The following is a 50706-nucleotide window of genomic DNA, read 5'->3' on the forward strand; positions in this document are numbered from 1 at the left end:
GCCTGCGGGCGGGCGCCGCGTCAGCGCGGGACGTGGTGGCCGGTGCCGCCGTCGATCAGCTCGCGCAGGATGTCGGCGTGGCCGGCGTGGCGGACCGTGTCCTCGATCATGTGCACGAGCACCCAGCGCAGGCTGACGGTCCGACCGGTGTAGGCCGTGCCGGTCTCCTCGAGCGACAGCTCGTGGATCGCGGCGTCCGCTGCCGCCCGGGCCCGCCGGTAGAACGCCACGATCTCCTCGGTGGTCTCGCCCTCGGCGGCCCGCATGTCGGCCTCGGGGTCAGCGGAGATGTCGGTGAGCGGCTCGGTGGGCCGCCCGAACGTCTCGCAGAACCAGCCGTACTCGGCATTGGCGAGGTGCTTGACGAGCCCCACGAGGTTGGTGCCACTGGGCACCCTCGGACGGCGGAGGTCCTCGTCCGACAGGTCCTCCAGCTTCCACAGCATCACGTCGCGGTGGCTCTGCAGGGCCGCCAGGAGGACCGCCTTCTCGTCGGCCACGTAGAGAGAGGTGATAGCAGCATCCGGCGTCATCCCCCCGAGGCTAGCGACGGCTGGTGTCACCCGCGCCGGCGACGGCTGGTGTCCCCCGAGCCGAGCCAGGCGAGCGCCGACAGGACGCGACGGTTGACGAACTGGTCGTCGGGCAGCTGCAGCTTGGTGAAGACGTGCTGGGCGTGAACCTCGACGGTGCGTTCGCTGATGTCGAGTCGTCGGGCGATTCCGGCGTTGGTCAGCCCCTCGGCGATCAGGCCGAGGACCTCCCGCTCACGGTCCGTGAGCCCACTCGGCCCGCGGTCGGGCGCGCTCGGCAGCAGCTCGGCGACGACCGAGGGGTCGACGACGCACTCGCCGGCAGCGATCCGGTGCAGCGCGTCGACGAGCGTGCTCGCCTCGAGCACCCGGTCCTTGAGGAGGTAGCCCACCCCTCCGGAGGCACCCTCGAGCAGGGGCAGGACGAAGTCCACCTCGACGTGCTGGGACAGGACGAGCACCCCGGTCGAGGGGTACAGCGAGCGGATCGTGGCAGCGGCCCGGAGTCCCTCGTCGGTGAACGTCGGCGGCAGCCGGATGTCCAGCAGGGCGACGTCCGGGCGGTCCACCGCCACCAGGGCCATCAGCCGGTCGAGGTCGCCCACGTCCGCCACCACGTCGATGCCCGCGCGGTCGAGCGTGCGCACGATCCCCTCACGGGTCAGCAGCTGGTCCTCGACGACTACGACGCGCACGGCAGCACCACGGTCAGCACCCCGTCAGCATGGCCGAGCCTGCCGCCGAGCGCCTCCACCATGTCGAGGAGCACCCCTGCGGGTTCCGAGGGGCCACCCACGACGCGCAGCCTCGCCTCCCCGGCACCCACGTCCACGTGCATGTCCACGTAAGGCTCCATGTCCTGGTCCAGGTCCACGTCCACCGTGATGCCAGCGGGGTCGCCCCGCGACACCGAGTCGGACACCACGGCATACACCGCTCGCTCCACGGGCGCCGGAAGGCGTCCATCAGGCATGGCGCCGACCACGAGCGGCACAGCCGACCTGCGGGCGAGGCTGCGCAGCGCGGGGCCGAGGCCACTGGTGGCCAACAGCGGGGGGTACAACCCGTGCGACAGCTCGCGCAGGTCCTCCAGTGCCTGCTGGGCCTGGCCGAGGCAGCTCTCGAGAACGGGCCCGTCGGGATGCCCGGGCGGCAGGTCCGCGAGCGCGCCGCGTAGATCGAGGCCGAGCGCCAGGAGCTGTTGCTGGACCCCGTCGTGGAGGTCGCGCTCGATGCGGCGACGCTCGCGGTCCCCCAGCTCGACCACCAGCGACCGCGACCTGGACACCTGGCGCACTCGGGCCGCCAGCGCCGCGGAAAGCCGCTCGTTGTCGAGGGTGAGTCGCGCGGGCACGTCGAGCACGAGCTCGAGGTCAGGCAGGTCCGCACGCGAACGCTGTTCCACCGCCGCGGTGACCGCCCCGGCCCAGCGCAGCCGCGTGGCCCCCGGAGGCGGAGGCCGGCGTGCCACCCCAGCAGGGGTGACCCAGCCGCCCTCCTCCGGCACCCAGTAGGAGACCTCGACGTCGTCGTCGCCCCAGGCCTCGCGCAGGACGTCCGCGAAGGGCCGCCCTGAGCGCAGGGCATCCACGAGACCCCTCAGCCGACGCTGGGCGACGGCACCCCGGTAGTCCTCGACCGCGACCACCGACGTGGCTGCCACCAGGGCCATGACGGCGCCCACGTCCGTGCCCACGAGGGTGGCACCAAGACCCACCGAGACGACGGCCGACCCCGCTATGGCTCCTGTTCGCGCGGCCTGGATCCCCAGGGCCACGAGCCCCAGCACCGGACCAACGGCCGCCAGCCATTCCGCCAGAGCCGGATGTGGGTCGAGGACGACTGCGCTGGGGCGGCAGTCGACGCATCCGAGCTGCAGGAAGGGGTCGTGGACGAGCGCGCGGACGGGTCCGGCGAGGACTGCCCCCGCCAGCGCGACCCACGCCACGCGACGCGGCACGAGCACCGCTGTCGCACCCAGCAGGCCGGCCATCGGACCCACCGCGAGGCCGAGGTCGCGCGCCTGGAGGGCCGAGGTGGGGTCGTCGGCCGCCGACAGCGCCACCAGCGCCGCGCCGCCGAGGACGAGGACGGCATACCGCAGTCGCTGTCGTCCGACGACGAAGCCGAGGGCGCCGGCCACCACGACTGCCACACCCACCCCCACGGTCACCGCGACGTCAGCCATCGCCGACCCTGTGCAGGCCGCCGGACCACATGGCCGCGTCGAAGCGGGCGTCCGAGCTGGACGGATGGCCCCGCCAGCTGACGCGTACGGTGTCCCGCGACCTGCGATACGTGCCGACGAGGAAGCCCTCGCAGCTGCCGCTGCCATCGGCCGACCAGTCCAACGACAGGCGGTCGCCGTCGAAGGTGAACCGGCTGAGGCAGTCCGGACCGCTCGGCTGGTCGACCGTGGCCAACCCCTGCCGGACGGTGAACGTCCAGACGCCGACGTTCTGGTCGATCGGCAGTCCGGCGTCGACCAGCGCCTGGGCACGCAGTTCCAGGCGCCACACACCGTCGAGCACCTGCTGGTCACCCTTCGGCGCAAACCCGTGGGGTCCCACATCAGGCCGGCAGGTCAGGCCGGGTTCCGGCGCGAACCGGCCGTCGATGGCAGCCAACGACTCGACGAGCGGGCGCAACGACGGATCCGCCTTGGCCCGGTCGACGAGAGGCGCAAGGACCCTCTCGAACTCGCCCAGCTGCGAGGGGCTCGCCTGCCAGACCGAGCGACCCTCGTCGCACCACCGACGGAGCATCTGCTCCTCGCTCTCCCCCACGCTCCCGACCCGCGCGACGGCAGACTGGACGGCGGCCTCAAGGAATCCGCGCTGCGGCGCAGTCAGCGCGGCATACGCGTCCTCGCGCAGGACCACGACGTCGAACCGGACGTACAAGGTGACGTTGGACGTGATCGCGGCGGGCCCGTCCACCGCACCCACGAGCTGCGACGAGACGTCGATGGCCCGCAGCGCGCCCCCTGACACCCGTGTGGAACGCTCGTCCCCCACGGAGTGGTCGGACGCTGCACCCAGTGCTTGCACGATCGCCTCGACACCCGGGCCCGGACGCGTGTTGACGAGCGCACCCTCGTAGTCGGAGGGCGCCAGCATCGGATCGGAGCCGAAACCGACTGGATGGCGCAAACCATTGGGCGCCAAGGCCATTGCGACAAGGCCGGCCTTGGCAAGATCAGCCATCAGCGCTTCGGCCACAGGTGCCCTCGAAAGGCTCTGGGCCGCCGCCCGGGAGTGGATGAGGGGCAGCTGCAAGGGCGTGAGCGATCGCGCCCCGACGCCGGCGAGGGCGTCGGCTCGCACCACGGCCACGTCGACGACGTCGTCCCGCAGGGCCTCCAGGACTGCGGCGTCCTCGTCTTCGGCGGCGCCCCCTGCAACCACGCTCGCCCGCACACTGACCGCTGAGGTCGCCGTGTCGAGGACGATCTGACGCACCAGGTCGGCGTGAGTGCCCGCATCCCCGACGGCGAACGTCCGCAGGACGACCCGGTCTGCGGTCGCGCCGATCCGCGACGGTGGGCCGGCGCAGGCCGCGGCGATCGTCGCTGCCGACAGCACCACCCCCAGCAGGAACGCCGGCGTCCGACGGTTCGACCCGGGGTCGAGGTCGCTACGGGGCAACACGGTGCATCCCTCCGGCGAAGAAGGCGCGGTCCAGTGCGACGTCGTAGAACCGCTCGGCCACCCAGGTGAACGACACGACGTCGCCCTCACGGTGGTACGTGCCGGCCATCAGGCCGTAGCACTCGGTGTTGCCGTCGACAGCGAAGTGCAGCGTCACCCTGTCACCCGCGGTCGTGAACACCGCCGTGCAGTCGGCACCGTGGGGTTGGTCGACCGCCACCCGGCCGTTGGTCACCACGAACGTCCACACGCCTGCATTGCTCACGGCCTCTGAGTCCGACACCCCGGCCGCACGGAGGACCGCGACGTCGGCGTCGATGCGCCACGTGCCGTCGAACACCGTCTGGGGGCCTTGCGGCGCAAGGGAATAGACATCGGTGCCGGCCACGTGCAGGCTGTCGCAGGTCGCCCCGACCGGTGGCGGCTCGGACCCCTTCAAGGCCGCGATGCGGTCGCTCAGTGCGGCGACGGCGACGTCCCGGCGGGCCGCTGCGACGACGGGAGCCAGCGCGGCACCGAACGCCTCGAGCTCGGCCGGCGCGAGCTGCACCGACGCCGCGGTGGGCGTGGAACACCAGCGCTGCAGGCCCCGCGCCTCGGCGTCCCGTCGCGCCACACCAGCGCGTATGCCGTCGCGCACGATGGTGCCGAGCAGTCGCTGTTGCTCGGCGGAGAGCGCGTCGTGCACGCTGCGACGCATGACGACGACGTCGAACTTGGTGTAGAGCGTGAGGTTCGAGGCGACGACGGCGGGCAGGGTCACCGCCATCAGCTGCTGGAAGGAGGTCTCGATCCCGGCCACCATCCGTTCATCCACCTTCCGGGTCCTGACCTCGCCCACGCTGTGGTCGGTCTTCGCGCCGAGCGCTGTGACGATCGCCTCGATGCCGGGTCCGACCCGCGTGTTCACGACCTCGCCCCGGTAGTCCGCCGGAGCCCGGAACGCGTTGGCGCCGTGCGTGAACGGGTGCCGTGCGCCACCCGGCACCAGCGCCAGTCCCACGAGACCGATGCGGTCGAGGTCCGCCATCAGGGCCGCCGCCACCGGATCCGCCGCGACCCGAGCCGCGTGTTCGGGTGCCTCGATGAGCAGGGGCAGCTGGAGCGGCGTCAGCGACACCGCCCCCGCCCCGACGAGACGGTCGGCGCGGATCACGCTGAGGTCCGCCTGTCCCGCCCGCAGCGCGGCCAGCGTGCCGCCTTCCTCGTCCTCCGACTGCGTGGCCGAAGGGAGCTGGGTCCCCGCGCCGAGCACCACGGGCGAGCCGGACGAGGCCCGGACCAGCTCCTCGAGCACGTCGGCGCCGACCCCGCCGGGTCCGTTGCCGTACATCGTCCGGAGCACGACAGGGTCGGCGTCGCGCCCGCTGCGGGCGGGCGGTCCCGCGCACGCCGACAACACCAGGGCCACGCACACGCCCAGCACAGCGACGACCGGGCGCAACGCCTGGGCCGTCCGCCCCGGGTCCGCCGACCCCTGGGAGGCCACGGGGAGCCGCAGCTCGAGCTCCGAGCCGCCGCCCACTCCGGATCGCGCGGTGAAGGTGCCCCCCAGCGCGGTCGCGCGCTCCACGAGGCCGCCCAGCCCGTGTCCTGCCACGTCGGCCCCGCCCGGCCCGTCGTCGCGGACCACCAACCGGAACTCGTCCCCACTCAGCCGGGCGCTGATGACCACCTCGGCACCGGGGGCGTGCTTGGTCGCGTTGGCCAGCCCCTCGGCGCAGGTGAACCACGCCGCGCGGGACACCGAGGCCCGTGGCCGCCAGTCCTCGGGCAGCTGGCAGTCGAAACGCGCGCCCGTCCGGCTGCGGGAGATGAGCGAGGTCAGCGCATCCTGCAGGCTGGCCGCGCCCACCGGGTCGACACCGTGGGCGACCCGCAGCAGCTCGTCACGCGCGCCGGCGGCTCGGGCCGGCAGCCCCGTCGGCCCACCGGTCGACTCGGGTTCGGTGCGCCCGCAGCCCTCCAGGGCGGCGACGACGCCGTCCATCCGCGCGACCGGTCCGCGGGCCAGGCTGGCGACGAACCGCTCACGCTCCGCCTCTGCCGCGCGCAGCAACCGCTCCCTCGAGGCGGCGAGCTCGTCGGCCCGTTCCCTCAGCTCGGCCTGCAGCAGGGCGCCGCGCCTGGCCAGCCGGAGCACCTCGCGCACCGAGTCGGCGACGCCGTGATCGCGGCCGAGCCCCGGGGCGAGCACTGCCACCAGCTGACCGTCGCGGTCGACCACCTCCTCGCCGTCGGCGGGCGGCGTCGTCATCGAGCCGCCCGAGTCCACGAAGGCATCGGCCAGGGGAAACGCCACCTGGACGTGGTTCCACCCCAAGGTCCGGGCCAGGGCCTCCTCCAGCCCGTGTGCCGCTTCACCTCCCTGACCCGGGCGCCACGTCCGCGGCTCCGGACCGGCAGCGACCACGAGCGCGCCCAGCCCCAGCACGCCTTCGAGCACGGCGCCCGCTGCCGCCGCGGAGGCGCCACCGACCCCCGCGGTGACGAGTCCCGCGATGGCCAGTCCGCAGGCGACCCCCACCGCGATGGGCGCAGCACCCCGGAGGACGTCCTGCCCGCGACGATGCAGGGCGGCTTCTCGGCGGACCGTCAGCACGACGTATGCCATGCCGAGTGCGCCGGTGGCTGCGTACGCCCACCTGTCGTAGCCGAGGGCGGCCACGCCCGCGGGCAGGACCACGAGCCCCAGCGCCCATCGCGACCACCCGCGGGGCAACGGCTCGGCGGCCGGAGGAAGCCCCAGCAGGGCAGCCACGACGACGAGCCCTCCAGGCAGGAGGCCGAGGCGCAGGACCGGTCCCTCGAGAGACGTCGGGAGCAGGCCCGCGAGCCCGACGACGACCCACACGACACCGGCCACCAGCAGCAGCCATCCGACCCTGCGCCGACCACGCCAGGCGGCGCCGGTCCCGGCGGCGAGCAGGGCCCACCCGGCAAACCGGTCGCCGAACAACGGCTGCGGCGCCTCGGCGAGTCGTGGCGCAAGCCACCCCGCCAGGACCGTCACACCGGCCACGCCGCTCATGACGAGCGGTGTGGTCAGCCGAGCAAGGCCGTGATCGCGTCGCATGCCAGGTCCTGCTTGGCGATGAAGCCGGCCACTGGCGCTGCCACGACCCGGGGATCGGAGGCCGCATCGGCGTCGCTCGAGATGATGATGAGGGTGCGGTCAGGGTTGGCTTCGGCCAGGTCGTCCGCGAGCTTGAGACCAGCCTCGGAGTCCGGCAGGAAGAGGTCGATCAGCACCACCTCCGGGTCCAGTTCGCGCGCCTGGTCCAAGGCCTCGGCGCTGCTCGCGGCGGCCCCGACGACGGTGAAGCCCTCGCGACGCAGCCACGCACTTGCCGATGCCCGGAACTGGGCGTGGTCATCGACGAGGAGGACGCGGTGGCCCGTCATGGGGCAACGCTACGCGCGGCACGACACCCCCACCTCGGGGTTTCCCCTTAGTCACCTTTGCCGGGTTAAGACCCCCAGGTATGCCGGCTGCTCACCGGCCCAGGACGTGGTCCAGGTGGACGTTGGCGAACAGCCGCTGCGGGTCGAGCCGGTCGCGCACGGCGAGGAAGTCGCCGAACCGCGGATAGAGCGCGCTCAGGCGGTCCGCGCCGAGGGTGTGCAGCTTGCCCCAGTGCGGGCGACCGGCGTGCTCGGCCACGATCGCCTCGAAGGCCGCGAACGCGCCGTAGTCGTCCATCCGGTGGTACTGGTGGATCGCGATGTAGGCGTTCTCCCGCTCGTAGGCGGTCGACAGCCAGATGTCGTCGGCACCGATGAAGCGGATCTCCAACGGGAAGGTCAGCGGCGTCCTGTGTTGCTCGAGCCAGTTCCGCACTGCCACAACGACATCCGCGACGGCGGCCCGTGGCACGGCATACTCGCTCTCCCTGAAGCGCACGGAGCGCTCGGCGACGAACACGCGCCAGGAGTCGTCGGTGTACTCACGTGCGCCGAGCAGGCGCGCGCTCACTGCGTTGAGCCGCGGAACCACTCCCGGCCAGCGCGTCGCGCCGCGGTTGGTCAGCTCGAAGAGCCGGTTGGACAGCAGGTCGTCGTCGAGGACGGCGCGCCATCGCGGCAGGGGGCCGCCCCGGTGGTCGGCGTCGACGCGGTCGTTGTGCTTGACGAGAACCCGATCGGTCAACGGGAACCAGTGCATGTCGACGTGGTCGTGGCGCTCGACGTCGTCGTCGATGCGTTCGAGGACCTCGAACAGGTGGGCGCCGAACTCCTTGGCGTGCAAACGAAAAGCGGGCACACACTGCAGCTCGACCTCCGTGATCACCCCCAGCGCCCCCAGACCCACCCGCGCAGCCTGGAAGACCTCGGGCTCGACCTCCGCCGAGCACTCCAGCAGCGAACCGTCGGCCAGGGCCAGGACCAGCCCCGAGACCGCGGCAGCGATGCCCTGCCGGCGAAGGCCGGTGCCGTGCGTGCCCGTCGAGATCGCCCCCGCCACCGACTGCCGGTCGATGTCACCGAGGTTGGGCAGCGCCAGCCCGACAGCCTGCAGCGCCGGGTTGAGGACGTGAAACGGGGTTCCCGCGAGCACCCGCACCCGGCGGCGCTCCCGGTCCACGTGGGTGACTCCGCTCAGCTGGTCGAGGCACAGCTGGAGCCCGTCCGTGGCCGCCACTGCCGTGAACGAGTGCCCGGCCCCGACTGCCTTGACGGGTATGCCGCGTGCCTGCGCCCGCAGGATCGCCGCCGTCACCTCGTCGGCGCGTCGAGGCATGGCGACCTCGACCGGGTGGCTGGTCTGGTTGCCGGCCCAGTTGGTCCAGGTGGTCATCCGAAGTTCTTTCCCTCACCGCGGTAGGTCGGGACCGTCTCGACCAGCTGGTCCCCACGCAGCAGGTGAAGGGCGTCGAACCGCTCGCACATCTCTCCTGCCTTGGCGTACCGGAACCACACCCTGTCGCCCAGCTGAAGGTCACGAACTCCCTTGCCCTGCAACGGTGTCTGTACTTCGCCGACCCCCTCCGACTTGATCAGCTTGATGTCCGCCCGACCGAAGGAGGCGGGCACGCGCGCCCATCCGGGCGGCCCTGAGGCCACGTACCCGCCGCCGAATGCCGTGACGAACCCCGGTCCGGGGCGCCGCACGACGGGCAGGGCGAAGGCCGCCGCCGGTTGCGGTGTGAAGTCGTCGTACCGGTCGAACAGGGTCGGGCCGTACAGCCCGGACCCGGCCGCCAGCTCGGTCACCGCAGGGTCCCGGCCGGTGACGTGCAACGAACCGGTCCCTCCCCCGTTGACGAACTCGAGGTCGGCCACCTCGCGCACCGCGGTCACGACCTCGCCGCGACGCTGGGCGAGGGACTCGGCCGAGCGCTTCTTGACCAACCGCACCGCAGGCGAGGAGTCCGGCAGCCCGGCGATCTGGGCGTCGTAGAACATCAGCCCCACGACCGACAGGCCAGTAGCGGCAGCGGCTCGCGCCACGGTCACGACCTCCGCGGGCTCCCGCAACGGCGACCGCCTGACGCCGAGGTGCACGCGACCTATCCGCAGCGAGGCGTCGACGTCCAGGGCCACGCGGAGCCCATGGGGCCGGTCCAACCCTGCGAGGAACTCCACGTGCTCGACGGAGTCGACCGTGACGGTGACCTGCGCAGCCTCCCGAGCGTCGGACGCCACTGCCGCGAGCGCAGCCCGGTCGACGCTGGGGTAGGCCACGAAGACGTCGTCGAAGCCCGAGGCGACCAACCAGCGGGCTTCCTGCACGGCATACGCCATCACACCGGCGTAGCCGGGCTGAGCGAGCGCCCGCGACATGAGGGCCCGACAGCGCACCGACTTGGACGCCACCCGGATCGGCGACCCGGCGGCACGCCGCACGAGGTCTGCCGCGTTGGCGTCGAAGGCGTCGAGGTCGACGACGGCGAACGGAGGTTGCACGGCCGCTGTCGCCGCGTCCCACTGGAGGGTCACACCTGTGACCCTATCGACGGGCAGATTCCTGTTCACCGGAAGTCACCGGACCTTCACCTGCGCGCCTCCCGGAGTCGGCCCCGCATTCCTAGGTTGGCGGGTGACCGCGCCTCCCGCGCGCGCCCGCGCCCCATGCGCGACCCGAGACCCGGAGGAATCAATGTCAGCAGTTTCGCCCGAGCGCACGGCCCTCCCCCTGCTCACCGTCCACCAGGGTGGCCGTAGCGCCATGACCTGCCACTTCAAGTGCGACGACGCCTGCAGCAAGCCCGTCCCGAACGCGACCGGAAACGGCTACTTCGGGGACCTCGTCGCGGCCGGGGCGTCCCGGCGCACGATCCTCAAGGGCAGCGGCGTCATCGCGGCCGTCGTCGGACTCGGCACCCTGGCCGGCGTCCAGTCCGCCGCCGCCGCACCCGGCTCGGCCCCTTCCGGAGCCTCGGTGGCTCCCGGTGGCACCACGTCCCCGTTCGGCTTCACGGCCATCGCGCCGCAACCCGCGGGCACCGACAAGGTGGTCGTGCCCGACGGCTTCGAGTGGTCGACGATCATCGCGTGGGGCGACCCCATCCTCGCCGACGCACCCGCCTTCGACTTCGAAGGCCAGACCCCCGCGGCGCAGGAGGGCCAGTTCGGCTACAACAACGACTACACGACGTTGGTCCGTGGCCGCGACGAGAACCACGCGACGTTGGTGTGCAACAACGAGTACACCAACGACGAGCTGATGTTCCGCGGCTACGCCGGGTCGGCGTCGCTGACACCGGAGCAGATCCGGATCACCATGGCAGCGCACGGGATGTCGGTCGTGGAGCTGCGTCGCAAGAACGCTACGGAGCCGTGGACCTACGTGCAGGGTGCCGCGGCGAACCGCCGGGTCACCGCCACCACGCCCTTCGCCTTCGACGGTCCGGCAGCCGGCCACCGGTTGCTGCGCACCAGCGCCGACCCCTCCGGCACGCGGGCCCTCGGCACCTTCGGCAACTGCTCGGGCGGGCTCACCCCGTGGGGCACCGTGCTGTCGGGTGAGGAGAACTTCAACGGCTACTTCTCGGCTGCCGCTGCCCCTGGCGACCAGGTCGACGCCTACAAGCGCTACGGCCTCACGGGCTCGAAGGGCCGAGGCTGGGAGCGGGTCGACAGTCGCTTCGACGCGACGCAGGAACCCAATGAGGTCAACAGGTTCGGCTGGATCGTCGAGCTCGACCCCTCCGACCCCTCCTCGACCCCGGTCAAGCACACCGCGCTCGGCCGGCTCAAGCACGAGGGTGCCAACGTCACCGTCGCACCCGACGGCCGCGTGGTCGCCTACCTCGGTGACGACGAGCGGTTCGACTACCTCTACAAGTTCGTCTCCCACGACCGGTTCCGCCCCGGCAGCTCCGACAAGGCACGGGCACACAACCTGACCCTGCTGTCCTCGGGAGACCTCTACGTCGCCAAGTTCGCCGGCGACGGGTTCGAGGACGGCATCAGCGACGGCTCGGGCCAGTGGCTGCCCCTCGTCGTCGACAACGAGAGCCAGGTCGCCGGGTTCGCCGCCGAGGAGGTTCTCATCTGGACCCGGCTCGCCGCCGACAAGGTCGGTCCCACCAAGATGGACCGGCCCGAGGACGTCGAGCCCGACCTGGTCAACGGCCGCACCTACGTCGTGTGCACCAACAACACCAGCCGTCAGCCGAGCCAGATCGACGAGGCCAACCCACGCGCCAACAACAAGCACGGGCACATCATCGAGATCGCGCCGGCTCTGGGCGACGACACGACGACCACCTTCACCTGGAAGATCGTCCTCATCGCCGGTGACCCGAACGACCCGACGACCTACTTCAACGGCTACGACCGGTCCGAGGTCTCGCCCATCTCCTGCCCCGACAACATCGCCTTCGACAACGACGGCAACATGTGGATCGCCACGGACGGCAACGCGCTCGGCGCCTGCGACGGCATGTACCTCTTCCCCCTGTCAGGGGCGCACAAGGGCCACCTGCAGCAGTTCCTGTCGGTACCGGCCTACTCCGAGTGCTGTGGACCCCTCGTCACCTGGGACCAGAAGACCGTGCTGGCCGCCATCCAGCACCCCGGTGAGACCACCGGCGCCTCACCCGCCACCCCGCGCAGCCAGTTCCCCTACCTCGGCGACGGCCAGCCACGCCCCGCAGTCATCCAGGTCCACCGCGCCTGACCCCTCCCCCACCTCACCGAGGTGGGTGGTCACGCACCCACGAGGAGGTATGCCGCGGACTCACCCCCGCGGCATACCTCCTCTGCTGTGCCCCATCCCCCGACTTCTGGCCACGTATGCCGCGTGCTCGACCCAAGTCCCGCCCCTCACCCACCATGGGTGGCCAGAAGTGGGAGAGGTCGTGGCGTCGCGGGAGGGGCGAGGTCAGCCGACGCGGGTGACGACGCTGGTCGCCAGGGCCCGCAGTGCGGCCTTGGCCTCGCCGTCGGGCAGCGGGTCGAGGACGTCCTGCGCCGCCTTGGCCACGGCGGCCGTGTGCTCGCGAGCCTGCTCCATCGCCGGGTGGGCGCGCAGCAGCGCGAGGGCCTCGTCGAGCAGGGCCTGGTCGCGCAGCTCGGTCTGCACCAGCTCGCGGAGCCGGGCGTCTGCCGGGTCGGTCGAGGCCAGGGCGTAGAGCACGGGAAGGGTCCGCTTGCCCTCGCGCAGGTCAGTGCCGGGGGTCTTGCCCAGGTCCTCGGCCTCCGACGAGACGTCGATGAGGTCGTCGGCGAGCTGGAAGGCCATGCCGAGCCGCTCGCCGTACTCGCGCATGATCTCGATCGTCTGTGCGTCGCAGCCGGAGAACATCGCGCCGTAGCGTGCGGCCGTGGCGATCAGGACCCCGGTCTTGTCGGCCAGCACCGCGAGGTAGTAGTCGACCGGGTCCTGCCCGCTGGGGCTGGGGCGGTCGTCACGGATCTGCCCGGCGCACAGGCGCACGAACGTCTCGGCCTGGATCTTGACGGCGTCGGCGCCGAGGTCGGCGATGATCGACGACGCGGTGCCGAAGAGCATGTCGCCGACCAGGATGGCGGTCGAGTTGCCGTACTTCGCGTTGGCGCTGGGGGCGCCACGGCGGACCTCGGCCTCGTCCATGACGTCGTCGTGGCACAGCGAGGCGACGTGGGTCAGCTCGACCCCTGCGGCCGCGGCGATCACGTCCGCGTTGATGCCGGTCCCCAGCTCGGACGCCAGCAGCGTCAGCAGCGGACGGAACCGCTTGCCTCCCGCCTCGATCAGGTGGGTGTTGGCCTCGGCGATGAACGGGTCGTCGTGGTCGACCTCGCGGCGCAGCAGCGCATCGACCTCGTCCAGCCCGGTCTGCAGACGTGCCGACAGCCGCTCCGAGGTGCCGGGCAGGACGATGACTGGCGGAGTTGCACTCACCTGACCAGGCTGATCCGTCTCGGCAGGCTGCGTCATTTCACCAGGAACTGCGACGACCGCTCGGCGAGGTCGAGGGCCTGCGACGGGAGCACCCCGAGGACGAGCGTCACGAGCGTGCCGATGGTGATCGCGATCGTGGTGAACGGCGAGGCAGTCTCGGCGACGACGGCCTCACCGGCCGGCGGGTCGGTGAAGTACATGAGGACGATCAGGCGGACGTAGACGAACGCCGTGATCACGCTGCAGAGGACGCCGATGATGACCAGGGCCAGCCCGGATCGCCCGCCGAAGGTGATCGCCGGCGAGAACGCGGCATACTTCGCGGCGAAGCCGGAGGTCAGCGGGATGCCCGCGAACGCCAGGAGCAGGAAGGCGAAGACCCCGGCAACCACGGGGTGGTTGCGTCCCAGGCCCGCCCACTGCGACAGGTGCGATGCCTCGGAGCCGCCTTGGCGCACGAGGGAGACCACCGCGAAACCAGCGATCGTCATGAAGCCGTAGGCGACGAGGTAGAACATCGTGCCCGAGACGCCGGTGCGGTCGAAGGACAGGACGGCGACGAGGATGAAGCCGGCGTGCGCGATCGACGAGTAGGCCAGCAGACGCTTGACGTCGGTCTGGGTCACGGACAGGACCGCACCCACGACCATGGTCAGGGCGGCGACGGCGATGACGCCACCGCGCCAGTCCCACCGGTTGGCCTCGATGCCGACGTAGACCACGCGCAGGATCGCGCCGAAGGCGGCGACCTTGGTGCAGGCGGCCATGAAGCCGGTCACCGGGGTGGGAGCACCCTGGTAGACGTCGGGGGTCCAGGAGTGGAACGGCACCGCGCCGACCTTGAACAGCAGGCCGATCAGGACCAGCAGGACGCCGGGCAGCAGCAGGCCCTCGAGCGCGCCGTTGGCGGCGCTGACCGCCGTGGCGATGTCGGCGAGGTAGAGCGAGCCGGCGTAGCCGTAGAGCAGCGCCGCACCGAACAGGAAGAACGCCGAGCTGAAGGCACCGAGCAGGAAGTACTTGAGCGAGGCCTCCTGCGACAGGAGCCGGCGACGACGCGCCAACCCGCACAGCAGGTAGAGCGGGAGGGACAGGACCTCGAGGGCGACGAACATCGTCAGGAGGTCACCGGCCGCGGGGAACAGCAGCATGCCGACCACCGAGAACAGGGTCAGCGGAAAGACCTCGCTGGTCGCGAGCCCGGCGCGCAGCGCAGCCGCCTCGTGGGGCGACCCGGGGACGGCCGCACCCATCGGGGTGAAGGCGTCGGCACCCTGGCCACCGAACTTCTCGGCCATCGTGAGGATGCCGAGCGCAGCCATCGCCAGGATGGCGCCCTGGAGGAACAGCGCCGGCCCGTCGATGATGATCGCCTGGGCCAGCGTGCCACCGCGGTGACTGGCGTCGGTCGACACCGTCACGAGGACGACGAACGCGGCGACGAGCGACACGAGGGCCAGGCTCACCTGGATCGGGTGCCGCAGCCGACGCGGGGCAAAGGCCTCGACGAGGACACCGACCATGGCCCCCGCGACGACGATGAGCATCGGGGCGATGGCGCCGTAGTCGACGTCAGCGGCCTTGAAGGCGGTGGTCAGCGCCGGCGTGGACAGGACCGTCATGGCGGGCATTACTTCGTGCTCCCGTCAGCAGCGGAGGTGGGGGCCGGGTCGGTGGCGCCGACGAACTTCAGCGTGGCGGTCACCGCCGGGTTGAGCAGGTCGAGAGCGGGCTTGGGGTAGAACCCGAGGACGAGGAACGCCGCGATCAACGGGGCCACGACGAGCTTCTCCCGCAGCGTGATGTCGCGGACCGGGCCGTCGAGCTCCGGCTTGGGCCCGGTCATCATCCGCTTGTACATCAGCAGGATGTACAGCGCCGCCAGGACGATGCCTGCCGTCGCGATGACAGCGGGCACAGGGTACCGCTGGTACGTCCCGACGAGCACCATGATCTCGGAGATGAAGGAGCTCAGTCCGGGCAGAGCCAGACCCGAGAGGCCGGCCACCAGGAAGACACCGGCCAGACCGGGCGTGACGCGTTGCCAGCCGCCGAAGTCGGGGATCCGCTTGCTGCCGCGACGGGCGACGAGCATGGCCCCGATGAGGAACAGCGCGGCTGTCGAGAACCCGTGGTTGAGCATGTAGAGCGTCGAGCCCGCCCCACCCGTGGTCGTCAGGGCGAAGATCCCCAGCACGATGAAGCCGAAGTGGCTGATCGAGGTGTACGCGATCAGACGCATGATGTCGGTCTGGCCGATCGCGAGCAGCGCACCGTAGAGGATCGAGATGACGGCGAGCGTCAGCACGACCGGCGTGGCCCACTTGGACGCCTCCGGGAACAGCTGGAGGCAGAACCGGATCATCCCGTAGGTGCCGACCTTGTCGAGGACGCCGACGAGCAGCACGGCCGTCGCGGGCCGGGCCTCGGTGGCGGCATCGGGCAGCCAGGTGTGGACGGGCCACATCGGCGCCTTGACGGCGAACGCGATGAAGAACGCCACGAACATCAGCCGCTCGGGCGTCGCACCGAGTGACAGACCGGTCAGCTTCGACACGAGGAAGCCGTCAGCCCCACCCGGGCCGTAGTGGTAGAGCGCGATGACGCCGACCAGCATCACCAGCCCGCCCGCGAGCGAGAAGAGCAGGAACTTCACCGCGGCGTACTGCCTGCGCGATCCCCCGAAGGAGCCGATGAGGAAGTACACCGGGATGAGCATCGCCTCGAAGAAGACGTAGAAGAGGAACACGTCGGTGGCCGCGAAGACGCCGACCATGAACGTGGCCAGCACGAGCATGAGCGCGAAGTAGTTCTTCTCGCGCTTGCCGCCCTCGGGCACGTCGTTCCAGGCGGCCAGGATGCAGACGGGCGTCAGCACCAGGGCCATCAGGATCATGACGAGCGCGATTCCGTCGACGCCGACCGCGTAGGACACCCCGAACTGCGGGATCCACTCGTGCTGCTCGGTGAGCTGGAACTGCGCGCTCGAACCGTTCTCGAACTGCAGCGCCGCGGCGATGCCGAAGACCAGCGTCACCAGCGAGAAGCCCAGGGCGACGTGCTTGGCTCTGTCGGTCAGCCCGGCCGGAAGCCCGGCCACGACGGCAGCACCGATGAGCGGGATCAGCCCGATCACGGTCAGCCAGGGGAAGTTCGTCATCACTGGATCACCCACATGGCACCGAGGATCACGACGACGCCGGCGAGCATCGTCAGGGCGTACGAGCGTGCGAAGCCGTTCTGGAGGCGACGCAGGCGGCTGGACGTGCCACCGACGAGGGCGGCCAGACCACCGACTGCGCCGTCGACGCCGCGGTTGTCGGCGAAGACCAGCGCCCGGGTGAGGTGGACACCGGGTCGCATGAAGACTCCTTCGTTGACGTCGTCCTGGTAGAGGTCGCGGCGCGCGGCGCGGGTGACCAGCGAGCCCGCGGGCTGGGCGTGCGGCACCTCGTCACGCCAGTAGCGCATCCACGCCAGCGCGATGCCGCCGGCGACCAGCAGCAGGGTCAGCGTCATGAGCGACCACACCGGCAGCACCGGGTGCTCGCCCTCCTCGTGCCCTCCGACCACCGGCTCGAGCCAGGAGGTGAAGGTGCCGCCGATCGACAGGACGAGGCCGAGCAGGGCCGAGCCCACTGCCAGCACCATCATCGGGACGGTCATGGTGAGGGGCGACTCGTGGGGGTGCACGTCGTCGGTCCAGCGCTTCTTGCCGTGGAAGGTCATGAAGAACAGGCGGGACATGTAGAAGGCCGTGATGCCGGCACCGATGAGCGCGGCTCCGCCGAACACCCACGGCCGCCAGCCCTCGCCGATGAACGCGGCCTCGATGATCTTGTCCTTGGACCAGAAGCCCGAGAACGGCGGGACCCCGAGGATCGCGAGCCAGCCGAGCCCGAAGGTCAGCCAGGTGATCTTCATGGCGCCGGACAGCCCACCGAAGCGGCGCATGTCGACCTGGTCGTTCATACCGTGCATGACCGAGCCTGCGCCGAGGAACATGCCGGCCTTGAAGAAGCCGTGGGTCAGCAGGTGGAAGATCGCGAAGGCGTAGCCGACCGGACCGAGCCCGGCCGCGAGCATCATGTAGCCGATCTGCGACATGGTCGAGGCGGCCAGCGCCTTCTTGATGTCGTCCTTGGCGCAACCGACGATGGCCCCGAAGATCAGCGTCACGGCACCGACGGCCACGACCGCCAGCTGCGCGTTGGGCGCGTTGTCGAAGATGAAGCTGCTGCGCACCACGAGGTAGACCCCGGCGGTGACCATGGTCGCGGCGTGGATGAGCGCCGACACCGGCGTGGGGCCCGCCATGGCGTCGCCGAGCCAGCTCTGCAGCGGGAACTGCGCCGACTTGCCACAGGCACCGAGCAGCAGCAGCAGGCCGATGGCCGTGAGGACACCCTCGCCCGCACCGCCCTTGGCAGCCTCCTGGACGCCCGCGAAGGTGACGGTGCCGAAGGCCGCGAACATGACCATGATCCCGACGGACAGGCCGAAGTCACCCACGCGGTTGACGACGAACGCCTTGTTGGCGGCGGTGGCATAGGTGGGGTTGTGGTTCCAGAACCCGATGAGCAGGTAGGACGCCAGACCAACGCCCTCCCAGCCGACGTAGAGCAACAGGTAGGAGTCGGCCAGCACCAGCAGCAGCATCGCGGCCACGAACAGGTTGAGGTAGGCGAAGAACCGGCGCTTGTCGGGGTCGTGCTCCATGTAGCCCAGCGAGTAGACGTGGATCAGCGACCCGACGAAGGTCACCAGCAGCACGAACGTCACCGACAGCTGGTCGACGAGCATCCCGGCGTCGAGGTTGAACGACCCCGCCGGCACCCAGTTGAACAGGTGCAGGTGCGCGGCACGCTCCTCGGCGCCGCGACCGAGCATCGAGATCCAGACGACGAAGCCGACGACGAAGGCCGCCCACGACATCGCGACGGCGAACAGCGGCCCCCACTTGTCGGTGGCACGGCCACCGAACAGCAGCACGGCAGCACCGAGCAGCGGGAGGGCTACCAACAGCCAGGCGTATGCCGTGACGCCGGTGGCCGCTGTGGCGGCACCTTCTGCAGTGGCGAGGTGGGCGAGGGAGGTCACCTGGTGGCTCCTTCTACAGCTTCAGCAGGTTGGCGTCGTCGACCGAGGCCGACCGGCGGGCACGGAAGATGGCCATGATGATGGCCAGGCCCACGACGACCTCGGCAGCGGCGACCACCATGACGAACAGGGCGATCACCTGGCCGTCGAGGTTGCCGCGCATCCGGGAGAACGTCACGAACATCAGGTTGGTCGAGTTGAGCATCAGCTCGACACCCATGAACACGATGATGGCGTTGCGCCGCATGAGGACCGCCGCGCCACCGATCGCGAACAACAGGGTCGCGAGGTAGATGTAGTTGACGAGGTTCATCGCTGCGATCCCTCCTCGATCTCGTGCTCGATGTCGTGCTCGGACTCGATGTGGCGCGCCGGGGCGACGTTCTGCTCACGGGCGGTGAGCACCCGCGACACGGACAGCTCGCTGGGCGACCCGTCGGGCAGCAGCGCCGGGGTGTCGACCGCGTTGCTGCGGGCGTAGACACCGGGGGCCGGGAGGCCGGCGACGTTGCGGTTCTCGAGGACACGGCGCTCGGACCACGCGCGCTGGCTGGGCTTGGCGCCGATCCGCTCGCGGTGGGCCAGCACCATGGCGCCCAGGGCGGCGGTGATCAGCAGGGCGGAGGTGATCTCGAACGTCCAGACGTACTTGCCGAAGATCAGCTCGGCGACCCCGGACACGTTGCCGGTGCTCTCGTTGACGGCCGACAGGCCCTTCATCGGTCCGAACTCGGCGCGGCCGATCGCGGTGAAGAGCAGACCTGCGAGTCCGAAGGCGAGCAGGAGGCTCGCCCACTTCTGGCCCTTGAGGGTCTCGACGAGGGAGTCGGAGGAATCGACGCCGACGAGCATCAGCACGAAGAGGAACAGCATCATGACCGCACCGGTGTAGACGAAGATCTGGATGATGCCCAGGAACTCCGCCTCCTCGGCGATGTAGAAGATGCCGAGGTTGATCATCACCAGGGCCATGCCGAGCGCGGCGTGGACAGCCTTCTTGGCGAAGATGAGGCCGAGCGCACCGAGCACGCTGATCGGCGCGAGGACCCAGAACATGATCTGCTCGCCCAGGCCGGTCATCGGCGCACCGCCTCGGTCGTGTCGCGGGTGGCCTGTCGGGTGGTCACCGTGTCGACTCCTTCGACGGGGTCGCCGCTCGGGGCCAGACCCTCCTGGGGCTGGGCGTCGTGGGCCTTCACCCACTCCTCCTGGTCGGGCGTCGCGCGGGACACCTTGCCCTGGTAGTAGTCCCGCTCCTCGAGGCCGTCGACCATCGGGTGCGGAGCCGGGAGCATGCCCTCCGCGAGGGGGGCGAGCAGCTGCTCCTTGGTGAAGATGAGGTCGGCGCGGTTGTTGTCCGCCAGCTCGTAGAAGTTGGTCATCGTCAGCGCCCGGGTCGGGCAGGCCTCGATGCACAGCCCGCAGAAGATGCAGCGCAGGTAGTTGATCTGGTAGACGCGGCCGTAGCGCTCACCGGGTGAGAACCGGCCGGAGCCGCCCTCGGAGTCGTCGTTCGAGGCGCCCTCGACGAGGATCGCGTCCGCTGGACAGGCCCAGGCGCACAACTCGCACCCGACGCACTTCTCGAGTCCGTCGGCGTGCCGGTTGAGCTGGTGACGTCCGTGGAAACGCGGCTGGGTCGGCCGCTTCTCCTCGGGGTACTCCTCGGTCTCCAGCTTGCGGAACATCGTCGCGAAGGTGACGCCGAACCCGCCGACGGGAGCGAAGAGGTCCGCGAGGAACCCGGGCTTCTTCTGGTCGTCAGCCACGAGTGGCCTCCTCCTTGTCGGTGGCGCGCTCGCCGATCGCGAGCGACGGCTCCTTGAGCCGCTGCCCCGGCAGCGGGGGCACGGGGTAGCCGCCCGCGAAGGGATCGATCTCCTCGGGCGGTGGCATGTTGCGGATGGCGTCCTGCTCGATCTTGCGGTTGTCGCGCAGCCAGGCGATGACCAGGACGGCCCCGGCGAGGATGACGACGAAGGCGATGCTGAGGACGGGGAACTCCCGGCCGCGGAACGTGATGCTCGGGCCCTGGATGAAGCCGAGCTGGCTGGCCTTCATGAACGAGGCGACCACGACCCAGGTGAGGGTGACGGGGATGAGGAACTTCCAGCCGAACCGCATGAACTGGTCGTAGCGCACACGAGGCAGCGAACCGCGCAGCCAGACGAAGAAGAACATGAACAGCCAGAGCTTGATGACGAACCAGAGCAGGCCCCACCAGCCGTGGTTGAACATGCCGTCGTTGATGGCCGCGATGCCGGGAGGGGCCATCCAGCCACCGAGGAACATCGTCGTCGCCAGCGCGGAGACGGTGAACATGTTGACGTACTCACCCAGGAAGAACATCGCGAACTTCAGCGACGAGTACTCGGTGTGGAAGCCACCGGTCAGCTCCCCCTCGCCCTCGGCGAGGTCGAACGGCAGGCGGTTGGTCTCGCCGACCATCGTGACGACGTAGACCAGGAAGCTCGGCACCAGCGGCAGGATGTACCAGAGGCTCTTCTGCGCGCCGACGATCTGCGAGGTCGACATCGACCCGCTGTAGAGGAACACCGCGACGAGCGACAGTCCCATGGCGATCTCGTAGGAGATGACCTGGGCGGTCGAGCGCAGACCACCGAGCAGCGGGTAGGTCGAACCCGAGGACCAGCCGGCCAGCACGATGCCGTAGACGCCGACCCCGGCGACCGCGAGCACCAGCAGGACGGCGACGGGGATGTCGGTGAGCTGGAGCGGCGTGCGGTGACCGAACATCGAGACGGTCGGCCCCATCGGGATGATCGCGAACGACACGAAGGCCATCGCACCCGCGATGGCCGGGGCCAGCGCGAAGACGACCTTGTCGGCGTTCTTGGGCGTGAGGTCCTCCTTGAGGGCCAGCTTCACGCCGTCGGCCAGGGTCTGCAGGAGGCCGAACGGGCCGGTGCGGTTCGGGCCCGGACGCTGCTGCATCCGGCCGATCACGCGGCGCTCGAACCAGATGACGACCAGCGTGTTGACCAGCAGGAAGACGAAGACGAGCAGCGCCTTCACCAGGTGCAGCCACCACGGGGTGTCGCTGAAGTCCGCGCTCGGGTTGTCGGCGAACGGCGCCGAGGCGCCGAGCCCGACAGCAAGGTGCGGTATGCCGGTGACGGCGTCCGCGGCATACGTCAGGGTGCTCACCGGGCGCCTCCCTTCGTGACGGTCACGACGTCACCGGCGACCGCCCCCAGGGCGGCGCGGACGGTGGAGCCGTCGGAGTTGGTCGGCAGCCAGACGACGTGGTCGACCATGCCGGCGGTGACCGCGACCGGCGCCGACACGGAGCCGGCGGACGTGGACACGGTCACTGTGTCGCCCTCGGCGAGACCGAAGGACTCGGCGGTCGCTGCGGACACCCGCGCGAACGCCTTGGCGGCGGTGCCTGCGAGGAACGGCTCGCCGTCCTGCAGCGAACCCCGGTCGAGCAGGTGGTGCCAGGTCGCCAGCACGAGCTGGCCGGCCCCTGCGCTCGGCAGGTCACCGACCTGGACCGAGGGAGCAGCGGCGCGATCGCCGGTCGCCGGGCCGAGCGCAGCCATCTCGCGACGGACCTCGGTGAGGGTGCGGGTGCCCAGGAAGGCACCCATCTCGGACGCGAGCATGTCCAGGACGCGGTAGTCGGACTGGGCGGCGCTGTCGAGCGCTGCCTCGAAGGTGCGCGGGCGTCCCTCCCAGTCGACGAACGTCCCGCCCTTCTCCGCATGCGGAGCGACGGGGAGCACGACGTCGGCCACGGCGGTCACCGACGACGGCCGGAAGTCGAGCGAGACGACGAAGGTCTTGGCGAGGGCTTCCTCGGTGTGGGCGCTGGCCAGGTCGGCCGCGTCCACGCCACCGACGACCAGGGCGTTGATCGAGCCGGTCGTGGCGGCCCGGAGGATGCCGGCACCGTCGCGGCCCGGCACGTCCGGCAGGCCGACGACGTCCCACAGGTCGGCAACCTGCTCACGCGCCGCTGCGTCGGCGACCAGACGGCCCCCGGGCAGCATGGTGGGCAGGGCGCCGGCCTCGAGCGCTCCGCGCTCACCGGCACGACGCGGCACCCAGGCGAGGCGGGCGTTGTTCGAGGTGGCCAGTGCGGCAGCCGCTGACAGTGCCCCGGGGACGGTGGCTAGGCGCTCGCCCACGATCACGATGGCGCCCGGCTCCTCGAGGGCCTGGGCCGCGCGCGCCGCTGCCCCGTCACCGGTGACGCCGTCGGCCAGGGCGCGCAGCACCTCGGCCTCGGTGCCCGGTGCCGACGGGATGAGGGTGCCGTTCAGCTTGGTGAGGCCGCGCGTCTCGAAGGGCGCCACGGCATACACGGCCGTCTTGGTGCGGCGCACGGCCTTGCGCAGCCGCAGGAAGACGATCGGGCTCTCCTCCTCGGGCTCGAAGCCCACGAGGACGACGGTCTTGGCGGCTTCGAGGTCGGCGTAGGTGACCGCGCCCCCCTGAGCTCCGTCAACAGAGGGACCGGTCGCGACGACGGAGGACGCGAGGAAGTCGGCCTCCTCAGCCGAGTGCGGGCGGGCGCGGAAGTCGATGTCGTTGGTGGCGAGCACGGCGCGGGCGAACTTGCCATAGGCGTAGGCGTCCTCGACGGACACCCGTCCACCGGTCAGCACGCCGACACCCTTGGAGCGCCGGAGTCCGGCGGCAGCGGCGGCCAGTGCCTCGGGCCACGAGGCGACCTGGAGCTCGCCGTCCTCGTCGCGCACCATCGGGTAGTCGAAGCGGTCACCGGTGCTGGCGTACTGGAAGGCCCAGCGACCCTTGTCGCAGTTCCACTCCTCATTGACGGCCACGTCGTTGATGGCCATCCGCCGCAGCACCGCGCCGCGGCGGTGGTCGGTGCGGATGGAGCAGCCGGAGGCGCAGTGCTCGCAGACGCTCTTGGTCGACATGAGGTCGAACGGGCGGCTGCGGAAGCGGTAGGCCGCACCGGTCAGGGCGCCCACGGGGCAGATCTGGACGGTGTTGCCCGAGAAGTAGGACTCGAACGGCTGCTCCTGGTAGATGCCGACCTGCTGCAGCGCACCGCGCTCGACCAGGGCGATGAACGGGTCACCGGCGATCTGGTCGGAGAAGCGGGTGCAGCGGGCGCACAGGACACAGCGCTCGCGGTCGAGCAGCACCTGCGAGGAGATGTTGATCGGCTTGGGGTAGGTGCGCTTGACGTCCTCGAAGCGGGACTTGGCGCGACCGTTGCTCATGGCCTGGTTCTGCAGGGGGCACTCGCCGCCCTTGTCGCAGACGGGGCAGTCGAGCGGGTGGTTGATGAGCAGCAGCTCCATCACGCCCTGCTGCGCCTTGTCGGCGACCGGGGAGGTCATCTGCGTCTTGACCTCCATGCCCTCGGTCGCCGTGATGGTGCAGGAGGCCTGGGGCTTGGGCATCGGTCGCAGGGTGCCGTCGGGGCCGGGGGTGGCGATGTCGACGAGGCACTGGCGGCAGGCGCCGACCGGCTCGAGGAGGGGGTGGTCGCAGAACCGCGGGATCTGGACGCCGACCTCTTCGGCGGCGCGGATCACCAGCGTGTTCTTGGGGACCGACACCGCGACGCCGTCGATGGTGAGGGTCACCAGGTCGACGGCCGGTGGTGTCGAGGCGTTGCCCCCGGTGCTGACGGCGTTGCCGCCGGCGCTGGGGCTCGTGGTCACGCTCATGCGGACACCGCATCCTTTGCGAACAGGGTGGAGTCTCGTGGGTCGAACGGGCAGCCCCCGTGCGTCAGGTGCGCGAGGTACTCCTCGCGGAAGTACTGGATGCTGCTGGTGATCGGGCTGGTCGCGCCGTCACCGAGCGCGCAGAAGCTGCGGCCGAGGATGTTGTCACAGATGTCGAGCAGCTTCTCGAGGTCCTCCTCGGACCCCTGTCCGTGCTCGAGCCGACCGAGGATCTGCTTGAGCCACCAGGTGCCCTCACGGCACGGGGTGCACTTGCCACAGGACTCGTGCTTGTAGAAGTCGGTCCAGCGGTCGACCGCCCGGACGACACAGGTCGTCTCGTCGAAGATCTGCAGCGCGCGGGTGCCGAGCATCGAGCCCGCCGCCGCCACCGACTCGAAGTCGAGCGGGGTGTCGAGGTGCTCGTCGGTGAACAACGGCGTGGACGAACCACCGGGGGTCCAGAACTTGAGCTTCTTGTTGGGGTCGCGCATGCCACCGGCGAGGTCGAGCAGCTCGCGCAGCGTGATGCCGAGCGGTGCTTCGTACTGGCCGGGACGCTTGACGTGGCCGGAGAGGCTGAAGATGCCGAATCCCTGGGACTTCTCCGTGCCCATGCCGGCGAACCAGTCGGCGCCGTGCAGCAGGATCGGCGGCACCGAGGCGATCGACTCGACGTTGTTGACCACGGTCGGGCGGGCGTAGAGGCCCGCGACGGCCGGGAACGGCGGCTTGAGGCGCGGTTGTCCGCGACGGCCCTCGAGGCTGTCGAGCAGCGCGGTCTCCTCGCCACAGATGTAGGCGCCGGCGCCGGCGTGCACGGTGATGTCGAGGTCGAAGCCCGAGCCGTGGATGTTCTTGCCGAGGTGGCCCGCGGCATACGCCTCCTCCACCGCGCGAAGCAGGCGGCGGTAGACGTGCACGACCTCACCGCGCAGGTAGATGAAGGCGTGGTTGCAGCCGATCGCGAAGGACGTGATGACACAGCCCTCGATGAGGAACTGCGGCGCCGCCATCATCAGCGGGATGTCCTTGCAGGTGCCCGGCTCGGACTCGTCGGCGTTGACCACGAGGTAGCGGGGGCCGCCGTCGGGCGGGGGCAGGAAGCCCCACTTCATGCCGGTCGGGAAGCCCGCGCCGCCACGGCCGCGCAGGCCGGAGTCCTTGGTCATCTGGACGAGGTCGGCCGGCTTCATGCCCAGCGCCTTCTTCAGCGCCTGGTAGCCCTCGTTGCGCTCGTAGGTCTCGAGCGTCCACGACTGGGGGTCGTCCCAGAACTTCGTGAGGATCGGGGTCAGCGTGGTGCTCATGCCTCGTCCTTCCCTTCGGCCTTGGCCCCGTTGCCGTCGAACAAGGTGGCCGGCTTGTCGTCGACGACCTCGTCCGGTGCGTTGGCCGTGGAGTCGGTGGAGGTATGCCGTCCTGCCGCCAGCTCGTCGGAGGTCGCCTCGGGGGCGTGCTCCTCCTGGGGCGCCTCGGCGGCCTTGCTGTCGGAGTTGCCGTTGGGCGCGGTCCAGCCACGCTCGTTGGCGATCCTCAGGCCCTCCAGCGAGGCGGGGCCGGCGCCGACGCCCTCGTCGGCGAGGCCGTCGTGGAAACCGGCCAGGACGCGCGAGACCTGCTTGAAGGAACACACCTTGTCGGGGCCGCGGCTGGGCTTGACGTCCTTGCCGGAGCGCAGGTCGTCGACCAGCTGCTTGGTCGACTCGGGCGTCTGGTTGTCGAAGAACTCCCAGTTGGCCATGACCACCGGGGCGAAGTCGCACGCGGCGTTGCACTCGACCCGCTCGAGGGTGACCTTGCCGTCCGGCGTCGTCTCGTCGTGGCCGACGCCGAGGTGCTCGGAGACCTCGTCCCAGATCTGGTCGCCGCCCATGATCGCGCAGAGGGTGTTGGTGCAGATGCCGACGGTGAACTCGCCGTTGGGGTGCCGTTTGTACTGCGTGTAGAAGGTCGCGACACCCGAGACCTCGGCGGTGCTCAGCTCGAGGACCTCGGCGCAGAAGTCGATACCGCGCCCGGTGACGTAGCCGTCGACCGACTGGACGAGGTGCAGCAGCGGCAGCAGCGCGGAACGCTTCTGCGGGTACTTCGCCACCACCAGCGCGGCGTCCTCGTGGAGGCCGGCCAGCACGTCCGCGGCATACGGCTCCTTGGACTCTGGAGCGACGGTCAGGTGCCCTGCCGCCGTCTGGATCCCGTAGTGCTCCATCAGCGGTCCACGCCTCCCATGACGGGGTCGATCGAGGCGACGGCGACGATGACGTCGGCGATCTGGCTGCCTTCGCACATCACGGCCGTGGCCTGCAGGTTGTTGAACGACGGGTCGCGGAAGTGCGCGCGGTAGGGGCGCGTGCCGCCGTCGGACACCACGTGGCAGCCGAGCTCGCCCTTGGGGCTCTCCACCGCGGCATAGGCCTGGCCCGGGGGGACACGGAAGCCCTCGGTGACCAGCTTGAAGTGGTGGATGAGGGACTCCATCGAGGTGCCCATGATCTCGCGGATGTGGTCGAGGCTGTTGCCCATGCCGTCGCCGCCGATGGCCAGCTGTGCCGGCCAGGCGATCTTCTTGTCCTCGACCATGACCGGGCCGGAGCCGGCCTGCAGCCGGTCGATGCACTGCTCGGCGATCTTGAGCGACTCGTACATCTCGTCGATGCGGATCCGCAGCCGGGCGTAGGCGTCGGACTCGGTGCGGGTGATGACCTCGAAGTCGTAGGTCTCGTAGCCGCAGTAGGGGTCCAGCTTGCGCAGGTCGTGGGGCAGACCCGTCGAGCGCAGCATGGGACCGGTGATGCCCAGCGCCATGCAGCCGGAGAGGTCGAGGTAGCCGACGTCGACGGTGCGGCCCTTGAGGATGGGGTTCTCGTTCAGGAGGAGCTCGAGCTCGCCAAGCCCCCTGCGCACCAACGGAATCGTGTCGCGCACCTTGTCGATCGCGCCGGGCGGCAGGTCCTGGGCGACGCCCCCGGGGCGGATGAACGCGTTGTTCATGCGCAGGCCGGTGACCATCTCGAAGATGGACAGGATCCGCTCGCGCTCGCGGAAGCCGACCGTCATGACGGTGGTGGCACCCATCTCCATGCCACCGGTCGCCAGGGCGACGAGGTGGGAGGTGATCCGGTTGAGCTCCATCATGAGGACGCGGATGACGCTGGCGCGCTCGGGGATCTGGTCGGTGATGCCGAGCAGCTTCTCGACCCCGAGGCAGAACACGGCCTCGTTGAAGAACGGGGTGAGGTAGTCCATCCGGGTGCAGAAGGTCACGCCCTGGGTCCAGGTGCGGAACTCCATGTTCTTCTCGATGCCGGTGTGCAGGTAGCCGATCCCTGCGCGGGTCTCGGTCACCGTCTCGCCGTCGAGCTCGAGGATGAGCCGGAGCACGCCGTGCGTCGACGGGTGCTGCGGACCCATGTTGACGACGATCCGCTCCTCGTGGAGGGCCGCGGCTTCGTCGACGAGCTGGTCCCAGTCCCCGCCCGTGGCATTGAAGACGTGGGCGCCCGCTGCGGCCGCCGTGTCGGCGCCGGAGGTGGCGTAGATGTCCTTGTCCCTGAGTGAGTTGGTCGTCATCAGCTGTAAGACCTCCGCTGGTCCGGCGGCGGGATGGTCGCGCCCTTGTACTCGACGGGGATGCCGCCGAGGGGGTAGTCCTTCCGCTGTGGGTGGCCCGGCCAGTCGTCGGGCATGAGGATGCGGGTGAGCGACGGGTGACCGTCGAACTCGATGCCGAACATGTCCCAGGTCTCGCGCTCGTGCCAGTCGTTCGCCGGGTAGATCTCGACGATCGACGGGATGTGCGGGTCGTCGTCGGGGGCGGTGACCTCGACGCGGACCCGGCGACCGCCGTGGGTGATGGACAGGAAGTGGTAGACGGCGTGCAGCTCGCGGCCGGACTCGTGCGGGTAGTGCACGCCGGAGACGCCCGTGCACATCTCGAAGCGCAGCGACGGGTCGTCGCGCAGGGCACGCGCGACGGCCGGCAGGTGCTCACGTCGGACGAAGAGGGTCATCTCGCCGCGGTCGACCACGACCCGCTCGACGGCCTCGGCATAGGAGGCGGTGCCACCGAGCAGGCCACGCTCGAGCTGGTCCGCGATCGTGTCGAAGTAGCTGCCGTAGGGACGAACCGCCGCACCGGGGAACAGGATCGGGCTGACCATGCCTCCGTAGCCGGAGGTGTCACCGGAGTCGGCCGCGCCGAACATGCCGCGACGCTCGCCGATGGTGACGGGGTCGGGAGTCGTGCCGGGGGCCGCAGGCAGGCGCTCGTCGTCCGCGCGGTCGACGACCTCACCGGGCTGGGCGCCGATCGTGGCCGCAGCTGCTTCGGGCGCCGGCTGGTCGGGTGCGTCCTTCGTGTCGCCGGTGTCCTTGTCGCTCATGCGACACCGCCCTGCGCCACGTCGGTGCCGTGCAGGTGGCCGTGCGCGTGGGTGTGACCGCTGCCGGCGCCCTGGGCGAGCAGGCCGGTCATCTGGTGGGTTGGCGTCGCGGACAGGGCCGCCGCCTCGGCGGCACGGGCGGCCGCGACGCGGTTGACGCCCAGCTTGGAGTTCTGGATCTGCTCGTGCAGCGTGATGATCGCGTTGAGCAGCATCTCGGGGCGGGGCGGACAGCCGGGCAGGTAGACGTCGACCGGGATGATGTGGTCGACGCCCTGGACGATCGCGTAGTTGTTGAACATGCCACCGGAGCTGGCGCAGACACCCATCGAGATGACCCACTTGGGCTCGGGCATCTGGTCGTAGACCTGGCGGACGACCGGGGCCATCTTCTGGCTCACGCGACCGGCGACGATCATCAGGTCGGCCTGGCGCGGGGTGGCGGAGAACCGCTCCATCCCGAACCGGGCGATGTCGTAGTCGGGCGTGCCGACAGCCATCATCTCGATGGCGCAGCAGGCCAGGCCGAACGTGGCCGGCCAGACCGAGCTCTTGCGCATGTAGCCGGCGACCTGCTCGACCGTGGTCAGCAGGAAGCCCGCGGGCAGCTTCTCTTCGATTCCCATTACTTGGTCCTAGTCCCTCGTCAGTCCCACTCGAGGCCGCCGCGGCGCCACACGTACGCGTAGGCCACGAACACGGTCAGGATGAACAGCACCATCTCCACGAGCGCGAACAGGCCGAGCTGGTTGAAGGCCACCGCGAACGGGTAGAGGAACACCGACTCGATGTCGAAGATGATGAAGAGCATTGCGGTCAGGTAGTACTTGATCGGCACGCGACCACCGCCGGTGGCCTGGGGGGTCGGCTCGATGCCGCACTCGTAGGCGTCCAGCTTGGCGCGGTTGTAGCGCTTGGGGCCCGAGACCGCCGCGGCGCCGACCGAGAAGACGGCGAACCCGCCACCGATGGCCAACAGGAAAAGCAACGGGACGTAGGGGTTGCTCATCGCCGTGCCACTCCCTTTCTGTGATCGCTACTGCCGTGCGTGCGTCTGCCGTCGTCCCTGCCGACTGTGGCACCGGTCACATCCTTGCGGTGCGGCCCAATCCTAGGGGCGCTGCCAGAGATTGCACGCCGGGTCATGCGTCCGGGGCCATCTTGGACATGGCGGTGATGAGGCGGTCGCTCGCGTCGCCGCCGTGCGGCTCCGCGAGGTTGGCCATCACCTTCAGGAGGAACTTCATCAAGGTGGTGCGGGGCAGCCCGTACTTGGTGGCCAGACGCATGATCTCGGGGTTGCCGATCATCTTCGCGAAGTACCGGCCGAGGGTGTAGTAGCCGCCCAGCGCATCGGCCATGACCTTGGGGTAGGACTGCAGGACGCGCTCTCGCTGGGCGTCGGTGCCGCGCGCGAACGCCTGCGCGATCACCTCGGCCGCCAGTCGCCCCGACTCCATGGCGTAGGCGATGCCCTCACCGTTGAACGGGTTGACCATGCCGCCCGCGTCACCGACCAGCAGCAGTCCGTTGTCGTAGTGCGGCTGGCGGTTGAAGCCCATCGGCAGCGCCGCGCCGCGGATCGGGCCGACCATCGTCGCGTCGTTGTAGGTCCAGTCCTCGGGCATGGTCGCGACCCAGCGACGCATGACGTCCTTGTAGTCGGTCTTGCCGAAGGCGCTGGAGGTGTTGAGGATCCCGAGGCCGACGTTCGAGGTGCCGTCGCCGACGCCGAAGATCCAGCCGTAACCGGGCAGCAGGACCTTCTTGCCGTTGTCGTCCGTGGACCACAGCTCCAGCCAGGACTCGAGGTAGTCGTCGTCGTGGCGGGGGCTCGTGTAGTAGGTGCGGACGGCCACACCCATGGGGCGGTCCTCGCGCTTCTCGCGGCCCATCGCCAGGGACAACCTCGAGGAGTTGCCGTCCGCGGCGACGACCAGCGGCGCGGCATACCGGAGCTCGGGGCCGGTGGCGCGGCCCTTCTCGTCCATGGCGCGGGCGGTGACGCCGACGATGGCGCCCTTGCCGTCCAGGATGGGGCCGGTGACGTTGGTGGCCTCGCGCAGTCGCGCACCGTGCTTGACCGCGTGCTTGGCGAGGATGTCGTCGAAGTCCTGCCGGGTGCGGACCAGGCCGTAGGGCGGGAAGCTCGCGAGGTCGGGCCAGGGCAGGGACAGGCGCATGCCGCCGCCGATGATCCGCAGGCCGTGGTTCTTGATCCAGCCGTCGTCCTCGGGCGTGGGGATGCCGAGGGTGATGAGCTCCTTGACGGCGCGCGGGGTGAGCCCGTCGCCACACACCTTCTCGCGCGGGAAGCTCGTCTTCTCGATGACGAGGACGTCCAGCCCCGCCATGGCGAGGTATGCCGCGGTGGCCGATCCCGCGGGACCGGCGCCGACGACGATGACGTCGGCGGTCTCCGTCGGAGCCCCGGCCACCGAGATGCCTCCCGCGGCCTCGCTGATGGTGTCTGTCACGCCTGCCTCACCCGCTTGTGAACGTCTTCACGAACTTCAAATGCGGAGTCTATTCCCGACCCGCCGTGCGGTCACCAGTTAGGCGACCCTTACCGAGGGATCAGGGGCGACCCTTACCCATCCTGTCCGGCCGGACCGGGCTGGGCTGGCTTGGTTGCCCGGTGGAGGGCCACGATGCCGCCGGTCAGGTTGCGCCAGCTCACCTCGCTCCAGCCCACCGACGAGATCCGCTCGCCCAGCTCGCGCTGGGCGGGCCAGGCCTGGATCGACTCGGCGAGGTAGACGTAGGACTCGGGGTTGCTGCTGACCTTGCGGGCGATCGGGGGCAGCGACCGCATGAGGTACTCGCTGTAGACCTTGCGGAACGCGCCGTTGACCGGCTGGCTGAACTCGCAGACCACGAGCCGGCCACCGGGCCTGGTCACCCGCAGGAACTCCCCCAGCGCCCCTTCGACACCAGCGACGTTGCGCAGGCCGAACGACATCGTCACCGCGTCAAAGCTGTTGTCCGCGAAGGGAAGCCGCATCGCGTCCGCCGCCGTGAAACCCAGGTCGGGGCGCCGCCGGTTGCCCACCCGCAACATGCCGAGGGAGAAGTCGGCCGGCACGACGTTGACGCCGTGGTCGGCGAACGGCTCGCTGCTCGTGCCCGTGCCCGCAGCGATGTCGAGCACGGTCTCACCGGGTTGGGCGGCGACCGCCTTGAGCACCGCTCGACGCCACAACCGGTCCTGACCGAGGGAGAGGACGTCGTTGGTGAGGTCGTACCTGCCGGCCACGTCGTCGAACATCGCGGCGACGTCGCGGGGATCCTTGTCGAGGCTGGCGCGGGTCATGTCGACATCCTCGCACCCGCCGAGAGGACCTCCTGTCGCGGACCTCGCCCACGCCCGCCGTAGGCTTTCCCCGACATGACCAGCCTTCCCACGCCCCAGCCTGCGAGTCGACCCCACGGCTCGCCCGTGGTCGCCCGCACCGTGGCACTGCACGACCCCGGCATGCTGCTCACGCTCCTGCCGGACCGCACGGACCCGGCCGAGCTGTTCAGCTGGGTGCGTCGCGGCGAGGGCCTGGTCGGGTGGGGTCGCGCCCTGGAGTTCACGGCCGTCGGCCCGGACCGGTTCGAGCGGGCCGAGGCGTGGTGGCGCGACGTCGTCGATGGCGCGGTCGTGCGCAACGACGTCGCCCTGCCCGGCACGGGGCCGGTCGCCTTCGGGTCCATCTCGTATGCCGCGGACTCACCGTCCGGCGCCACCCTCGTCGTCCCCGAGGTGGTCGTGGGTGCGCGGGACGGGCGGTGGTGGGTGACCACGATCGGGACCGGCGACGAGCTGCCCACACCCGTCATACCCCAGCAGTCACAGCCGCGCGAGCCGTCTGGCGTGGCGTTCGCGGACGGTGCGCTGCCTCCGGCCCAGTGGGCCGGCGCAGTGGAGCGGGCGGTCGAACGCATCACCGGCGGCAGCCTCGACAAGGTGGTCCTGGCCCGCGACCTCCAGGTCAGCGCCGAGGCGCCGATCGACGCCCGCTGGCTGCTGACCCGGCTGGCCCAGCGCTACGACACGACCTGGGTCTTCGCGGTCGACGGGCTCGTCGGCGCGACGCCCGAGATGCTGGTCCGCCTCGAGAAGGGCCTGGTCACGTCCCGGGTCCTCGCCGGGACGATCCGCCGCACCGGTGACGACGAGCACGACCTCGCGCTGGCGGCCTCACTGGCCCGCTCGAGCAAGGACCTCGAGGAGCACGAGTACGCCGTCCGGTCGGTCGCCGACGCCCTGCGCCCGCACTGCTCGTCGATCAACGTGCCCGAGGCGCCCTTCGTCCTGCACCTGTCGAACGTCATGCACCTGGCAACCGACGTCGCCGGCGTGCTCGCGGACCACGCGACGTCGCTGACCCTCGCCGCGTCGCTGCACCCGAGCGCGGCGGTCTGCGGCACCCCCTCGGCCGCGGCCGACGACCTCATCACCGAGCTCGAGGAGATGGACCGGGGCCGCTATGCCGGTCCGGTCGGCTGGATGGACGCGACCGGCGACGGCGAGTGGGGCATCGCGCTGCGGTGCGGTGCCTTCGATCGCGAGGACRCCTCGGCCATGCGGCTGTTCGCCGGCTGCGGGATCGTCGCGGGTTCGGACCCCGACTCCGAGGTCGCCGAGTCCGACGCCAAGCTCGTCCCGATGCGCGACGCCCTGACCGCCGGCTGAGCCATGTCCGACCACCTCGGGCCCCGACCCGCGAACGCCGTCGTCTTCGACCTGGGCGACGTCCTGATCGCCTGGGACCCGGTGCGGGCCGTCGAGGTCGCAGTGGGTCGCGAGAGGGCTCTGGCCTTCGTGGCCGACCCCGACTTCGACTTCGCCGCCTGGAACCGCGCCAACGACGCCGGGCGCGGGCTCGACGAGGCCGAGCGGGTCGCGGTGGCGTCACACCCGCACTACGCCGAGGAGATCGTCGCCTACCGCGAGCACTTCGGCGCCTCGCTCGTCGGCGAGATCGCGGGCAGCGTGGAGATCCTGCGTGAGCTGCACGAGGCCGAGGTGCCGCTGTTTGCGCTGACGAACTGGTCGGCCGACCTCTTCCCGGTGGCCCTGGACCGGTTCGACTTCCTCGACCTGTTCGAGGACATCGTCGTGTCGGGCGAGGAGGGCGTGGCCAAGCCCGACCCCGAGATCTTCGAGGTCCTGGAGGAACGCGTCAGCCACCGCGCCGGCCTCGACGACTGCATCTTCATCGACGACAGCCCGGCCAACGTCGTGGCCGCGGCCGAGACGGGCATGGATGCGGTCGGCTTCACCGGTCCCGACGACCTCCGCGAAGACCTGATCGCCCGCGGTATGCCGCTGCGCCGCCACCCCTGACCGCCGCCACCACTCGCGCCTGCTCACCCGGGCTGTCCGCGCCTGCGGAGGGTCGATCCGTGCCACCGGGAGCGCAGATCGACCCGGCCCGAGCCGATGGACGTCCATCCGTGCCACTTCCGCCACGGTTCGCGGCATGCCGCCGCGGCGCAACCCCCGACCGTGGCTCGCCTGGCCTACGTCGCGCGAGGACGGGTTGAGGTCGTCAGGTCCGGAGGGCGGCGGCGGCGCGCTCGCGCAGCCGGGCGTGCAGGACGCGGTGGCCCCCGCGGTCGACCGTCACCTGGAGGACGCTGAGTCCGGACGGGCGCTCCGCGAGGGCCGCGACGAGCTCGTCACGGGCCGAGACGTGCTGGTGCCTGACGTGGTGCGCGGCGCACAGTGCGGCCAGGTCGGCGCCCGTCGGGGTGCCGAAGAGTCGCTCGAACTCGGCGACCCGCGCGGGCTCGCCCGGCTCGAGGAGGGTGAAGATGCCTCCCCCGTCGTCGTTGGTGACGACCACGGTGAGGTCCGGACGACGCTCCAGTGGTCCGACGAGCAACCCGTTGGCGTCGTGCAGGAAGGTCAGGTCACCCATCAGGGCATAGGTCGGTGAGCCGTCCGCCAGGGCCAGGCCGCTGGCGGTGGACACACAGCCGTCGATGCCCGCGAGCCCGCGGCTCGCCACCACGCGCAGCGCGTCGGCCCGCGGGCCAGCGAGGTCGACGTCGCGGCCCGTGTTCGACGAGCCGAGGAAGAGCGTGGCGCCCGCCGGCAGGGCTGCCAACACGGCGTCGGCCACGGCGGCGCCACTGGGCCACGGCAGTTGCTCCTCGGCCATGGAACTGGCGACCCGCTCGCCAGCAGCGCGCCAGGCGGCGGCCCAGCCGTCGTCGGACGCGCTGGAGGCGCCCTCGCCTCCCGCCCCGGCCTCACTGTCCGCGCCGCCAGAGCCGCGCTGGCCGTTCGAGCTGTCCGAGTCGTCGACGGGAGCGTCGAGCACCGAGACCGGGTGGACGTCCTGGACATCGGGACGCGACACGATCCAGGCGTGCGCACCCACGGCCTCCACCCGCACTCCGGGCCGGCGCAGGAGCGCAGCGACCGGTCGCGACAGGGTCAGCCGTCCGACCGCGATCACGCGTTCCGGGGCGTGCTGGTCCAGCCATCGCGGGTCGGACAGGACCAGCGGGCCGTGCGGCACGACGTCGCCCCGCGGGTGGGTGCCGAAGGGTTCGGCGAGCACCGGCCAGCCCCTGGCCGTTGCCCAACGGACGGCTCGGTCGAACTGGTCAGGCTCCGGGAGGTCGCCCACCACGACCACGGTCCGCGTCGGCTGACGCGACACGTCGGTGGTCGGGACCGACCCCGTCGCCGTCGTGGAGTCGGCGGCGTGCTCGGCCCGCCGCTCGTCCAGCGACTCGGGCCAGGGTCCGTCGTCGTCGGTCGGAACGAGCGGTTCGCGCAGCTGGACGTTGACGTGGACCGGCCCCGGCTCCCCGACGTCCACGGCACCGGTGACACCAGTGGCATGGCGGACGGCGTCGGCGGCGATCCGGCGCCAGCGCGCGACCTCGCCCGTGGCGCGCTGCGGGGCATCGGCGTCGACGGACCAGCGGACGGCCCCGGCGAAGATGCCCGGCTGCACGGTGGTCTGGTTGGCACCCGTGCCGCGCAGCTCGACCGGTCGGTCGGCCGAGAGCACGACCAGCGGGACGACCCCGTGGTGCGCCTCGAGCACGGCAGGGTGGAGGTTGGCGACGGCCGTGCCCGAGGTCGTCACGACGACCGCCGGCACCCGGGTCACCTTGGCCAGACCCAGCGCCAGGAAACCGGCGGACCGCTCGTCGACACGCACGTGCAGCTCGATCCGGCCAGCGCGTTCGGCCTCACGCAGGGCATAGGCCAAGGGCGCCGAGCGCGAGCCCGGGCAGAGCACGGCGTGGCGGACCCCTCGTCGGACCAACTCGTCCACCAGGACCGTCGCGAGGGCGGTGGACGGGTTCACGGGTCGGATTGTGCCACCCGCCCACCGGGCGGACCGCGCCTCATGGCGCGACCCGCTCGACGGTGTAGTCACGGACGACCGGATCGCCATGGGTGTCAGCGGCGAAGAAGGCTGCGCTGCCGACCCGCCAGCTGGCCACCGACGGATCGGCGGACTCGTCGACGAGGGCTGCGGTGTCGGCGTACAACCGCGCGTCGTGGGCCCTGCTGGCCCGGTCGACGCCCGCACCGTCCAGGTCGCGTGACACGGTGACCCAGGCCCCGCGATCGGGGTTGGGCACGCCGTCCAGGCGCGGCACGGCGTCCTGCGTGTGTTCGAGCGAGAGGACGGCGATGTCGGCCGGCACGGGCATCCGTCCCACGGGTGAGCCCATCGTGACCACGTGGGTCACCGGGTGCGCTTGGGTGAACCGCGGCGACGAGGCGAGCCCGGCCGCGGCGATCCCGCCCAGGCTGTGGCCCACGAGCATGACCGGCTCTGCGCTTCGGTCACGCCCGGCAGCAGCCGCCGAAGCCGTCGACGCCGCGGTCACCGACGCCGCCTGCGCCTGCGCCAGAGCCTGGTGGACACCGTCGGCGAGCACCGTCGCGTCCTGGGCCATCGAACGAACGTCGGTCGTGACGTCGAACGGGTTGGTCCCGGCCCTGGGGTCCCACACCTGGGTGCCGCTGATCTCGACGATCCAGGCAGAGCCCTGGGCCTGGGGTATCTCGATGACCCGGACGCGCCCGGCGTGGTCCTCGCCGTCCCCCACGTTGGACTGGTCCGTCGCGAGGTCCCGGAGCGTGCGAGGGACGTGGGATCCGGGGCGCGGACGTGGTGCTGCGGTCACCCGCGCGCGACCACGGTCGGACAGCAACCCCCACAGGGCGGCGGAGTCGGCGAGCTGGCGGACAGCCACCTCATAGTCCTGATCGGCACCGTCGTCCAGCTCGGCACAATCGTCCTGATCGGAACCGTCCTCATCGGAACATTCCAGCTCGGAACAGTCCTGCTCGGAGGTGAGCTTGTCGGTCCGCGGGCGCGCGGGCACGAAGGGGGAGGTCAGCGGGTTGGCCCGCAGTCCCGCCACGAGCCCCTCCGCTCCCCCGGCCAGGTCGGCGATGGCCGGCTCGTCGAACACGACCCGGTCCAGCACACCTGCCACGTCGACGCCGAGCGCGTCGAGGGCCAGCACGCCGACGAGTACCTCAGGGGCCAGCTCGCCCACGACCACCATCACGGTGTCCTGGGCCAGCTCCACGGCCCTGGCCGCCGCCGCCTCCGCCCGACGGTAGGACGCGGAGGCGGCGGTCACCGCCGAGGAGAGCGAGACCATCGACGCGATGTCACCCACGAGGCCGCGCGGCCCGACGACCTCGGCGAGGGCAGCGTCGGCACGCGCCCCGGTCACGGAGCTGAGCAGGGAACCGGCGACCAGGTCCGGATCTGCCGCGACCGCGGCCACTCGACAGGCCACGACCGCCACGTCCCTCGCCATCTCCGCGATCTCGTGGGCAGCGGCGTCCAGCGAGTCCAACCCCACGGCGGTGCCCGCGGAACCGCCGCGGACGTGGATGAGGTCGCGGCTCATCCGCGGCCCGCAGCCCGCGTGACGGCCTCACCCGCAGCACGGGCGAAGTCGGCGCCGAGGGCCGCGACGCGGAGCACCTCGGCCCGGGCGGCCTCGACGCCGTCGGCGTGGGCCTGCACCCGTCCGGCTGCCTCGTCGAGCTGCTGCGCCGAACGCCGCAGAGCATGAGCACGCTCGCCCACGCGCTCGCGGAACAGCGTCGCCGCCCTCGACCGCCACGTCACTTCGCGGGTCCGCCCCACCCTCACTGCGAGCTGACGAAGCCGGTCGGCGTCGGCGCGCAGCCGCGTCGCCAGTGCCCTGATCTCGTGCGGGTCCCCCATCATGCGACCAACCGTGTCGCGCCGGAGGATCTCGCGCGGCCCACTCGTCGAGCCCTGTGGGCAGGCGGCCCTGAGGATGGAAGCCTGTGGACCGATCAGTCCGCAGCGGCCCCATCGCTGAGCGGATCCCGTTGGGGCACATCCCGGTCCAGAGGCTCGAGCAGTCCACCGAGGTCGGCGAGGAACAAGGCCTGGGTGAGCGCAGTGCGCCGCAGCTCGTCGGGGTCGACGCTCTCGCCGGGCGAGTGGATCCGCGACTCGGGCTCCTCCACGCCGAGCAGCATGATCTCGGCATCGGGGACGAGCTCGGCGAGAGCGGTCGCCAGCGGGATCGAGCCACCTTGCCCGGTGGTCACCGCGTCGCGGCCGAACGCCGTCCGCATCGCCCGCCGCATGGCTGTGTATGCCGGTCCGTCGGTCCGCGCGCGGAACCCGTGTCCCAGCGACACCGGCTTGATCTCCACCTGCGCGCCGAACGGCGTGTGCGCCCTCAGGTGGGCGATGAGCAGCTGTTGGGCGGCGGCTGCATCCGTGTCGGCCGGGACCCGGAGGTTGACCACGGCCCGGGCCTCGCCCTGGGCCGCTGCCGTCACCTGCGAGATGGGAGGGCAGTCGATGGCCAGCACGGTGGCCGCCGGTCGCGCCCACAGGAGGTCGGCCACGGAGCCGGTGCCCGTCAACGGCTCGACACCGTCGAGGAGCCCCGCATCGCCGCGGAACCTGTTGGTGTCAAAGGGGGCTCCGTCCCACACTCCGCCGTGGTCGAGCCCGTCGATCGTCGTCTCGCCGCTCGCGTCGCGCAGGCTCGCCAGGGCCGTGAGCAGAGCCTGGAGCGCATCGGGCGCGGCGCCGCCGAACATGCCGGAGTGCGCCGCGTGCCTCATCGTGCGCACCGTCATCAGGACGCTGCCGGTACCCCGCAGGGAGGTCGTGAGGGTGGGGAGCCCGGCCTCGACGTTGCCGGTGTCGGCGAGCAGCAGGGCATCGCACTGCACGAGCTCCGGGTGGGCGCGGGCCAGGGTTTCCATGCCGCCGCTGGACTGCTCCTCGGAGCCCTCGCAGACGACGGCCACCTCGACCGGCCACCCTCCGAGCACCTCGCGAAGGGCCCGCAGCGCAAGGATGCTGGCCATGAGGTTGCCCTTGCAGTCAGCCGATCCCCTGCCGTACCAACGCCCCTCGCGCTCGGTCAGCTCCCACGGCGGGGTCTGCCAGGCGGCCGGGTCGCCGACCGGCACGACGTCGTAGTGCGAGTACAGCAGCACTCGCGGCGCCCCGTCAGGGCCGACCGAGCGCCCGACCACGGCGAGCGATCCGTCGGGCGTCTCATGCACCCGTATGCCGTCCACCCCGGCTTCCGTGAACAGCTCACCGACCAGCGCGGCCGCCGCCCGGCACTCGCTCTCGGGCTCGATCGCGGGGTTCGCCACCGAGCGCAGCGCGACGAGGCGCGCGAGGTCGTCGCGAGCCCGCGGCATACCTGCGTCGACGGCCGCCGCGAGGCGGGTGGCGAGGGGCGCGGAAGGTTGGGTCACGGCACCAGGTCGTCGAGGTAGAGCGGGAGCATCTCCCACCAGGTCGGCCAGTCGTGGTCGTAGCGGTCGCCCCAGTCGTCGACCCGGTTGGGAACTCCCTTGCGGCCCAACGCATCCCCGGCCGCCCACGACTCGCCGACGTCTTCCCAGCGGCCGCTGCCGGATGCAAGGACGACGTAGCGCCGGCGCAGCATCTCCAGCGCCGGACCCTCGAGCCCGGGAAGGAACTGCAGCGGCGAGGCGAAGTACCAGTCCTGCGTGGTGTCGCCGCCGATGAACTTCTCCACGCGGAAGGTGCCGCTCATGCAGACCGCCGCCGCGAACAGGTGGGGGTAGCGGCAGATCATGGCGTAGGAGTTGAACGCACCGATGGAGGCGCCGGCCACCACCACGGCCTGCGGGGAGCTGTCGGCGTGGATGGCGGGCACCACCTCCTCGGCGACGGCCTGGTGGTACTGGTTGAACAGCCACATCCGGTGCTCGGGCGACCCCTCGTTGCGCTGCAGCGCCTGACCCGCCGCGCTGTCGCAGGAGTAGACCTTGATCCGGCCCGCCTCGATCAGCGGCGCGAGCGTCCCGACCAGGTGGTGGCGCTCCACCTCCTCGGCATCACCGCCCGCGGTCGGGAACAGCAGCACGGGCACGCCGTAGTGGCCCCAGCGCACCAGGGTGATGTCACGCCCCATCCGCTCGGAATGCCAGCGTTCGGTGACCTTCATGCCGTCCTCCAGRGGGTGGGGGGAGTGGGGTTCATCTACTCGTACACGAACTTCTGGGGTCCGGGGAACAGCCAGGACAGCCCGTCGCGCAGCCGGTCCCGCCAGTCCTCCCAGTTGTGGCCGTCCCGTGCCTCGACGTACTTGACGGTCATGCCCGCGCCGCGGAAGACCGGCACCATCGACCGGTTGGGCGTGATGAGCGGCTCGTAGATGCCGCAGCTCATGAAGAGCCGCTCCACCGGCGCGGTGGGCTTGGCCCGGTAGCGGTTGACGAACTTCACGACCGGGTCGAACGCCGGACCGCCGCCGTGGTCGGTGCCGATGTCGGTGAACACCAGCGACGCGGACTGCAGGAACAGCGACCCGAACACCCCCGGATAGCGCACCGCCGTCGACAGCGACGCGATGCCACCGAAGCTCGAACCCATGAGGGCTCGCGCATGGGGGTCGTCGATGAGCGGGAGCCGTTCGGCCAGCGTCGGGAGCAGCTCGCGGGCGATGAACCGGGCGTGCGGCGCGTGGTTGGGGTACTCGCGCAGCCGGTCGCGGGGCGGCACGAAGGCGACGATCAGCGGGGCGACGTCGAGGCGGTGGATGAGGTTGTCCAGCACGGTCTTCATCGCGGCGTAGTCGAGGTAGTCGGTGCCGTCGTGGACCACCAGCAGCGGGTAGCGCAGCGACGCGTTGTAGCGCGCCGGCAGGTAGAGCTTGACCTGCTGCTCGCGGCGCAGCGCCTTGGACTGCAACGTGTCCTCGATGATCTCGCCCTGGCGCGCCTCCGGGTCGTGGTGCACCCAGTCCGGCACCTCGTAGCCGGTGGCGGCGCAGACCGAGCTCGACCCCATCGGGGAGTGGGCCAGCCGCTGGTTGAGCGGGTCGTTGAAGGTCGCGTAGTGCTCGCCGTTGCGGGTCTCGAGCTGGTACTCGACCCGCGAACCGTTGGGCAGCACCGTCGTCGCCGCCCACAGGTCGGTGTCGGGCAGCCGCTTCATGGGCAGCGGGTCGGGCAACCCCACGACGCGGTGCCGGACCCGCACCTCGTCGGCCTCGCCGCGAAAGAGGAACGTCGCACGCTCGCCCTCGATGATCGGCGCCCCGTGCCGCGCGACGAACCTGTCGATGACAGCCCCGTCCAGGGGCAGGCGCTCGCGCAGCCGGTTGACGGCCAGCCGTCCCTCGCTCACGCCGCACCCCCGCTCGCGCCGGCAGCGCCGGCGCCGTTCGCGCCCTTCGCGCCACCGGCGCCCATCTCGTGGATGGCGCCGTCGAGCCCGAGGATCCTGGCTCCCAGGGGCAGGCCCCCGTCGGCGGTCAGCTCGAGGGCCGTGCCGTCGTCGAGGAGGACACAGTGCTGGTCGGTGAAGCGACGTGCCATCACGGCGCACCGGTCGCGGTCGTCGAGGCGCAGCCGGCGCCGCGCGTGGGGCAGCGCCACCAGTCCGCGCACCCGTCCCAGCCCGCGGTCGAACACCTCGGCCTCGGTGTTCCCCTCCGGTCCGTGGTCGTGGAAGAGCACCACCCGCTCGGTCAGGGCCATCGCGCCGGCCGACCAGGCGATCACCGGCACGTCGTCGGGGATCCTGATCGCGAACAGTCGCAGGGTCCGCAAGAGGGTGCCGACGTGCCCTCCGGTGAGCACCACCGCGGCCGACTGCCCCAGCAGGTCGGCGAGCTCCCCACGGTGCCAGCCGATGACGCCGCTCGCGTCGATCGGCGAGGCAGCGTCGAGGTCGGCGTAGAGCGCCTTGAGCTGCCCGGCGTACCAGTTGTCGACGTGGCGGACCACCTCGATCGCGTCGTCCAGCGCCGCGTATGCCGGGTGCTCGCCCCGCACGCGACCCTCGCCTTCGCGCGTGCGCCGCTGCACGGCATACACCCCGTCCATGGCGTTCTGGAGGCGCAGGCGGTAGATGGACAGGAGGCCGTCGTGGCGGTCCCTGAAAGCCAGTGCGGCAGAGCCGAACTCGGCATCCTTGGCGATGACGTCGAGGCTGCGGTGGTAGAGCCGCAGGTGACGGGTGTCCCCGCCGAGGACGGTCTCGAGCTCGTCGACGACGTCCTCGCGCTCCTCCCAGCCTGCGTTGATGGTCGCCACGGGTCCGTCGACACCGAGTGATCGCAGGGCGGTGCCGGCCGTGGTCATGAACCGTTGCGGCCCGAGGAGGACAGTGCGCATCAGGGGGCGGCGACGACTAGCCCGCATGGACGTGGACGGTCTGGCCCACGTCGTCGAGCATGCTGCGGAGGGTGTCGTAGTCCGGGTGGCGCATGCGCACGTACGCGTTGGCCATGTAACCGGCCTCGACGGGCTGGGTGTGGTGGCCCTCGGGCGGGAAGTGACCGTCGATGATCCACTGCCCGTAGCGGCCCTGGATCTCGTCGATGCCGGAGTACCCCGTGATGTGGCCGTCTGCGTCGGGCCGCAGGGCGATGATCCCGGCAGAGAAGGGGCGCCGCATCTGCTGTTCGGGGACGCCGTGGGTGATGACGTGGGCCCACTCGCGGTACACGTCGACCTCGTTGCTCGCGGAGTAGAGGTCCCAGCACCCCACGCCGGGTGGCCGGCAGCCGATCTCGGAGAACTTCAGCCCCTTGGGGCCGTGGAACCACTCCATGTGGGTGGCGCTCGTCCCGATGCCGAGCGCCTCGATGACGCGGGCGCCCATCGCCGCCACCTCGGCGTAGAAGGGCGAGTCGGCCATCCGGTTGGTCGTGGCGAACTGGGGCGAGATCCAGCGGCTGCGCATCGCCTCCAGGACGTTCGGGTAGTAGTGCGTGGTCCAGTCGTGGACCACGCGGCCGTCCTTGGCGATGGTGTCGTAGAAGCCCTCGTGGCCCTCGACGAACTCCTCGATCGCGATCGACGCGGCGCCGTGCGACCCGAACTCGGTCAGGGCGTGCGCCAGCTCGGTGTCGTTGTCGACCCGCATCGTGTCCTTGGCCCCGGCGCCGTCACGGGGCTTGAGGATGAGCGGGTACCCGACGGCCTCGGCGAAGGCCCAGGCCTCGTGGGCGTGGTCGACGGCGGCCGAGGCGGCCGTGGGCACTCCGGCCTCACGCAGCGCCTGCTTCATCGACGGCTTGTCGCGGCACAGCCACGTGGTGCGCACCGAGGTGCCCGGGATGCCGGTGGCCTCGCGGACCTGCGCGGCGACCATGGTGTGCGCCTCGACGGTCGCCTCGAGCCCGTCGACCCACACCTTGGACTGGATGAACCGCACCGCCTCGACCATCGCCCTCAGGTCGGTGACGGACCCGACCTTGTAGTAGCCGCTCATCGCGCTGCGGAGCTCGTCGTCGAGCGTGTACTCGTCGGACTCCCCGATCCCGATGACATTGGCCCCCACGGAGGCCAGGGCGAGGGCGAAGCGGCGCTGGTTGGCGGGGAACCCCGGCTCGACGAAGACGATGTTCACGGACCCGACCCTATGCCGACCCGGGCCCGAGTGCTCGTCGCGGTGCGGCGAGGTGGGCGTGCGCGGCCCCGACCCGGTCGCGCCACCAGTGCTCACGCTCGGGCGTCGCCGCCCAGCGGGCCAGCAGGTCCCCATCCGGCGCGACCCGACCCAGGGGCAGGGCCCCCGCGCGGGGCACGAGCGGGTCCGCGCACACGTCCCCCTCGAGGAGGGCGACGGTGCCCAGCCCGCACGCAAAGGGCAGGTCGGGCAGCGCTGCCGCCAGCGCCACCCCCGCGGCCATCCCCACCGACGTGTCGAGCGCCGACGACACCACGGCAGGCAGCCCGCAGTCCGCGACCACCTCCAGGGCGCGCTGGACGCCCCCAAGCGGCGCCACCTTGACGACCACCAGGTCGGCGGCCTCCTCGCGCGCCACCCGCACCGGGTCATCCGCCTTGCGGATCGACTCGTCCGCGGCGACGAGGACATCGATCCCGTTGCGGGCCAACGCCAGGCGCAGCTCGCGCAGCTCGCTCACCTCTGCGCACGGCTGCTCCGCATACTCCAGCCCGTATGCCGCGAGCCGCCTCAGCGCGTCCGTCGCCTCGGCCACGGACCACCCACCGTTCGCGTCCACCCGGATCCGCCCCGCCAATCCCATCGCGTCGCGTACCGCGGCCACGCGGCATACGTCGTCCTCGATGGTCTGGCCCCGCTCGGCGACCTTGACCTTCGCCGTCGTCGCGCCGTCGAAGCGGGCAAGGACGTCCGCGACCTGGGCTGCGGACACGGCGGGCACGGTCGCGTTGACGGGGATGCTGTCGCGCCTCGGCGCCGGCCACTGGCCCCAGCCCGCCTCGACGGCGGCCGACAGCCACCGGGAGGACTCGTCGGCGGCGTACTCGAGGAAGGGTGAGAACTCACCCCAGCCTGCCGGACCGTGCAAGAGCGCCGCCTCGCGCACCGTGACGCCACGGAAGCGGACGCGCATCGGGATGGAGACGACCCGCATTCCCGCGAGCAGCTCCTCGAGCGGGGGCAGCGGCGGGGTGGTCATGCGCCCATTGCAGCAGACGCGCCCGGACCGCTGGTGGCGGCCCGGGCGCGACCCCTGCCGTCAGTGGTCGTGCGGGGTGAGCTGGTTGCGGATCTCGCCCGCGGGGTACTTCGTGCTGTGGACGTTGGCGTAGGTCGAGTCGGCCCGGATCGCCGCGAGCAGCTCCGCGAACTCTCCCGCTGCGATGCCCTGGCCGCCCGGGCCGATCACGTCAGCAGCCCGCAACGTCCCGCTGACCTCGCCCGGGTTGGTCGTGGGGCAGGCGGGCGTGACGACTCCCGGAGGCGCGCCCACGTTGCTGCACAGGAAGACGCTGACCCCACCGGTCTGGGACGGGGAGCCGAAGTGGATGTGCGACTGGGTGACGGTGCCCTCGAGGTTGGCGTACCGCACCCGGTAGTCGATGGTGCCGGCGTCCGGGTCGATCCGCAGGCGAATCGACCCCGAGCCGCTGGTGGACAGGGCCAGGGGTGTCTCGTGGTACCCGCTCAGCCGCTCGGTGACCGTGAAGGACTCGTGGTCGCCGTCGCCCGCCGCGGCGACCGCGCCGACTCCGAGGACACCGACGGCACCGAGCCCCCCGGCTGACGCGATGACGCCCCACTGCTTGAGTGTGTTCATGCAGACCTCCTGAAAAAGGGCGCGGGCGGGAATCCACCCGCCCTTCTGCTACGAATCCCCATCGACAAACGTTCATCGACGGTGCCCAGAAACCGTCCGACGAGAGGGCACCCGTGCCGACCCTGTCCGATTTCTCCGCAGCCACCCTGTCCGGCGAGGACCAGCCGCTGTCGACCTATGCCGGTCAGGTGGCCTTGGTCGTCAACACGGCGAGCGAGTGCGGCTACACGCCCCAGTTCGCCGGTCTCGAGGAGCTGTACTCGTCGTACTCCGACCAGGGCCTGGTCGTGCTCGGGTTCCCGTGCAACCAGTTCGGCGGCCAGGAGCCGGGCCACGAGGCCCAGATCGGCGAGTTCTGCGAGCGCAACTACGGGGTGACCTTCMCGATGTTCGCCAAGGTCCAGGTGAACGGTGCCGAGGCCCACCCGCTCTACGACTGGCTGAAGTCCGAGAAGCGCGGCCTGATGGGCGCCAAGATCAAGTGGAACTTCACCAAGTTCCTCGTGGGCCGCGACGGCAGCGTCCTCAAGCGCTACGGCTCGACCACCAAGCCCGAGGCCATCGCCAAGGACATCGAGGACGCCCTCGCCGCCTGAGCCCCCACGGCGACGTGCCTTGCCGCGCCACTCACCAACGCGCTGCTCAGGTCTTCGGAGGCGAGCTGCCTCGAGGTCCGCCAGCGCCCGTTCCATCATCAGGAAGTTCCTGAACCGGCCCACCAGAAGGTCGGCACTCCCCAGCCTCCACACGTCCGGTGCCCGGTGTGGGTGGCCAAGACGCACGTCCACACCGTCCGGGCCGGCCACCGCGTGGGCGAACCTGCGTGCCCTGTCATGGGGCGAGGACCTCAGCCCCATGTGCGTCCACAACGCGGTCGACGTGAGGGCTCGGCCAGGCCCGACCAGGTCGTTGGCCATGGCCACCGCGTGGATCACGGCGCCTGCCGAGATGTCGTCGCGGTCGTGACCGCGCAGCAGGGCTGGTTCGGCCGCGACCGCCCGCACCAGGAGACGTCGACAGGCGGTGCGACCCTCGACGCCGATCAGCGACAGCGCCACGTCGTCGACGCGCGCCGCGATCGCGGCCACTCGATCGCGGAGGTCGGCCGGCACCAGACTCAGGTCGAGCGGCTCGTCGGGCAGAGGGTCCCTGGTCAGCCCATCCAGCTCCTCCGCACCGCCGACGAGGGAACGCAGCCAGGTCCTCGCCAGCTCGTGCCGCGGTTGCATCGGCACGTGGATCACGGCGGGCGGTGGCGCCGGTCGAGGTTCGCCCCGCCCCAGCTCGAGGGCGGCGCACTCGTAGCCACTTCCCCCGACGGGTCTGCGAATGGTGTCCACGACCTTGTCGTCCATCAGGACGACCATGGTCAGCTGTCCGAGATCGCGCCCATACCCTCGATCGAACCCGTCGTCGTAGCCGTCGTCGAACCTGTCATCAGCCATCAGGTCCTCGTACCGGCGCTCGTCGCTGCTTCGTCGGCCGAACGGCAACACCGCCGCCTGGTCACCCCACGGTTCGCCCCCATCGACATGGCTCATCTCACTCCCCTTCTGCCAGGGCGACCCGCCCCCGGGCCGCCGCTCTGGGAGAAACCCTGACAGCCGCCGGGGACAGCGCCGGCGACTTGTCCACAGCCCCGACCAGGATGCGGATGAATCCCTTGCATCATGATGCGCCCTGTGATGCACTGATGACATGCGCACCACCATCACGATCGACGACAGCCTCCTCAGGGAGGCGAAGGTCTTGGCCGCCCGCACAGATCGCACGGTCAGCAGCGTCCTCGAGGAGGCCCTCCGGCAGATGCTCGCGCGCCAGATCGAGTCGGATGAGCGCAGACGGGCGAACTTCACTCTGCCCAGCTATCACGGCGGCGGCTTCCTCGTCGACATTCTCGACAAGGAAGCCTTGGCCGACGCCTTGGGCGACAACGACCCCCGGTGATCATCTTCGACGTCAACGTGTTCCTGAACGCCATGGACCTCGACGCCGCAAGCTACCCGGTGGCGAACCAGGCCCTCGTCCGAGCGCTGACCGGTACCGAGCCGGTCGGCGTCATCGACGAGACCCTCACAGCCACGGTGCGCATCTGCACCAACCGGCGCATCAAGACCCAGACGGCGTCGACCGAGCAGGCCCTGGCCTTCTGCGAGCGCATCCGATCCGCGCCCGTGGCCGAGCGCGTGCAGTCGGGCGCCGCCGCCTGGCAACGCTTCGTCGGGCTGGTCACCTCCCTGGAGCTTCGCGGCAACGACATCACCGATGTGTGGCTGGCGGCGCAGGCGATCGAGCTCGGCGCGCACTTCGTCACCTTCGACAGCGGCTTCCGGCGGTTCCCGGGCCTGCACGTCACCATCCTCGGCGCACCGGCACCAGGGTGACGTATGCCGCGGGGGCGACCACGCGGCATACCTCGCCGTGGGCGCGGCTAGGCTCGCGCAGGTGAGCGAGCAGCCTGTGGTGAGCCAGACCTTCGACCCGGACGCGTGGGATGCCGTGCAGGGTTTCGAGTTCACCGACATCACCTACCACCGGGCGCGTGAGGTGGGGGCCGTGCGCATTGCGTTCGACCGCCCCGAGGTGCTCAACGCGTTCCGGCCGCACACCGTCGACGAGCTCTACCAGGCGCTCGACCACGCGCGCCGCACCCCGGACGTGGGGGTCGTGCTGCTGACGGGCAACGGTCCCGGTCCGGAGGGTTCGGGCAGCGAGGGTCAGTGGGGATTCTGCTCGGGAGGCGACCAGCGGATCCGGGGGCGGTCGGGCTACCAGTACGCGCAGGGCGACACCGCCGAGACGGTCGACCAGCGCAGGGTCCAGGCCGAGGGCGGACGGCTGCACATCCTCGAGGTGCAGCGGCTGATCCGCACCATGCCCAAGGTCGTCGTCGCGGTGGTCAACGGCTGGGCGGCCGGTGGTGGCCACTCGCTGCACGTCGTGTGCGACCTGACCATGGCCAGCCGTGAGCACGCGCGCTTCAAGCAGACCGACGCCGACGTGGGCTCGTTCGACGGGGGCTACGGCTCGGCCTACCTCGCCAAGATGGTCGGCCAGAAGTTCGCCCGAGAGATCTTCTTCCTCGGCCGCACCTACACCGCCGACGACATGCACCGGATGGGGGCGGTCAACCTCGTCAGCGCGCACGCCGAGCTCGAGTCGGATGCGCTGCAGGTCGCTCGGGAGATCATGGGCAAGAGCCCGCAGGCGCAGCGGATGCTCAAGTTCGCGTTCAACCTGCTCGACGACGGGCTGATGGGGCAGCAGGTCTTTGCCGGGGAGGCGACCCGGCTCGCGTACATGACCGACGAGGCCGTCGAGGGGCGCGACCAGTTCCTCGAGAAGCGCGACGCCGACTGGTCGCCCTTCCCCTGGTACTTCTGACGAGCCACCCCGGCCGCTGAGGGCGCTGCGAGGTGTGGCCGCGTGCCGTCAGCCGGAGCCGCCGAGGTCGACCTCGAAGGCCTCGTAGACGARGTCCGCCCCGCGCTGTCGGTGCCGCACCAGCTGCCCCATCAGCGTGGTGACCTCCTCGCGGAAGGCCGGCAGGTCGGCGATGGTGCCACCGTGCTCGAGCACAGCGAGATAGCCGGCGATCGCCTCGGCATAGCTCGCGTGCTCGCCCGTCAACCGGTCGACCGCCCTCATCAGCCGCGGGGCCCCTCGACGCACACCGTCATAGATGCCGCCGGGCCGTTCGGTCAGCGTGATGTGGTCCTGGAAGTCGTGGGACAGCTCGGCGAGCGCAGCCCGGACCCGTTCGCGCCACGCGCCACCGCGGGCGATCGGCGAAGCAAGCGCCTCGTCGACGGCCGCGACCGAGTCGCGCAGCTCCCCCCGGTGAGCGCGTACCCGCTCGATGTATGCCGCGAAGTCGGCGTCCATGGCACCTCCCGTGGTCCATCGTCCCGCCACGCGTCGGGCGCGTCCACCCGGCGGCTAACCTGACCGGGTGACGTCGCTGCGACCGCTGGCCATCGCCGCCGGCCGGGGCGCCGTGGCTGTCCTCCCCGCGCTGCGCCAGGCCCTCGACGGCGAGTTCGCCGTCCTTCCGTATGCCGCGGGCGGCCATCCGCCGACCGTCCCGGACCGCGTTGCCTCCGTCGGCGGGGAGTCCGGGAGTCCCGAGCCCGACGACGGGACCGTTCTCGTCGTGGGGACGTCGGGCTCCACAGGTACCCCCAAGCTCGCGATGCTCCCGGCCACCGCTCTCGCCGCCAGCGCCGCAGCCACTCACGAACGACTCGGCGGGCCGGGGGCCTGGCTGCTGGCGATGCCACCGCACCACATCGCGGGGGTGCAGGTGCTGCTGCGATGCCTGGCAGCGGGCACCGAACCCGGCTTCGTCGACCTGTCCGAGGGCTTCACCGCCAGCGCGTTCACCGAGGCAGCCGCGACGTTCGCCGGGAACCGCCGCTACACCGCGCTCGTCCCCACCCAGCTGGTCCGCCTGCTCGACGACGAGCGAGCCACTGCCGCCCTCGCCGGTTTCGACGCCGTGCTCGTGGGCGGGGCCGCCAGCCCTCCCGCTCTGCTGGCGAGGGCACGCAAATCCGGGATCGCCGTCGTCACGACGTACGGCATGAGTGAGACCGCCGGCGGCTGTGTCTACGACGGAGTCCCGCTCTCCTGCACCGAGGTTCGCCTCGACGACGACGGCCGGCTCCATCTCGGCGGCGCCACCCTGGCCACCGGCTACCTCGGCCGCCCGGACCTCACCGCAGCCGCCTTCAGCACCGACTCCGCGGGGCGCCGATGGTTCCGCACCGACGACGTGGGTCGCGTCACGGACGCCCGCTGGCACGTCGACGGACGCCTCGACGACCTCATCTCCACCGGCGGCCTCAAGGTCGCACCACGCCTCGTCGAGGACGCCCTCACCTCACTTGCCGGCATTGCCGAGGCGATCGTCGTGGGCACCCCGGACGACCACTGGGGCCAGGTCGTCAGTGCCGCCGTCGTCCTCGCCGAGGCGGCCGGCCCCGACCCCGCACCCACGGTGGAGGAGCTGCGCGAGCTGCTGCGCGGCATACTCCCTCCGCAGGCGCTGCCCCGACGGCTCCTGGTGCTGCCGGCGTTGCCGGTGCGCGGGCCGGGCAAGCCGGACCGGTCGGCGGTCGCCGCACGCTTCGCGGACCACGCGTGACACCATGGGGAGATGATCCGGCTGCTGCCCTGGCTGCTGACGATCGCGGTGACCGTCTACGCCGTGGTCGACTGCGTCCAGACCGACGACGCGCAGGTCAGGGGCCTGCCCAAGCTCCTGTGGCTGCTGCTGATCCTGCTGTTCCCGGTCGTGGGGGCGATCGCCTGGTTCATCGCCGGACGACCGCAACGGGGCACCGCCGGTCGTGGACCGAGCGGGCGTGGGCCATCTCACCGGCCGCCGCCCCCGCGTGGCCCCGACGACGACCCGGACTTCCTCCGTAGGCTCTGAGCAGCACCCTGTCTGCACCACCGACGCTGCCGGCACCGCCCAGCACC

General features: G+C 71.0%; 45 protein-coding genes. 9 read left to right on the forward strand and 36 right to left on the reverse strand.

Features of this window, described 5'->3' with window-relative positions; all coding sequences use genetic code 11:
• Positions 1-20: 20 nt before the first annotated feature.
• The 8 genes from AC1DVZ_RS12815 to AC1DVZ_RS12850 all read right to left on the reverse strand — a co-directional run bounded on the left by AC1DVZ_RS12815 (position 21) and on the right by AC1DVZ_RS12850 (position 10123).
• Positions 21-533 carry a DinB family protein gene (locus tag AC1DVZ_RS12815; protein ID WP_477618581.1) on the reverse strand — a complete coding sequence of 171 codons (513 nt, stop codon included), beginning with the start codon at positions 531-533 and terminating at the stop codon, positions 21-23.
• Between the two features lie 26 nt (positions 534-559).
• Positions 560-1228 (reverse strand): LuxR C-terminal-related transcriptional regulator, encoded by a 669-nt coding sequence (locus AC1DVZ_RS12820; RefSeq protein WP_477618582.1) that lies wholly within the window; start codon positions 1226-1228, stop codon positions 560-562.
• Positions 1216-2721 carry a histidine kinase gene (locus AC1DVZ_RS12825; protein ID WP_477618583.1) on the reverse strand — a complete coding sequence of 502 codons (1506 nt, stop codon included), beginning with the start codon at positions 2719-2721 and terminating at the stop codon, positions 1216-1218. The genes AC1DVZ_RS12820 and AC1DVZ_RS12825 overlap by 13 nt, the downstream gene beginning before the upstream one ends.
• Entirely contained in the window at positions 2714-4183 is a 1470-nt protein-coding gene (locus AC1DVZ_RS12830; RefSeq protein WP_477618584.1) for a hypothetical protein, read from the reverse strand. The genes AC1DVZ_RS12825 and AC1DVZ_RS12830 overlap by 8 nt, the downstream gene beginning before the upstream one ends.
• Positions 4170-7259 (reverse strand): hypothetical protein, encoded by a 3090-nt coding sequence (locus AC1DVZ_RS12835; protein WP_477618585.1) that lies wholly within the window; start codon positions 7257-7259, stop codon positions 4170-4172. Before AC1DVZ_RS12835 ends, AC1DVZ_RS12830 begins: the two co-directional genes overlap by 14 nt.
• A complete protein-coding gene (locus tag AC1DVZ_RS12840; protein ID WP_477618586.1) occupies positions 7229-7588 on the reverse strand; it encodes a response regulator in 360 nt (119 codons plus the stop codon). The genes AC1DVZ_RS12835 and AC1DVZ_RS12840 overlap by 31 nt, the downstream gene beginning before the upstream one ends.
• Positions 7589-7679: 91 nt before the next feature.
• The gene (locus AC1DVZ_RS12845; RefSeq protein WP_477618587.1) at positions 7680-8981 is read right to left on the reverse strand and encodes a D-arabinono-1,4-lactone oxidase; all 1302 of its coding nucleotides are present in this window, start codon (positions 8979-8981) and stop codon (positions 7680-7682) included.
• Positions 8978-10123, reverse strand: a complete 1146-nt coding sequence (locus AC1DVZ_RS12850; RefSeq protein ID WP_477618588.1) for an amino acid deaminase/aldolase — start codon at positions 10121-10123, stop codon at positions 8978-8980. Before AC1DVZ_RS12850 ends, AC1DVZ_RS12845 begins: the two co-directional genes overlap by 4 nt.
• 160 nt (positions 10124-10283) lie before the next feature.
• Here AC1DVZ_RS12850 and AC1DVZ_RS12855 point away from each other — a divergent pair, with 160 nt between their 5' ends.
• Positions 10284-12308 carry a PhoX family protein gene (locus AC1DVZ_RS12855; protein WP_477618589.1) on the forward strand — a complete coding sequence of 675 codons (2025 nt, stop codon included), beginning with the start codon at positions 10284-10286 and terminating at the stop codon, positions 12306-12308.
• 204 nt (positions 12309-12512) lie between these two features.
• On the opposite strand, the gene AC1DVZ_RS12860 is transcribed toward AC1DVZ_RS12855, so the two are convergent.
• The 17 genes from AC1DVZ_RS12860 to AC1DVZ_RS12940 form a co-directional block, all read right to left on the reverse strand.
• The gene (locus AC1DVZ_RS12860; protein WP_477618590.1) at positions 12513-13550 is read right to left on the reverse strand and encodes a polyprenyl synthetase family protein; all 1038 of its coding nucleotides are present in this window, start codon (positions 13548-13550) and stop codon (positions 12513-12515) included.
• Positions 13547-15136, reverse strand: coding sequence for an NADH-quinone oxidoreductase subunit NuoN (gene nuoN / locus AC1DVZ_RS12865; RefSeq protein ID WP_477618622.1), 1590 nt, complete (start codon positions 15134-15136; stop codon positions 13547-13549). Before nuoN ends, AC1DVZ_RS12860 begins: the two co-directional genes overlap by 4 nt.
• Before the next feature lie 8 nt (positions 15137-15144).
• Entirely contained in the window at positions 15145-16674 is a 1530-nt protein-coding gene (locus tag AC1DVZ_RS12870; RefSeq protein WP_477618591.1) for an NADH-quinone oxidoreductase subunit M, read from the reverse strand.
• Positions 16674-18614 (reverse strand): NADH-quinone oxidoreductase subunit L, encoded by a 1941-nt coding sequence (nuoL, locus tag AC1DVZ_RS12875; protein WP_477618592.1) that lies wholly within the window; start codon positions 18612-18614, stop codon positions 16674-16676. The genes AC1DVZ_RS12870 and nuoL overlap by 1 nt, the downstream gene beginning before the upstream one ends.
• A 13-nt stretch (positions 18615-18627) precedes the next feature.
• The gene (gene nuoK, locus AC1DVZ_RS12880) at positions 18628-18927 is read right to left on the reverse strand and encodes an NADH-quinone oxidoreductase subunit NuoK (protein WP_140741957.1); all 300 of its coding nucleotides are present in this window, start codon (positions 18925-18927) and stop codon (positions 18628-18630) included.
• Positions 18924-19694 (reverse strand): NADH-quinone oxidoreductase subunit J, encoded by a 771-nt coding sequence (locus tag AC1DVZ_RS12885; protein WP_477618593.1) that lies wholly within the window; start codon positions 19692-19694, stop codon positions 18924-18926. Before AC1DVZ_RS12885 ends, nuoK begins: the two co-directional genes overlap by 4 nt.
• Positions 19691-20383 carry an NADH-quinone oxidoreductase subunit NuoI gene (gene nuoI, locus AC1DVZ_RS12890; RefSeq protein WP_477618594.1) on the reverse strand — a complete coding sequence of 231 codons (693 nt, stop codon included), beginning with the start codon at positions 20381-20383 and terminating at the stop codon, positions 19691-19693. Before nuoI ends, AC1DVZ_RS12885 begins: the two co-directional genes overlap by 4 nt.
• Positions 20376-21743 (reverse strand): NADH-quinone oxidoreductase subunit NuoH, encoded by a 1368-nt coding sequence (gene nuoH / locus AC1DVZ_RS12895; RefSeq protein ID WP_477618623.1) that lies wholly within the window; start codon positions 21741-21743, stop codon positions 20376-20378. The genes nuoI and nuoH overlap by 8 nt, the downstream gene beginning before the upstream one ends.
• A gap of 35 nt (positions 21744-21778) precedes the next feature.
• Positions 21779-24289: an NADH-quinone oxidoreductase subunit G gene (locus tag AC1DVZ_RS12900; protein WP_477618595.1), complete on the reverse strand. Its 2511-nt coding sequence runs from the start codon at positions 24287-24289 to the stop codon at positions 21779-21781.
• A complete protein-coding gene (gene nuoF, locus AC1DVZ_RS12905) occupies positions 24286-25599 on the reverse strand; it encodes an NADH-quinone oxidoreductase subunit NuoF (RefSeq protein ID WP_477618596.1) in 1314 nt (437 codons plus the stop codon). Before nuoF ends, AC1DVZ_RS12900 begins: the two co-directional genes overlap by 4 nt.
• Positions 25596-26501, reverse strand: coding sequence for an NADH-quinone oxidoreductase subunit NuoE (gene nuoE, locus AC1DVZ_RS12910; protein WP_477618597.1), 906 nt, complete (start codon positions 26499-26501; stop codon positions 25596-25598). Before nuoE ends, nuoF begins: the two co-directional genes overlap by 4 nt.
• Positions 26501-27862 (reverse strand): NADH-quinone oxidoreductase subunit D, encoded by a 1362-nt coding sequence (locus AC1DVZ_RS12915; protein ID WP_477618598.1) that lies wholly within the window; start codon positions 27860-27862, stop codon positions 26501-26503. The genes nuoE and AC1DVZ_RS12915 overlap by 1 nt, the downstream gene beginning before the upstream one ends.
• Positions 27862-28674, reverse strand: coding sequence for an NADH-quinone oxidoreductase subunit C (locus AC1DVZ_RS12920; RefSeq protein WP_477618599.1), 813 nt, complete (start codon positions 28672-28674; stop codon positions 27862-27864). The genes AC1DVZ_RS12915 and AC1DVZ_RS12920 overlap by 1 nt, the downstream gene beginning before the upstream one ends.
• Positions 28671-29300 carry a NuoB/complex I 20 kDa subunit family protein gene (locus tag AC1DVZ_RS12925; protein WP_477618600.1) on the reverse strand — a complete coding sequence of 210 codons (630 nt, stop codon included), beginning with the start codon at positions 29298-29300 and terminating at the stop codon, positions 28671-28673. Before AC1DVZ_RS12925 ends, AC1DVZ_RS12920 begins: the two co-directional genes overlap by 4 nt.
• A gap of 20 nt (positions 29301-29320) precedes the next feature.
• The gene (locus AC1DVZ_RS12930) at positions 29321-29683 is read right to left on the reverse strand and encodes an NADH-quinone oxidoreductase subunit A (RefSeq protein WP_477618601.1); all 363 of its coding nucleotides are present in this window, start codon (positions 29681-29683) and stop codon (positions 29321-29323) included.
• 133 nt (positions 29684-29816) lie between these two features.
• Positions 29817-31151 carry a geranylgeranyl reductase family protein gene (locus AC1DVZ_RS12935; RefSeq protein ID WP_477618602.1) on the reverse strand — a complete coding sequence of 445 codons (1335 nt, stop codon included), beginning with the start codon at positions 31149-31151 and terminating at the stop codon, positions 29817-29819.
• A gap of 113 nt (positions 31152-31264) precedes the next feature.
• Positions 31265-31987, reverse strand: a complete 723-nt coding sequence (locus AC1DVZ_RS12940) for a demethylmenaquinone methyltransferase (RefSeq protein WP_477618603.1) — start codon at positions 31985-31987, stop codon at positions 31265-31267.
• Positions 31988-32062: 75 nt separating this feature from the next.
• Between AC1DVZ_RS12940 and AC1DVZ_RS12945 the strand changes: the two genes are divergently transcribed.
• Both AC1DVZ_RS12945 and AC1DVZ_RS12950 read left to right on the forward strand, forming a co-directional pair.
• Positions 32063-33355: an isochorismate synthase gene (locus tag AC1DVZ_RS12945; RefSeq protein WP_477618604.1), complete on the forward strand. Its 1293-nt coding sequence runs from the start codon at positions 32063-32065 to the stop codon at positions 33353-33355.
• Between the two features lie 3 nt (positions 33356-33358).
• A complete protein-coding gene (locus AC1DVZ_RS12950; protein WP_477618605.1) occupies positions 33359-34009 on the forward strand; it encodes an HAD family hydrolase in 651 nt (216 codons plus the stop codon).
• 205 nt (positions 34010-34214) lie between these two features.
• Here AC1DVZ_RS12950 and menD read toward each other — a convergent pair whose 3' ends face one another.
• The 10 genes from menD to AC1DVZ_RS13000 form a co-directional block, all read right to left on the reverse strand.
• Positions 34215-35996 (reverse strand): 2-succinyl-5-enolpyruvyl-6-hydroxy-3-cyclohexene-1-carboxylic-acid synthase, encoded by a 1782-nt coding sequence (gene menD, locus AC1DVZ_RS12955; RefSeq protein WP_477618606.1) that lies wholly within the window; start codon positions 35994-35996, stop codon positions 34215-34217.
• A 40-nt stretch (positions 35997-36036) separates the two neighbouring features.
• Complete coding sequence (locus AC1DVZ_RS12960; protein ID WP_477618607.1) at positions 36037-37569, reverse strand: PGAP1-like alpha/beta domain-containing protein; 1533 nt, start codon at positions 37567-37569, stop codon at positions 36037-36039.
• On the reverse strand, positions 37566-37895 hold the full coding sequence (locus AC1DVZ_RS12965; RefSeq protein WP_477618608.1) for a hypothetical protein: 330 nt from the start codon (positions 37893-37895) through the stop codon (positions 37566-37568). Before AC1DVZ_RS12965 ends, AC1DVZ_RS12960 begins: the two co-directional genes overlap by 4 nt.
• Before the next feature lie 92 nt (positions 37896-37987).
• Positions 37988-39427, reverse strand: coding sequence for a M20/M25/M40 family metallo-hydrolase (locus AC1DVZ_RS12970; RefSeq protein ID WP_477618609.1), 1440 nt, complete (start codon positions 39425-39427; stop codon positions 37988-37990).
• Positions 39424-40146, reverse strand: a complete 723-nt coding sequence (locus tag AC1DVZ_RS12975) for an esterase family protein (RefSeq protein WP_477613728.1) — start codon at positions 40144-40146, stop codon at positions 39424-39426. Before AC1DVZ_RS12975 ends, AC1DVZ_RS12970 begins: the two co-directional genes overlap by 4 nt.
• A 35-nt stretch (positions 40147-40181) precedes the next feature.
• Positions 40182-41330: an alpha/beta hydrolase-fold protein gene (locus AC1DVZ_RS12980; RefSeq protein WP_477618610.1), complete on the reverse strand. Its 1149-nt coding sequence runs from the start codon at positions 41328-41330 to the stop codon at positions 40182-40184.
• Entirely contained in the window at positions 41327-42322 is a 996-nt protein-coding gene (locus tag AC1DVZ_RS12985) for a type 1 glutamine amidotransferase family protein (protein WP_477618611.1), read from the reverse strand. Before AC1DVZ_RS12985 ends, AC1DVZ_RS12980 begins: the two co-directional genes overlap by 4 nt.
• 16 nt (positions 42323-42338) lie before the next feature.
• Positions 42339-43562, reverse strand: coding sequence for an ATP-grasp domain-containing protein (locus AC1DVZ_RS12990; RefSeq protein ID WP_477618612.1), 1224 nt, complete (start codon positions 43560-43562; stop codon positions 42339-42341).
• Positions 43563-43572: 10 nt separating this feature from the next.
• Complete coding sequence (locus tag AC1DVZ_RS12995) at positions 43573-44601, reverse strand: o-succinylbenzoate synthase (RefSeq protein ID WP_477618613.1); 1029 nt, start codon at positions 44599-44601, stop codon at positions 43573-43575.
• A gap of 60 nt (positions 44602-44661) precedes the next feature.
• Entirely contained in the window at positions 44662-45222 is a 561-nt protein-coding gene (locus AC1DVZ_RS13000) for a CHRD domain-containing protein (protein WP_477618614.1), read from the reverse strand.
• Between the two features lie 113 nt (positions 45223-45335).
• Between AC1DVZ_RS13000 and AC1DVZ_RS13005 the strand changes: the two genes are divergently transcribed.
• The 4 genes from AC1DVZ_RS13005 (at position 45336) to AC1DVZ_RS13020 (ending at position 48606) form a co-directional block, all read left to right on the forward strand.
• Positions 45336-45818, forward strand: coding sequence for a glutathione peroxidase (locus AC1DVZ_RS13005; protein ID WP_477618615.1), 483 nt, complete (start codon positions 45336-45338; stop codon positions 45816-45818).
• A 1102-nt stretch (positions 45819-46920) separates the two neighbouring features.
• Positions 46921-47169 carry a CopG family ribbon-helix-helix protein gene (locus AC1DVZ_RS13010; protein WP_477618616.1) on the forward strand — a complete coding sequence of 83 codons (249 nt, stop codon included), beginning with the start codon at positions 46921-46923 and terminating at the stop codon, positions 47167-47169.
• Complete coding sequence (locus tag AC1DVZ_RS13015; protein WP_477618617.1) at positions 47166-47606, forward strand: TA system VapC family ribonuclease toxin; 441 nt, start codon at positions 47166-47168, stop codon at positions 47604-47606. Before AC1DVZ_RS13010 ends, AC1DVZ_RS13015 begins: the two co-directional genes overlap by 4 nt.
• Positions 47607-47667: 61 nt before the next feature.
• A complete protein-coding gene (locus AC1DVZ_RS13020; RefSeq protein ID WP_477618618.1) occupies positions 47668-48606 on the forward strand; it encodes a 1,4-dihydroxy-2-naphthoyl-CoA synthase in 939 nt (312 codons plus the stop codon).
• A 48-nt stretch (positions 48607-48654) separates the two neighbouring features.
• Here the strand turns inward: AC1DVZ_RS13020 and AC1DVZ_RS13025 are convergent, their stop codons facing one another.
• Positions 48655-49107, reverse strand: a complete 453-nt coding sequence (locus tag AC1DVZ_RS13025) for a hemerythrin domain-containing protein (protein ID WP_477618619.1) — start codon at positions 49105-49107, stop codon at positions 48655-48657.
• Between the two features lie 67 nt (positions 49108-49174).
• On the opposite strand from AC1DVZ_RS13025, the gene menE reads away from it, so the two are divergent.
• Together menE and AC1DVZ_RS13035 are read left to right on the forward strand one after the other, a co-directional pair.
• Positions 49175-50368: an o-succinylbenzoate--CoA ligase gene (menE, locus tag AC1DVZ_RS13030; RefSeq protein ID WP_477618620.1), complete on the forward strand. Its 1194-nt coding sequence runs from the start codon at positions 49175-49177 to the stop codon at positions 50366-50368.
• Between the two features lie 12 nt (positions 50369-50380).
• Complete coding sequence (locus AC1DVZ_RS13035) at positions 50381-50659, forward strand: PLDc N-terminal domain-containing protein (RefSeq protein WP_477618621.1); 279 nt, start codon at positions 50381-50383, stop codon at positions 50657-50659.
• Positions 50660-50706 lie beyond the last annotated feature (47 nt).

This window comes from Pedococcus sp. P2_E5 (genome assembly GCF_056403895.1).

Coding starts and splice junctions, on each gene's coding strand:
- AC1DVZ_RS12965 (WP_477618608.1), bottom strand. CDS start 37,895: ATGATGGGGGACCCGCACGAGATCAGGGCACTGGCGACGCGGCTGCGC.
- AC1DVZ_RS12835 (WP_477618585.1), bottom strand. CDS start 7,259: ATGCGACGCGATCACGGCCTTGCTCGGCTGACCACACCGCTCGTCATG.
- AC1DVZ_RS12950 (WP_477618605.1), top strand. CDS start 33,359: ATGTCCGACCACCTCGGGCCCCGACCCGCGAACGCCGTCGTCTTCGAC.
- AC1DVZ_RS12940 (WP_477618603.1), bottom strand. CDS start 31,987: ATGACCCGCGCCAGCCTCGACAAGGATCCCCGCGACGTCGCCGCGATG.
- AC1DVZ_RS12855 (WP_477618589.1), top strand. CDS start 10,284: ATGTCAGCAGTTTCGCCCGAGCGCACGGCCCTCCCCCTGCTCACCGTC.
- AC1DVZ_RS12995 (WP_477618613.1), bottom strand. CDS start 44,601: ATGACCACCCCGCCGCTGCCCCCGCTCGAGGAGCTGCTCGCGGGAATG.
- AC1DVZ_RS13000 (WP_477618614.1), bottom strand. CDS start 45,222: ATGAACACACTCAAGCAGTGGGGCGTCATCGCGTCAGCCGGGGGGCTC.
- nuoF (WP_477618596.1), bottom strand. CDS start 25,599: ATGAGCACCACGCTGACCCCGATCCTCACGAAGTTCTGGGACGACCCC.
- AC1DVZ_RS12985 (WP_477618611.1), bottom strand. CDS start 42,322: ATGCGCACTGTCCTCCTCGGGCCGCAACGGTTCATGACCACGGCCGGC.
- AC1DVZ_RS12815 (WP_477618581.1), bottom strand. CDS start 533: ATGACGCCGGATGCTGCTATCACCTCTCTCTACGTGGCCGACGAGAAG.
- nuoK (WP_140741957.1), bottom strand. CDS start 18,927: ATGAACCTCGTCAACTACATCTACCTCGCGACCCTGTTGTTCGCGATC.
- AC1DVZ_RS12975 (WP_477613728.1), bottom strand. CDS start 40,146: ATGAAGGTCACCGAACGCTGGCATTCCGAGCGGATGGGGCGTGACATC.
- AC1DVZ_RS12925 (WP_477618600.1), bottom strand. CDS start 29,300: ATGGGAATCGAAGAGAAGCTGCCCGCGGGCTTCCTGCTGACCACGGTC.
- nuoN (WP_477618622.1), bottom strand. CDS start 15,136: ATGACGGTCCTGTCCACGCCGGCGCTGACCACCGCCTTCAAGGCCGCT.
- AC1DVZ_RS12960 (WP_477618607.1), bottom strand. CDS start 37,569: ATGAGCCGCGACCTCATCCACGTCCGCGGCGGTTCCGCGGGCACCGCC.
- AC1DVZ_RS12900 (WP_477618595.1), bottom strand. CDS start 24,289: ATGAGCGTGACCACGAGCCCCAGCGCCGGCGGCAACGCCGTCAGCACC.
- AC1DVZ_RS12915 (WP_477618598.1), bottom strand. CDS start 27,862: ATGACGACCAACTCACTCAGGGACAAGGACATCTACGCCACCTCCGGC.
- AC1DVZ_RS12920 (WP_477618599.1), bottom strand. CDS start 28,674: ATGAGCGACAAGGACACCGGCGACACGAAGGACGCACCCGACCAGCCG.
- AC1DVZ_RS12885 (WP_477618593.1), bottom strand. CDS start 19,694: ATGACCGGCCTGGGCGAGCAGATCATGTTCTGGGTCCTCGCGCCGATC.
- AC1DVZ_RS12930 (WP_477618601.1), bottom strand. CDS start 29,683: ATGAGCAACCCCTACGTCCCGTTGCTTTTCCTGTTGGCCATCGGTGGC.
- AC1DVZ_RS13010 (WP_477618616.1), top strand. CDS start 46,921: ATGCGCACCACCATCACGATCGACGACAGCCTCCTCAGGGAGGCGAAG.
- AC1DVZ_RS13035 (WP_477618621.1), top strand. CDS start 50,381: ATGATCCGGCTGCTGCCCTGGCTGCTGACGATCGCGGTGACCGTCTAC.
- nuoE (WP_477618597.1), bottom strand. CDS start 26,501: ATGGAGCACTACGGGATCCAGACGGCGGCAGGGCACCTGACCGTCGCT.
- AC1DVZ_RS12870 (WP_477618591.1), bottom strand. CDS start 16,674: ATGACGAACTTCCCCTGGCTGACCGTGATCGGGCTGATCCCGCTCATC.
- AC1DVZ_RS12825 (WP_477618583.1), bottom strand. CDS start 2,721: ATGGCTGACGTCGCGGTGACCGTGGGGGTGGGTGTGGCAGTCGTGGTG.
- AC1DVZ_RS12845 (WP_477618587.1), bottom strand. CDS start 8,981: ATGACCACCTGGACCAACTGGGCCGGCAACCAGACCAGCCACCCGGTC.
- AC1DVZ_RS12860 (WP_477618590.1), bottom strand. CDS start 13,550: ATGACGCAGCCTGCCGAGACGGATCAGCCTGGTCAGGTGAGTGCAACT.
- AC1DVZ_RS12840 (WP_477618586.1), bottom strand. CDS start 7,588: ATGACGGGCCACCGCGTCCTCCTCGTCGATGACCACGCCCAGTTCCGG.